Origin of the sequence: Sphingobium indicum B90A (assembly GCF_000264945.2) — a bacterium.
GTDB lineage: Bacteria > Pseudomonadota > Alphaproteobacteria > Sphingomonadales > Sphingomonadaceae > Sphingobium > Sphingobium indicum.
In genome coordinates this window covers 1,129,687-1,187,357 of sequence record NZ_CP013070.1, presented here as the reverse complement: position 1 = coordinate 1,187,357, position 57,671 = coordinate 1,129,687, and the positions used below count along the sequence as shown (strand labels likewise).

The following is a 57,671-nucleotide window of genomic DNA, read 5'->3' as shown; positions in this document are numbered from 1 at the left end:
ACTTCCACACCCACCGGGCGATGGGGCATGTGGCCGGGAATTTCGACCGCGACGAGGTGATTCGGGGCCTTCCCGGCACCGCCGCCTGCGGCCATGTCCGCTATTCCACAACGGGCGAGACATCGCTGCGCAATGTCCAGCCGCTTTATGCGGAACTGAGTTCGGGCGGTTTCGCCGTCGCGCATAACGGCAACATCTCCAACGCGATGAAGCTGCGCCGGGAACTGATCCGCCGCGGTTCCATCTTCCAGTCGACGTCGGACACCGAAGTCATCATCCACCTGGTCGCCACGTCCACCTACCGCACCCTGCTCGACAAGTTCATCGACGCGCTGAAGCAGGTCGAAGGCGCCTATTCGCTGATCGTTATGACCCCCGAAGGCATGGTCGCCTGCCGCGATCCGCTGGGCATCCGGCCGCTGGTGATGGGCAAGCTGGGCGATTCGATCATCTTCGCGTCGGAAACCGTCGCCTTCGACGTGGTCGGCGCGGAACATGTTCGTTCGATCGAACCGGGCGAACTGGTCATCGTCACCCATGACGGCGAAGTGCGCAGCCACCGCCCCTTCGGCGAGACGCACGCCCGCCCCTGCATCTTCGAACATGTCTATTTCAGCCGCCCCGATTCGGTGGTGGACGGCTCCAGCGTCTATTCGGTGCGCAAGGCCATCGGCGCGCAACTCGCCATCGAAAACCCGGTCGAGGCGGACTTCGTCATTCCCGTGCCCGACAGCGGCGTTCCGGCAGCCATCGGCTATGCCCAGCAATCGGGCATTCCCTTCGAACTCGGCATCATCCGCTCGCACTATATCGGCCGCACCTTCATCCAGCCGGGCGACAAGGTCCGCCATCTGGGGGTGAAGCTGAAGCATAACGCCAATCGCGCCCTGATAGAGGGCAAGCGCATCGTCCTGATCGATGATTCCATCGTCCGCGGCACGACTTCGCTCAAGATCGTGCAGATGATGCGCGAAGCGGGCGCCAAGGAAGTGCATATGCGCATCGCCAGCCCGCCGACCCGGCATAGCTGCTTCTACGGCGTCGACACGCCGGAACGGACCAAGCTGCTGGCGCATCGCCTGGACATTGGCGGGATGCAGGACTTCATCCATGCCGACAGCCTGTCCTTCATCTCCATCGACGGCCTGTACAAGGCGCTCGGAGAGGCGAAGCGGGCCGACATCCGGCCGCAATATTGCGACGCCTGCTTCACCGGCGACTACCCCACCACGCTGACCGACCAGGACGAAGCGGTGGTGCAGAACCAGCTCGAACTGCTGGCCGAGCGGGTGGTCTGAACGCCTTTCCTGTTGCCGGACGGACGGCCCGACGCCTTGCGGCCTCGGGCTCGTTGCTTCCTGACCCCATGAGGGATATTCATGTCGACTGAACCTCTTTCCGGTAAGCTCGCCCTCGTCACCGGAGCGAGCCGCGGCATCGGCGCCGCCACGGCGGAAGCGCTGGCGGCCGCCGGCGCCCATGTCATCCTGACCGCCCGCACCACCGGCGGGCTGGAAGAAGTGGAGGATCGCATTCATGAGGCTGGCGGCCATGCGACCATCGCGCCGCTGGACCTGATCGACGGCGAAAGCATCGGGCGGCTGGCCCATGCCATTTCGGACCGCTGGCAGGCGCTGGACATATTGGTGCTGAACGCGGCGACGCTGGGCAGCCTGGCCTCGGTTCCGGCCATCGACGCCAAGGAATTCGCCCGGTTGCTGACGCTCAACGTGGCCGCGCCGCAGGCTCTGATCGGCGCGTTCGACGGCATGCTGCGGGCGAGCGGCGATGCGCGGGTGGTGGCGATCACCTCCTCGGTCGGCGCGCAGCCGCGGGCTTATTGGGGCGCTTATGGCGCTTCCAAGGCGGCGTTGGAAACGCTGGTCGGCGCCTATGGCGAGGAAGTGAAGAACATCTCCGCCATCCGCACCCATATCGTCGATCCCGGCGCGACGCGCACCGCCATGCGCGCGCGGGCCTTTCCGGGGGAAGACCCGGCGACGCTCAAGGAGCCGGCTGTCGTGGGCCGGGCGATCCTCGATCTGGTGATTGCCGACACGCCTGACGGATACCGGGCGCGAATCGATTAGAGGCCAAGCCTTGGACAGGACTGGAGTTGGCCAATTCCCGTCATCAGTTTCCCGTCACCCCGGACTTGATCCGGGGTCCCGCTGCCTTGGCCAGGCGCTGGTTTACAAGAAAAGCGGGACCCCGGGTCAAGCCCGGGGTGACGAAATGGGGAGCAGCCAAACCGAATTCCTCCTGCGCTAAGCCGGCTTCACCAGCGTAACCTGCGCCACATCAATCGTGCCGCCGCGAAACCCGCCTTCGCAATACATCAGATAATAGCGCCAGAGATCGACGAAATGCTGATCGAAACCGGCTGGCAGCAATCCTTTGTCGACTACCCGGTCGAAGCGCTCCCGCCAGCGCCGCAGCGTTTCGGCATAGTGCAGGCCAAAGCGGCGCACATCGCGCCACTCCAGGCCCCGCGCTTCGGCTAGCGCCCGAAAGCGGCTTTCCGAAATCAGCATGCCGCCGGGGAAGATATAGGTCTGGATGAAATCCGTCCCCTGGGCATAGCCTTCGAAGATGGCGTCATCGATCAATATATATTGGATCGCCGCCCGCCCGCCCGGTTTGAGCAGGCGCTCGACCGCCTCGACATAGGCCGGCCAGTAGCGTTCTCCCACCGCCTCCACCATCTCCACGCTGGCGATGGCGTCATATTGCCCCTGGGCGTCGCGATAATCCTGCAGGATTATGTTCGCGCCCGATCCCAGCCGGTCACGGGCGTAATGCGCCTGCTCGACCGAGAGGGTCAGCCCGTCATAGCGTATCGGGCAGCGGGCCATCGCCTGTTCGGCCAATCCGCCCCAGCCGCAGCCGATCTCCAGCAGCGAATCGCCCTCGCCAAGGTCGAGCCGGTCGAGAATGGCGTCGACCTTCCGCTGCTGCGCCCGCTCCAGGCTCTCGATCCGGTCGTCGGGGTCGCGGAACAGGCCGCTGGAATAATGCATGCCCTTGTCGAGCCATAGCTGATAGAAATCATTTCCCAGGTCGTAATGATAGGCGATGTTGCGCCGCGAACCGCTGCGGCTGTTGCGGCGCGCCCAATGGATCGCCCGGCCGATCCAGCGCGTCGGGCCGTGCGGCCGGGCGACATTGCCCAGGCTGACGGCATTGGCCATGAAGAGGGCGAACAGCGGCACCGGATCGGGACTGGTCCACTCCCCCCGCGCCCAGGCCCGATACCAGCCCGCCGATCCTCCCGCGATCAACCGAAGCAGCGCCCGCCAGCGCAGCAGATGGACCTCGCATTCCGGCCCCGCCGCCCGACCGCCCAGCAAGCGGCGCCCGCCATCCGGCAGGATGGCGAGCAAAGACCCTCGCTCCAGCCCCAGGTCGATGCGATCGAGCAATATATGGAACTGCCGGGCGGCGACGCGATCCGGCCAGCCGCGATTGGGGCGATCCAGCGGCCGCCTGACCGGCACTGCCGCCCGGCCGCGATGGGGTTCAATGACGTTCATGCCGTCATCCTGCCCGATGGTTTATCGCGCCGCAATCATGGCTTGATCCGGCGCCACGCGGCGAGAGCCCGTTCCCGACCTTCCCGATGGCCGATGCACTTGGCCGGATAATCGGCCGGGCGCGCGTCATGCGCTTCGGGGTCGTGGATGACGTCATCGTTCAGATGCGCCAGTTCCGGCACCCATTTCCGGATATAGTGGGCAGCCTCGAACTTTTCCGATTGGGTCAGGGGCGCCATGATCCGCGAGAAGATATTGGCATCCACGCCGCTGCCCGCGACCCATTGCCAGTTGACGCTGTTATTGGCGTAGCTCGCATCGACCAGCGTATCCCAGAACCAGCGCGCCCCATGCCGCCAATCGATCAGCAGATGCTTGATCAGGAAGCTGGCCGCGATCATGCGCACACGATTGTGCATCCAGCCCGTCGTCCAAAGCTGCCGCATGCCGGCATCGACGATGGGATAGCCCGTGCGCCCGGTCTTCCACGCCGTGAAATCGCCCCCTGCCTCGCGAAGGTCGCGCCAGGGCATGGCGTCGAAGGCCGGCCGCGCATTTTCCGATCCATAGGCGGGCATGGCCCATATCTGCGTATGGGCATAGTCGCGCCAGATCAGTTCCTTGAGGAAGGTCGTCGCGTTGCCGGGCGCTCCGGCGACCTGGCGCCAGACCTGGGCCGGGGAGACCTCCCCGAAATGAAGGTGCGGCGACAGGCGAGAGCTTCCCTCCCGCGACGGCAGGTTCCTGGCCCTGTCATAATCCGCAGCCTCGTCCAGAAAGGCGTCGACGTTGGCCCGCGCCCCCGCTTCCCCCGGAGTCCAGTCGCGGGAAAAGGCCGCGGCCCAATCCGGCGCGGTGGGCAAAAGCCCCCATCGATCCAGCGAATCGCCCTTCGGCCATTGCCCCGGCGCGTCGATGCGCGAAGGGGCGCGGACCGGCTCGGCCGGCGGCATATGATGCATAACGGCGCGGGCGAAGGGCGTGTAGATCCTATAGCTGTTTCCTCCGCCCGTCCGCACCGCGCCGGGCGGCAGCAGCAACGCGCCGTCATGCAGGCAAAGGTCCAGCCTCTTGCCAAGCGCCTTTTCTGCATTGCGCCACCAGGGTTCGTAATGATGCAGCGCGTGAACGCGCCTCGCGCCCGTTTCCTCGGCGATCTGGACGATCTGGTCGACGCAGTTTCCCTGCCTCAGCACCAGGCGCGATCCCTTCTTCCGAAGATCGTCGTCCAGGCTCCTGAGGCTGTGGTGCAGCCACCAGCGCGAAGCCCCGCCCATCTTCCATTGGCGAGGCGCCTGATCGTCCAGCACATAGAGGGGGATCACCGGCCCTTCCTGCACGGCGGCGGCCAGCGCGGCCTGATCGCCAAGGCGCAGATCCTGGCGAAACCAGAGGAGTACGGGGTCCGACATGCGACCGGGCATGCCATGAGCCGGCCGATGTTCCAAGTCCCCGCCCATTTGAAGCGATGCGGAGCACAAATCGCCGCGTCCGGATTTTTCCGCCATGGACGCGCGGCTCCGCGCCGCTTATTCTTGCACTGCACAAAGCGACGAGCCGGATGGACCCTCCGGCCGGCTTGTCGGGATTAACGACCAGGGACTATGATGGCGTCGATGCCGAATGATTCAGAACTCGCCTACCGGCCATGCGTGGGCATCATGCTCGTCAACATGGAGGGCAAGGTTTTCGTCGGCCAGCGGATCGACAATGCGGTGGAGGCCTGGCAGATGCCGCAGGGGGGCATAGACGACGGCGAAGACATGAAGGCCGCCGCCCTGCGCGAACTGAACGAGGAAACCGGCATCCTTCGCGAGCATGTGGAGATCATCGCCAAGGCGCGGGAAGAGCATTTCTACGACCTGCCGCCGGAACTGATCGGCAAGCTGTGGGGCGGCAAATATCGCGGCCAGCGGCAATATTGGTTCCTCGCGCGCTTTCTGGGGGCGGACGAGGACATCGACATCCAGACCACGCACCCGGAATTCCGCGAATGGAAATGGACCGATCCGGAGAGCCTGCCTGACCTGATCGTGCCGTTCAAGCGCAAGCTGTATCGGGATATTCTCCAGGAATTCAGGGATTTGATCTGAAAACAAGGGTTAAAATCGACCGCCATGCCGGTATGAGAAGGCGCATGCGTTACTGGCTGGCCCTTGTTTCCTTCTTCCTCTCCACCCCGGCGCTTGCCGATTATCCCGTGCTCCTGCCGCCATCGGTGCGCGAAATGCTGGAAGCGGCCATCGCCAACGGCAATGAGACCGAGATCGCGACCGTCGCCAAGATCGCCAAGCAGACCAATCCCGGGTCCGCCGACGAGATCCAGCGCATGGTCAACAGTTGGAAGGAACGGACCAGGACCACGCGGGAAACCGTGATCCGCGAAGCGCGCTTCACGGAATTGTGGACCGGCAAGATCGAAGCCGGCGGGTTCCGCTCCACCGGCTCGACCAGCGAAATCGGCATCAGCGCCAGCGCAGCGGTCAAGCGCAGCGGCATCCAATGGTCGCACAAGCTGGCCGCCAGCGTCGATTACCGGCGCGCCAACGGCGTGACCTCGCGCGAGCGCTACACCGCCAGCTATGAGCCGCGCTACGAATTCGATCCCAGGGGCTTCGCCTATGGGCTGACGCAGTTCGAGCGGGATACGTCGATCGGCTATGACGCGCGCTACACCGCCTCGGCCGGCATCGGTTACAAGCTGATCGTCAGCGATCCGGTCGACCTCTCGCTGGATGCCGGTCCTTCGATCCGCCATGCCGAATATGTGACCGGCGAGCAGGAGACCAAATTGGGCGCCCGCGCGTCCATGGACCTTGCCTGGCGGCTGACCCCCGCGCTGACCTTCAGGCAAACCGCCTCCGGCTATGCGGAAAGCGACGTCTATACGCTGAATTCGTTGACCTCGCTGGTGACGAAGGTGGGGACGCGCTGGTCGGCGGCCTTTTCCTACAATGTGCAGTATGAATCGGAAACGCTGCTGTCGGCACGCGACTCCGACACGATGAGCCGCCTGACCCTCACCTATGATTTCTAGGCCGTAAACTCATAAATGGCGACTTTAGGAGCCGGGGGTGGAGGCGCGCCTTCCGCTCTGATAGGGTCGCCAGGATGAGAGGCATTTCGTCGTTCGAACGGAGCGTCATGGAAAGCGCCGCAGACGCGCCCATGCTCGCCCAGACTGAAAAATGGGCGGCGCTTAACAGCGGGTCGCGCAATCTTCCCGGTCTTGCCGCCATGGCCGCCATGCTTGCGGACGCCTTTGCCGGCCTGCCGGGCGCGATGTCCCTTGTCGATCCCGCGCCGGTCGAGACGGTCCGGCCGGACGGGCATCTGGCAATGGTCGCGCATGGCAGCCACCTGCGCCTATCGGTCAGGCCGGAGGCTCCGGTGCAGATCCTGCTCACCGGCCATATGGATACGGTCTTCCCGGCCGACCACGGCTTTCAGGCGCTGGGATGGATCGATCCGGCAACGCTGAACGGACCGGGCGTCGCGGACATGAAGGGCGGGCTGGCCGTCATGCTGGCGGCCCTGCGCGCCCTGGAAACCGCACCGAACGCAAGGCGGCTGGGCTATGACGTCATCATCAACAGCGATGAGGAGATCGGCAGCCCCTCCTCCGCGGCGCTGTTCAGGCAAGTCGCGATGGGCAAGATCGCGGCCTTCACCTATGAACCGGCGCTGCCCGACGGTACGCTGGCGGGCGCCCGCGCCGGCAGCGGCAATTTCGCCGTCATCGTCACCGGACGGAGCGCGCATGCCGGGCGCAATCCGCAGGACGGCCGCAACGCGCTGCTGGCGGCGGCGGACCTCGCGCTGCGGCTGAAGGCGGCGAGCGGCGGCGGCTTTTCCTGCAATCCTTCGCGGATCGAGGGCGGCGGCCCCAATAATGTCGTGCCGGATCACGCCGTCCTGCACGTCAATTTCCGGCCGAAGACCCCCGCCGACGAGCAGGCGGCGGACGAGCTGCTGAAGGACGCCATGGCGCGGGTCGCGCAGGAGCATGAGGTGACGCTCCACCGGCATGGCGGCTTCGGCCGCCCGCCCAAGCCGATGGATGCGCGGGCGGAAGCGTTGTTCGGGTTCGTGCGGCAATGCGGCGCGGATCTGGGCCTTTCCATCGCCTGGCGGGATACCGGCGGGGTGTGCGACGGCAACAACATCGCGGCCTGCGGCGTGCCCGTGGTCGACACAATGGGCGTGCGGGGCGGCAATATCCACAGCGATCTGGAATATCTGGTCGTCGACAGCCTGGCCGAACGGGCGCAATTGTCGGCCCTGGCGCTGCTCCGCATGGCCGAAGGGCGTTTCACGAAGGGGATGAAGGCGTGAGTTTCTTCATGCGCACCGCGCGCGCCGGCGATTTGCAGACCCTTTATGAAATGGCGAAGCTGACCGGGGGCGGGTTCACCAACCTGCCGCCGGACCGGAAGTCGCTGGCCGCCAAGCTGGAGCGGACGGAGCAGGCGCTGGCCCGGCAAGGCGAAGGGGTCGAGGACGAACTGATCGTCATGGTGCTGGAAAACGCCCAGACGGGTCAGGTTCGCGGCACCTGCCAGATTTTCAGCAAGGTCGGGCAAAACTGGCCCTTCTATTCCTATCGGCTGGGCGTTCTCACCCAGCATAGCCGGGAGCTTTCGCGCACCTTCCGGGCGGAGATGCTCTCTCTGGTCACCGATCTGGAGGGGTCGACGGAAGTCGGCGGCCTGTTCCTGCATCCCCGCGAACGCGCGGAGGGGCTGGGCCTGCTGCTGGCGCGCAGCCGCTATCTCTACATCCGCAACCATCGCGCCCGCTTCGGGGAGCGGATTATCGCGGAACTGCGCGGCGTGATCGACGAGGCGGGCGGTTCCCCCTTCTGGGACGGCCTTGCCGGACGCTTCTTCGGCATGAGCTTTCAGGAAGCGGACGAGTTCAATGCGGTGAACGGCAATCAGTTTATCGCCGACCTGATGCCCAAGACGCCGATCTACACCGCCATGCTGACCGACAGCGCCCGCAGCGTCATCGGCATGCCCCATCCCAATGGCCGCGCCGCGATGCGCATGCTGGAGACGGAGGGCTTCACCAATCCCGGCTATGTCGACATATTCGACGGCGGCCCGACGATGGTGGGGCAGATCGATGCGCTGCGCACCATCGCCCATTCGTCCGACGCGGTGCTGGGCGCCGTGCACGAGAAGGGCGGAGACAAGATGCTGGTGACCACCGGGCGGCTCGCCGATTTCCGCTGCACCTATGCCTTTGCGATCGAGCGGGAGGATGGCGGCGTCTCGCTCGACCGGGCCTCGGCGCAATTGCTGGGGCTGGAGCCGGGACAGACATTCACCATGGCGGAACGGGCATGACCGCGAGGGAGATCAATTTCGACGGCCTGATCGGCCCCAGCCACAATTATGCGGGCCTCAGCCTGGGCAATCTGGCCTCGGCGCGCAATGCGGGCGCCATATCCCACCCCAGGGCGGCGGCGTTGCAGGGGATCGAGAAGATGCGGTCCAACCTGCGCCTGGGACTGGCGCAGGGGCTGTTCCTGCCCCAATGGCGGCCCGACGGAGCGTGGCTGGCGGCGCTCGGCACCGATGTCGGCAATGCGGAGGCGCATATCCGCGCGGCGGCCATGTCGGCCTCCTCCATGTGGGCGGCCAATGCAGCGACCGTCTCGCCCGCGCCCGACACGGCGGACAGGCGCACGCATCTGACCGTCGCCAATCTCGTCACCATGGCGCATCGCAGCCATGAATGGCCGCAGACGCTCGCCCAATTGCGCCTCGCCTTTTCCGACCGCACCGCCTTTGCCGTGCATGGCCCCATTCCCGCCCCCTTTGGCGATGAGGGCGCGGCCAATCATATGCGCCTGTGCGATCATCATGGCGAGGCGGGCGTCGAGGTGTTCGTCTACGGCCAGTCGGGCGGCCCCTTCCCCGCCCGCCAGCATGTCGAGGCGAGCAAGGCCGTCGCCCGACTGCACCGGCTTGACCCGGATCGCACGCTGTTCGTCATGCAGTCGGAGGAAGCGATCGCAGCAGGCGCCTTCCACAATGACGTGGTCGCCGTCGCCAATGAGCGCGTGCTTTTCACCCATGAACAGGCCTTTGCCGACAAGGAGCGCTTCTACGCCGATCTGCGCACCAGGCTGCCGTCGGTGGAGATCGTCGAGGTTCCCGCCAGCGCCATCAGCCTGTCCGACGCGATCCGCAGCTATATCTTCAACGCCCAGCTCGTGACCTTGCCGGATGGCATTATGGCGCTGGTCCTGCCGACAGAGGCGCGGGACATGCCCGGCATATGGTCCTGGCTGGAAAAGATGGTCGCGGGCAACGGCCCGATCCGGAAGCTGGTGCCCGTCGACGTGCGCCAGTCCATGGCCAATGGCGGCGGTCCCGCCTGCCTGCGGCTGCGCGTGGTGGCCGACCCTGCCCATATCGATCCGCGCTTCCTGGTGGACGAGGCGAAGCTGGACGGCATTGCCGACATCGTCCGAAATTATTGGCCCGAAGCCATAGCGCCGGACGATCTGGCCGATACCCGGCTGATCGCGCGCATCGAACAATCATGGTTAACGCTTGTTGACCATTTGCAACTTTCGGGCGATTTAATTCCCTGACGGCAGTCAAGCCGGATGGGACTCGATGGAACGGATCAGGCGCCTCTTCACCATCAAGACGAAGTTCGAGGCGTTTTTGGTGATCTACGCCCTGGCGCTTGGCGCGACCGAGCGCGGCATCGTCTACATGCACCAATATCCCGGCACCGGCGGCCATTTGCTGGCGCTGGTCTGCACGGGCAGCGTCTTCATCGCGGGCGGCATGATCCTGGACGCCGTGGAAATGCGGCGCAGCGCCTTTTCCTTCTAAACACTTGTATCGGCCCTCCGCGCCATGCAGGAGCGCGTCATGGCTGCCATCATGCTTCAGGGAACGGGATCGGACGTCGGCAAATCCCTGCTGGTGGCCGGGATTTGCCGCGCCCTGGTCCGCAGGGGATATAGCGTCCGCCCGTTCAAGCCGCAGAATATGTCCAACAATGCCGCCGTCACCGCCGACGGCGGAGAGATCGGGCGGGCGCAGGCGCTGCAGGCGATTGCGGCGGGCGTCGAGCCGCATACGGACATGAACCCTGTCCTGCTGAAGCCGCAGGCCGACCGCACGTCGCAGCTTGTCGTCCATGGCCAGGTGCGGGGCAAGCTCGGCAGCGGCAATTTCCGCTCGGCGCGGGGCGAATTGCTGGAGGCGGTGCTGGCCAGCTACCGCCGGTTGCAGGCGCAATGCGACATCGTGGTGGTGGAGGGCGCGGGATCGCCGGCCGAGGTCAATCTGCGGGCAGGCGACATCGCCAATATGGGCTTTGCGCGGGCCGCCGGCGTGCCGGTGATATTGGTGGGCGACATCGACCGGGGCGGCGTGATCGCGGCCGTCGCCGGGACGAAGGCGGTGATCGACCCGGCCGACGCGGCGATGATCCAGGGCTTCCTGATCAACAAGTTCCGGGGCGATCCCGCCCTGTTCGAGGACGGCTATCGCCATATCGAGCGATTGACGGGCTGGAGGGGCTTTGGCGTGATCCCCTGGCTCGGTCAGGCCAGTCGCCTGCCCAGCGAGGATGCCGTGGTGCTGGAACGCAGGCGGGGCGGCCCGGGCGAAAAGCTGCTGATCGCCTGCCCCATCCTGCCCCGGATCGCCAATTTCGACGATCTGGACCCGCTGAAGCTGGAGCCGGGAGTGAAGGTCATGCTGGTGCCGCCGGGCCAGCCCATTCCCGCGGAGGCCGCGCTCATCATCCTGCCGGGTTCCAAGGCGACCATCGCGGACCTGCAGGCGGTGCGCGATCAGGGATGGGACATCGACATTCGCGCCCACCGCCGGCGCGGGCGGCCGATATTGGGCATATGCGGCGGATATCAGATGCTGGGCCGCAGGATAGACGATCCAGACGGTATGGAGGGCCCGCCGGGCGGGGTCGAGGGGCTTGGCCTGCTGGATGTCGAAACACGGCTGACATCAGCCAAGACGTTGGAAAGGACCGGCGGAACGGCGCTGGGGCAGCCCTTTTCGGGCTATGAGATGCATGTCGGCCGGACGGACGGTCCGGATTGCTCGCGCCCCTTCGCAATGCTGGAGGGCGGCCGTCCGGATGGCGCATCGAGCAGGGACGGCATGGTGATGGGAACCTATGTCCACGGCCTGTTCGCCAGCACCGCGCTGCGCGCCGCCCTTCTGGCGCGGCTGGGGCATGAAGCCACGTCGGGCGACTATCAGGCTTCGGTGGATGACGCTCTGGACCAGATCGCGATGCAATTGGAGGATCATGTCGACATGGATGGGCTGATCCGGATCGCCACTGCCTGACGCGGCTGGGCCGGGCCGACAGGCGGTGCCGTCGGAGGGGCGTATGCGCACCTCTATGCTGTTGGTTATATTTACCGAAAATCAGCGGGATAGTATAAGAAAACGCAGGACATAGCGCTGATGGCATAGCGCGACATGGGGCGGGGCGGAACTTATGTTGCGTGACCTTCATAAACCATCCGCTCCGATGAAGGCCGCCCTGTCATCATGCAGGCGCCACTTTCTTTCTTCCTTGATATTCAGCGCATTGATGAACGTCCTTTATATCGGACCCGTTCTCTACATGCTGCAAATCTATGATCGCGTCGTGACGGGACAGGGCAGGCTTACCCTGTTCTTCCTGACCGTCATCATCATTTTCGCGATCGGCACGCTCGCGTTGCTGGAGCAGGTGCGATCCCGCCTGCTGGTGCGGGCCAGCATCCGCTTCGACCGGCAGCTTTCGGGACTGCTGCTCGACACGGCGCTGAGCGGACGGGGTTCGACGGGCGAAGCGATGAACAAGCAGATCCTGCGGGAATTCGACGCCCTGCGCCAGGCGTTGACCGGGCCGACCATCCTCTCGATCTTCGATTTTCCCTGGAGCCCCATCTATGTCCTGGTCTGCTTCCTGATCCACCCGGCTATCGCGGCCATGGCGGTGGTCGGCGGGGGCGCGCTCCTCTTCATCGCGCTCTGCAACGAACGGCGGACGAACGCGCCGCTCAAGCAGGCCAATGACGCCGCGAACAAGGCCTATGTCAGCCAGGAACAGACCATCGCAGGCGCGGAGGTGATCCGCGCCCTGGGCATGCGCAATGCGCTGGTGCGGCGTCACCTGCTCGAACGCAGGATGATGCTGAACCTTCAGGCCGGCGCCAGCTTCGCGGGCGGCCATTATGTCGCCATCAGCAAGTTCATCCGTCTCGCCCTGCAATCGCTGGCGCTGGGGCTGGGCGCGTGGCTGGCGGTCAACAACCAGATTTCGGCGGGCGCGATCTTCGCCTCCTCCTTCCTCGTCGGCCGGGCGCTGGCGCCGATCGACCAGTTGCTGGGCGCGTGGCGCAGCGTCGTCCACGCGCGGGCGAGCTATGCGACGCTCAACGACCTGCTGGCCGCGAGGGACGCGGACATCGCCCTCACCCGCCTGCCTGCGCCTAAAGGCCATATCGCGGTCGAGCATGTGACCTGTTTCAATCAGGGCCAGGAAAGGCCGGTCCTTGCCGACGTCAACTTCACGGTGGAGCCGGGCGAAGTCATCGCCATCGTCGGACCCAGCGGCGCGGGCAAATCCACGCTGCTGCGCATGCTGTCCGGCGCGGCGCGGCCGTTGCGCGGATCGATCCGCTATGACGGCGCGGACATGCAGGACTGGGATTCGGAACGGCTGGCGGGCTTCGTCGGCTATCTGCCGCAAGACACCTCGTTGTTCGCGGGGACCATCAAGGAGAATATCGCCCGTTTCGGCAATTACCTGTCGGACGATGAGGAAGCGATCGACGATGCCGTCATCGAAGCCGCCCGGCTGAGCGGCGCGCATGACATGATCCAGCAGCTCCCGGGCGGATATAATCTGATGCTAGATTGGGGCGGGCGCGGCCTTTCCGCCGGGCAGGCGCAGCGCGTTGGCCTGGCGCGGGCGCTCTATGGCGCGCCGCCGCTGGTCTTCCTGGACGAGCCCAACGCGCATCTCGACGCGGAGGGAGAGGTGCGGCTGGTCGCAACCCTGGCCGACCTCAAGAAGAGGAACGCATCCGTCATCATCGTCGCCCATCGCATGGGGATATTGGGCGTGGTCGACAAGATCATGGTGATGCGCGAAGGAAGGATGGAAGCCTTTGGCGGGCGCGACGACGTGCTGGGCCGGCTGAAGGCGATCCGCTCGGAAGAACGGCCCACTCCCCAGACGGCGGAGGGGCAGGCGCCATGAAGGACATTCAGATCAGGGACGCGACCGGAGCGGTCGACCTTCACTATCCCGCCGGCCGCGGCGCGGAGATCATCGACGACCGTCCTGAGCGCGACATGCGTGCCGGCACGATCGTCGCTGTGCTGTTCTTCGTCCTGTTCCTCGGCTGGGCGGCCTTTGCACGGCTCGACGCGGCCGCCTATGCGCCGGGGCGGCTCACCGTGGCGGGCCAGCGGCAGTCGGTGCAGCATCGCGACGGCGGCGTGGTGGGCGCGATCTTCGTCAAGGAAGGCCAGCATGTCGGCCAGGGCCAGCCGCTGATGGAATTGGCCGACGCCGAGGTGCGGGCGCAGGCGCGAATGTATGGCGCGCAATATATCGAGCTGAAGGCGCAGCGGGCAAGGCTGATAGCCGAGCAATCGGGCGCGAGCCATGTCGAATGGCCTGCCGAATTCGCTGCCCTTGATGGGCAGGAACAGGATGATGCGCGGGAAGCGATCCGCCTGCAACAGACCCAGTTCGATGCGCGGTCCTCCGTGCTGGCGGCGCAGACCGGGGTGCTGCGCGAGCAGGCCAATCAGGTGCAGCAGACGACGCGCGGTTATCGTTCGCAGCTGGCGGCCTCTTCGGAACAGGCCCGGCTGATCGGGGAGGAGCTGGAGAGCCTGCGCGGCGTGGCGGAAAAAGGGTTCGTCTCCAAATCCCGGATCAGGGCCCTGGAACGCGCCAGGGCCGACCTTCATGGGCAGGCAGGGCAATTTTCCGCCAGCATCGCCCGGTCCGGCGCCGAAGCGGGCGAAAATCGGCTGAAGGCGCTGGAAGCGGAAAAGGCCTATAGGGAACGGGCCGCGTCGGAACTGCGCGACGTCGAATTCTCGCTCAACGAAGTGCTGCCCAAATATCGGGCCGCCAAGGATCAGCTTGCCCGGCTGCAAATCCGGGCGCCCGCCGCCGGCACCATCGTCGGCCTCAACGTCTTCACCGTGGGCGGCGTCATCGCCGCCGGGCAGAAGCTGATGGACATCGTCCCCGACCGGGCGGGCCTGGTCATAGAGGCGCGGATTTCGCCCGAGGACATTGACGACCTGAAGGTGGGGCAGCGGGCGCAGATCAAGTTCAGCAGCCTGCATGAGCGCGACCTGCCGATCATGGACGGGCGGATCAGCCGGCTGTCGGCGGACAGCTTCCAGGACGAGAAGACAGGCATGTCCTTCTACACCGCGGAGATGATCGTGCCGCCAAGGGAACTGGCCAGGATCAGGGATGTGAGGGGCGAGGATTTCAGCCTGAAGGCGGGCATGCCGGTGCAGCTTCTGGTGCCGCTGCGGCGGCGGACGGCGCTGCAATATGCGCTGGAGCCGCTGACCCAGTCGCTCTGGCTGTCCTTCAGGGAGCATTGATCCCAAGCGGTCATTGCAGTTCGGAAAAGCGGACCCGCGCTCCGAGCGCCTCATATATCCGGCGATATTCGGCGATGATGGCGCCGCGATCATAATCCCGCACAACGCGCTCGCGCAGCGCTTCGCCCATGGCGCGGCGCAGGGAAGGCGATCTCAGCAGGTGCTGGATCGCCGCCGCCGTCCCTTCCGGATTGACCAGTTCGGTGACGATGCCGCCCGGCCGGTCGACGGTGGGCGTCCGTCCCTCTATCATTTCCCGGCAACTGCCGACATCGGGGGCGACCACCGGCACGCCGCACGCGCCCCCTTCCAATATGACGAGCGGCTGCGCTTCCGACAGGCTGGTGAGGACGATCAGGTCGATCCGGGGCAGCCATTGCGCGACATCGACCCGCCCGGCGAACTGCACCGCATTGCCGATGCCCAGTTCGGCGACCAGCGCTTCGCAATCGGCGGCATAGTCGGGGTCCTCGTCCAGCGGACCCAATATGGCGAAGCGGACTTCCGGCATGTCCGCCAGGACCAGCGCGGCCGCCCTGATGAAGGTCTTGATGTCCTTGATCGGCACGACCCGGCCGATCAGCGCCACCAGCGGCCGGGCGGGATCGCAGGCTCGCTCCATCGATGCGAAGCGCTCCGCATCGATGCCGTTGGGAATGACGCGCAACCGTTCCTGACGGGCGCCCAGGCGGCGCTGCGTCTGGTTGTTGGCGCCGTAAAGCGCGATGATCGGGTCGCACGCGTCGTAACAGGCGCGAGTATAGGTCTGGAAGACCGCCAGCCACAGGTCGCGCAGGTCATGCCCTTCCCGGTCCAGCGTCAGCCCGGTTTCGATCTGGTCCCCGATCCAGTCGGCCATCATGATCTCTATCTGCCGTTCCAGCATGTAGATGCCATGTTCGGTGATGAAGGCGGGATGGCCGGTCTCATGCGCGGCCCGCGCAGCCAGCAGGCCCGCAAAGCCGGTGGAGATGGTGTGATAGACCCGCGCCTTCGGCAAGGGCGCGAGCAGCATCTTGAGCAGCCCGCCCAGAAGCACCCGCATCGCCCAGAAGAAATGATGGAAGGAGGCCGAGCGGAAAGCCGTGTCGTAATAATGGGTGAAGAGGTCGAATATCTCCGGATTGGAGAGGAGATCGCCCGCGCCGGGCGCCGGCCTCAATCCCTCCAGCGCCTTCCTCAGACGGATCAGGTCGTCCCTGCCGCCTGTCGACAGGAAGGCGAGCAGCAGCCGGCCGATCCGCTTCATCTGCGACGCCGGATAGCGACGCGGCAGGCAGGGTTCGATCAGCAGCGGGATTTCCACCACCTCGACGACATTGGACGGCGGCGCCATGCGCCAGGGTTGCGCGCCATTGCCCGCCTTTATGGCGACGAGCGAAAATCGCAGATCGGGCATGGCGAGGATCAGATCCTGAAGCCAACTGGAAACGCCGCCGACGACGAACGGATAGGCGCCTTCGACGATCAGGCATATGTCGCTTTCCTGCCCGTCGGACATCATGTCGCCGGCTCCACGCCGGCCAGGGGCGCGGACCGCGCCTGGCCCGGCTGATGGCGTTCCATGGCGCGCCTCAACTGGGCGCGCGCCGCCTGCAAGGCGCGGCGCCTTATGTCCCCGGCTTTCAGCAGGCCGGCAATCTCCTCCAGCTTCCGGTTGGCCTCCTGACAGAGCCGAAGCCGCTGCCCCTGGGGGAGCAACTGGTTGAAGCAGCCATGATCGGCCAGCAGCATGGCAAGGGCATAGCGATCGTCGAGATGCTGGGAGGGCGCGATCCTCGCCTGCAATTCGCCGCGCTGCTGCGCCAGATTGTAGCTGACCTGCGCGGCGGCGGCGGCGGCGAGCGCCCGGATGGTCTGATCCTCGTCGGACAAGGCCATGACGATCAGGGGGGACAGTCGCGGCTCGAAGGAGATCACCGCGGTTTCCAGCGCCCGATAGCGCGCCTGGAGATTGCCGTAGCGGAGCATGGTGGCGAGCGAGCCGATCTCGTCGCTTTCCGGATAGCGCACGCGATCGTCGAGTATCCGGCCCAACCGCTCGACCGGGGACATTTCGCCGACCTTCCGCCGCTTGCCGGTGCGGACATTCCGATAGGCGATCTGCCTCTTCCGGCCTGATCTCCGGGCGAGCGGCGCCAGCATCAGGCAGCCCAGCATGCCCGCCGGCCCGATGGCTGCCCCGACCGGCAGGGCAAAGCGCTGAAGCACGCCCAGAGCGGGTTTCGATCTGATTGAATCCGATTGCCGCTCTGGATTCCTTGTCTTCCGCGATTTCTTGATCAGCGATCGGCTCCGATCGCTTGGAAATCGCTCTGGCCCCGCGAGCCGCTTCATCGCAACCAGCAGGGCGGCGCAGGAGAGCGCGAGATGGACGGGCGCGAACCAGTAGCCGCTCCCCTGCCCCATCCACAGCGCGCCAAGGAGCAGAAGCAGGTCGACGGCCGAGAACAGGATGAGCAGGACGATCAAGCCACCTTTCCTTCAGGCACCAGCCATTTCGTCGCAGATGCCTGTTCGCGGCCGAACAGCGCCGGGGATTGGCCCAGCAGATCCGCGACCTGCAGCAGTTGCGCAACATAGGCCTCCGTGATCCTGATTCCGACGGCGCTGTGGACAAGGATGATGGCCGCCAGTCCTTCATCCGTACCCGCGACCGGCACGGCCAGAATGCCGCTCTCCGACAACAGCGGACAGTCGGCGGCGCGATCCGCCCGCAACGGCCGTGGCGTGGCCAGCATCGCCTGCGCCATCGGAGAGCGCGACAGGTCCGGGGGCTGGCCCATGGCCGCCCGGCCGCCGAAGCGCGCCGTCACCTGCGCGCCGCGCACGTCGTAGAAGGTGAAATCCTCCGTCTGCGCGGCGAGCGCGATCAGGTGGGCGAGCGCGTCGGCCTGACTTTCCGGATCGGCTTTCGAAACGGCCAGCCCGGCCGCCATGGCCTGGACGATCGTGCGCTGCTCGGTCGCGATCCGGACCTGGAGCTTGCGGTTGGTGTCGGTGAGCCGGGCGATGATTTCCGCCAGCTTCTTCCAGTTGCGGTCCATCGCCTGATGCTGCCGCTCCTGGTCCGCCAGGCGGTTCCTGCGGCTGGCCGTCACCTCCCCGGTCACCAGGGCCGTCACCATCCACAGCATCGGCTGGATGGAAAGGCGCAATTGCTGCTCGATATGGTCGGTCGCGCCCGACCACAGGTTCGACCAGTGGAACCAGATCGCGGAGGCGATGGCGGCCGCGGCCAGTCCCGATCCGGTGCCATAGGTCGTCGCCATGACCAGCACCGGCAGCCAATAGGGATTGGGGTTCAGATCGGAAAAGGCGTCGCCCTTCATCAATCCCTGGTCGACCGCCACCAGCGCGGCGAAGAGGAGCAGCATTTCCGCGCATTGCAGCAGCATGGGCCGCTTCTTCAGCATCAGTGCCTCCCGAGATAGCGAGTGAGCGCCACGCGCAGATAAAGTTGGCGGCCCGAAATGCCCGGCCGGCTGATCGAGCTGATCCCGCCGCTCGCCTGGAGGCGCCAGCCGTCGCTCAGCCGCCCCGTGGCGCTGACGTTCGCCGTGGGTCCGTCGGTCTTGCCCTTCCGGTCGAAGGTCCAGCCCGCCGCGCCGCTGATCTGCCAACGGGTCCAGGACATGCCGGACGACAGTTGGAAGCTGTGATTTTCCCTGTCGCTGAGGGGGATATAGGAAAGGCCATTGGGCCGCAGCGTCCTGCGGCCGACATATTCCGCATCCAGCCGGTAACTGACCGCCAGCGACGGCGATCCGCGGCGGAGCAGGTAATCGAGACCGCCCGCCACGGTGACGCTGCGCGTCCGGACGCCGGTGCCGGTCAATCCATAGCCGTTCCAGCCTCCATCCGCCTGCACCGCCAGTTCGGGCGTCAGGCGGATCGTCCCGCCAATCCCTGCGCGGCTGATATGCCCGCCGAAGGTCGACTGTTCCGGCGTGGCAAGGTCCGGCAGGCGATAGGCGAGGACCAGCCTCCCCTGCCTTTCGGGCGGCCCGGCGAACAGCCGGAGTCCCGCGCCCGCGACCTTTTCGTCCAATTGGGCACTGCCCTGAAGCTCGATCCGGGACACCGCGCCCAGATTGACGGTCGCGAACAGATCCCCCACGGTCGAGCGGGACGTGCGATTGGCCAGAATGCCCTCGGCGCCATAGACGGTATCCGCTTCCGAGCGGAACCAGCGGATGCCCGCGCCCAAAGAGAGGCGGCTGTCCAACGGCGCCATGGCGTTGAGGCCCGCCTCTGCCTGCCAGAAGACCTTGCCGCCGCGCGCCGTCACCGCCGCCGCGACATTGCCGCCCGATTCCGCCAGCGCCTGCCGGGCAAAGGGGTCGTCCGCGGCGAGGTTGCGATAGCGCGCCGCGCCAAGGGCCAGCGCACCCTCCGCAACCTCCATGTCGCCCAGCAGGCGCTGTATGCGCCTGTCGCCCGGATATGCCGCCGCCAGCGGGGCAAGCCGCCGCCGCGCCAGGCCGGGATAGCCGGCGGCGGCATCCGCCTGCGCCCGGGCGATGGCAAGTTCGACGTCCAAATCCGCCCTTTGCGGTTCGCCTGCGATGGCCGGGGCAGGCGTCGCCTCTCCATCGGGCAGGAAACGGACATGCAGCACGCGCTTGTCCGCCACCGCCTCCAGCTTCCGCCCCGCAGCGGCGCGCAGAACCAGGCTGTCGTCATTCCAGCGCAGATCCGCCAGGTCGGGACCGGCGGCGGCGGCGAAATCCTTGAGCGCTGCATCGGCAATCGGGCGGTCGAACCGGACGACCAGTTCATGGCCGCTGTCTTCCAGTTCGATATGCACGTCCCCGCTCCATTGCAGGTCGACCGTCCTTGCGTCCGACGCCGTCACGTCCGTGTCGGGCGGCAATGCCGCGACCATGAGCGGCGGCGGACCCATCAGCAGCAAGGCGGCCAGCGGCGTCATGGCCGCAGCACCTTGCGCGCGCGCCCTGGATCGCCCGCCGCTATGAGCAGGCGGGCCAGCATGATGTCGAGCTTGCGGTCGGCGGGCGCGGCGCGGCGCAGCGCTTCGACAATGGCCGTTGCCTCCGCCGCCCGACCAAGCCGACCCAGCAGTTCCGCCCGTTCCACCGAAAGCGGCGGCGCGAGGGCCAGCGATCTTTCGATCCAGGGGCGAGCCCCGGCTTCCCCCTTCAGCTTCGCCTGCGCATCGGCCATCAGGCTCAACGCCACCCTGTCGTCGGGGCGTTCGCGAAGATAGACCTGCAACTGGCCGGCGGCCTCTCGCGCATCGCCCCTGTTCCAGCCGTCCCAGGCGAGGCGAAGGCGATCCGACGGCTCAGCCGCGCCATTGGCGATACGGGCGTTCGCAAGCGCCAGATCATAATAAGCCGCCCGCTCCGGCGGAACGCGGGCAGCGGCGGCCGCCTTCAACTGCGCGGCGGAAAGGGGACGGCCGTCGAGCAGCCGGTCGAGCGCCCGCGCAGCCGCCGCCCTGTCGCGTGCCGCATTGGCCAGTGCGATGCGCTGAACCAGAATGTCGTTGCTGTCCGCATTCCCGGCCGCCTCCAGAAAGGCCAGCGCCTCCGCAGGCCGCGCGCGTTCGACATAGGGCTGCACCCATGTCGGATCGGCCGATGCCCGCGCCTTCAGCCAGGCCAAGTCCTGCGCGACAGGGCGCGGCCCCATCAGGTACAGCATGCGCGCATCGGAAACGGCGTCGTTCCCGGCGGCCGATTGCTGCCGAAGCAGGGCGATGGAATCCGATCGGAATCCCCCTTCCAGCAGGCGTTGCGCGATGGCGGGACGGTCTGCGCCTGGCTCGGCCGCCCGATCAAGCAACCATCGCCGCACCGCATCCCTGTTTCCGGATGCGATGACGATGCTTTCGCGGGCCGCGTCGCGCCCCGTCGGCAGCATGGCGGCATAGCGGAGCGCCGAACGGATGTCGCCGGACCGCTGCGCCAGGGTCATGGCGAGCCAGGGGTTCCGCTCCCGCCAGCGCGGCGTCCCGGACCGATCGATCCGGGCAATGAGGTCATAGCGTCCCGCCGCATTCGCCCAGGATGCCAGATCGAGCGACCGGGCGGGGTCAAGCGGCGCCATGGCGCCATGTTCCGCCGCCAGGATCAGCAGGTCCGGCTGGCCGAGCGCATAGCTGGCCTCGACCAGATCTTTCGCCGGGGCGGTTCCGGGGTTCATCGCCGCCGCCCGCGCCAGGTCGGCCGCGCCCTGCGCATCCCCGACCTTGCGATGCAGGTCGAAGCGCAGGCGCCAATGGGCCGGGGCAGCGCGGTCCGGCCGGCCTTCCAGGAAGGCGAGCGCGACCTCCGGACGTCCGCCCGCCATGATGTCATAGGTCAGCCGCGCGCTCGAAACCGGCGCACCGCCCCGCGCCAGGGCGTCCGCAAGCCGTCCCAGAACCTTTGCGTCGGCCGTCGCCACGGAAGCGTTCAACAGCCGTTGGAGGTCGGGAGGAGAAAGGCTTTTCCCTTGCGCGAAGCGCTGCATCAGAATGGCCGTGCCCGGTGGAGGCAAGGGCATGGCGACCGGCGGCGGCGCGAATGTCGCCCGTCGGATCGCATCGGCGATCTGCCAGTGGCTGGGCATCAGCAGCACCGCGGCGGCGATCAGCAGCCCGCCCCCCGCGATCGGTCCGACGAACGCCATGTTCGGATTGCGCAGCGCTTCGATCTTCATGACAGGGGTTCCGCTATGAGCCGGTCGAGGGCCAGGGTGGACACATAGGGCTGGAATCCGGCGGCGCGTTCCCGCGCATAGAGGCTGGCGACAGTGGCCGTGTCCCGCATATCCCAATAATCGAGCGTGGCGAGCCCCAGGCGGGGATTGATCCGCCTGGCCGCGAACAGATGGTTCGCCTGCCATTGCCAGTCTTCGGCTGAGGTCATCTCATAGCGCCCCTCCGCGAAGTTCCAGCGCGACGCCATGGCCTCCGCCAGCACGATGTCGATCCGACCGGCAACCTGCGGCAGCAGGGCATAGCCCCGGTTCATCATGATCGCCATGTCGGGGAAGCGCGCGCGAATGGCCTGCACCAGCCGCGCGGCGCCGGCCACCATGCCCTTGTTCCGCTCGGCATCCTGCCGCTCCAACGCCTCCGCATTGTCCAGCGTGTCCATGAAGATGCCGTCATAGCCCTTGCGCAATATGGCGGGGATCAGGCGTTCGATCACCAGGCCGGTCCAGGCGGGATCGCGCAGGTCGACGAGCCGCGCCTTCGGCCAGTTCGGATTGGCCTGCCGCAGCGCGCCCGCCTTTTCCAGTTCGGCGATGAAGGGGCGACCGGCATGGACCTCCCCCAGGCTGATATAGCCCAGCAACCGGCTGCCGGGACCGCGCAGCGGGGCGAGCGGGCGGGCGAAGTCCGGCTCCAGCACCAGAAGGCCGAAACGGCGGGCCACGGCGGGGTCGGTCGCCTCGCCATAATCCACGCCCCAGCCATCGGCCGCGCCGATTTCGGGCAGAGCGCGGGCCGAAAGGCCGAACACCATCAGCGACAGCGCCAGCAGATCGCGGCGGCGGAAGGGAAGGACGCTCATGGCCAGAACCTCGCCCACAGGCCGCTATTGCCGACCACCGCCGGATTATTGCCGACGAAAAGCAGATAGGTGAGCCTGCCCGTCGCCTCCGCCACCAGCGCGACGGCCAGCGAGGCCGCCGTGACCGCGCCCGCCAGATAGCCGAAGCCGAAGCCGGCGAAGCCGCTGTCGCGAAACAGCAGCGTGCCCGCCGCGCTCGCCAGCAGGAAGCTGCCCCAGACCGCCACGATCCGGCCGGCAAGGTCGTAATAGGACAGGATGATGCTCATCTGGATCGCGACGAGGTGGAAGACCACGCCAACCGCCGTCAGCCGGAAACCGAATATGCCGCGCGCGTTCATGTCCAGCAGGCGGATGATCTCCGGCGCCAGAACCCAGCAGAAGCCGGCGAGGATCGCCTGCTCCACCATCAGCAGCCGCAGGTCCAGCCGGATCGTCCGGCCGACCTTCCGCCGCGCCTTTTCGATCCGGCGGCGATTGGCGGTGCCCATGCAATGGCCCATCAGCGCCGCGAAGGCGCGGTCGAACCGCGTCTCCGTCGTGACCAGGATCAGCGTCAGGCCGGGGATCATCGTGAGCAGGCCGAGGAAGCTGGCCTGGTCGTTGACCGGATTGACGCGCAGCGCCCCCACGGCCTGGACGCTGCCCGGCGCCCACCAGAGCAGCCATTTGTCGATCCAGATCGCCAGCGCATTGGCCAGCCCCGCCGCGCCCAGCGCCAGCACGCCGGGCGTCCGGCCGATCCAGTCCGTCCGCCAGTCGGGGCTGTTGGGAAAATCATCCCGTATCGCGGCGATCAGCAGCGCCAGCGTCACGGTCAGGCCCGCCGCGATGGATGCAAGGACAGCGGCCGGCGCGGTCGGGCGGAACAGCACCAGGCACAGGGTCACCATCGCGATGCCGCAAAAATAGGCCAGGAAGATCGGCCGATGCCGCCATGTCGCGTGTAGGAAGGGACTGGCGATCCAGATTTGCGAGAACAGCGTCAGAATGGCGGTCGCGAGCAGGAACAGGTCCGGCCGCAATCTTCCGGCCAGGCCAAACAGCAGGCCGCCGGCGATCTGCGAGGCCAGCGTCGCCCACACCAGCGCCGCGAGCAGGATGGCGGGGATGGCGTCGCGTTCCCCCAGATAGAAGCGATCCGACGCCATGCGGGTCGCGATCATCGCCAATGGTGCCGTGATCACCGTCGATACGCCGAAGGCATAGACCAGGCTGGTCTGGATGATCGCATGATCGGCGGGAGCCATGGCGGACCGCGTCCAACCCTGTAGCAGGAAGACCGCGAGGGCGGTCATCAACCACGGCCCGGAACTGACCACGGCCCCGTGAAAGGCGGCGTTGGCGATCCCGCCCAATCCCTCTTCCCGGGCTATCCGGTCCAATCTGAAGCCGATGCCAGCCATTCCCCCGGCCCCGTCGCTAAAGCAGGAAATCGCTCGCGGTCAGGTTGTGCACCCCGATCAGCCTGATCGCGAAATCCACCGTCGCCGGATTATTGTCGACATTCGCCTCGACAAAGCTGTCCGTACCGTTGGTATAGACATGGAGCTGGCCCGCCCCTGAAAAGGCTGCATTGCCGATGAAGCTGAAGGCCTGGTTTCCCGACAGCGCGGAGAGGGCGTCGATCCCGGACAGGTCGATCCGGTCGATCCCCTGCTGGAAATCCATGATGCGGTCCATGACCGCGAGCGTGCTGTTGCCCGTTGCATTGTAGATGAACAGGTCGGCATCGGCGCCGCCCGTCAATATGTCCGCGCCCGCTCCTCCCGTGATGCGGTCGGCGCCCGCGCCGCCATCGATATTGTCATTGCCGCCCGCGCCGTTCAGCGTATCGGACCCGCCATTGCCGATCAGCGTGTCGTTGCCGCCCGCGCCCCTCAGCGTGTCTTCCTCCCCCTGGCCGATCAGCGTCGAACCGCCGCTGGCCGCCGTCAGCGACAGGCCGGAGACATTGTTGACCACGACGGTCAGGTTCTGGAAATCCTGAGCCCCCAGGCTGTCCGTCGCCAGCACCTGGACCTGATAGCGATTGTCCAGGTTGGAATCGGCCGGCGCCTCGAAATCCGGGGCGCTCTTGAAGGAGAGGACGCCGCTCTGGGGATCGATGGAAAAGAGCGCGCCGTCCACGGCCGATCCCAGCGAATAGGTGATTGACTGACCCAGGTTGACGTCCGTCGCCGTGACCTTCGTCACGGCCGTGCCGTTTTCGGTCATGCGGATGGTGGCGGATGCGCCGCCGCCGTTGGAGATGATGATCGGCGGGGCGTTGAGGATGGTCACGGTGACGGCGATGGCCTGCTCGTCATGAAACGTTCCGTCCGACGCGCGGACGATGACGTCATAGACATTGTCCCTGCCCGCGTCCGTCGGCAGCAGATAATTGGGCGTGCTCACGAAGTTGAGTTGCCCTGTGGAAGCGTTGATCGTGAACTTGCCAGCATCCACGCCGCCCGCGATGGAATAGGCCAGCGTCGTGTTGGCATCAGGATCGACAGCCGTAACCTTCATCACAGTCCGCGTGCCGCTGGAAACCGAGATGGCAGCCGTGTCGCCGCCGCCGCCGGAGGTGATCACCGGCGCCTGCTCGTTCACATTGGTGACAGTGACGTTGATGGCCTGATCGTCGAACAGCGCGCCGTCGGACACTCGCACGGTCAGGCTGTAGACATTGTTTCCGTTCGCATCGCCCGGCAGGTCGTAATTGGGCGGGCTGAGGAAAGCGAGCGCGCCGGTCGAAGGATCGATCGAGAACAGCGCGCGATCCGGGCCGCCGACGATCGAATAGGCCAGCACCGCGCCCGCATCGGGATCCATCGCGGTCACGGTCGTCACGGCCGTCAGGTTTTCGGCGACGGAGACCGCCGCCGAAGCCCCGCCGCCGTTCGAGGTGATGACCGGCGCTTCGTTCACATTGGTGATCGTGACCGCGATCGCCTGATCGTCGTACAGCGTGCCGTCGGATGCGCGGACGATGACGTCATAGACATTGTCCGTCCCGACATCGCCGGCCGCTTCGAAATTCGGCGCGCTGAGGAAGGCCAGCGCTCCCGTCGCGCCGTCGATCCTGAATTTCGCGGCGTCCGCTCCGCCGGAGATGGAATAGCCGATCACCGTCCCTACGTCCGCATCGGTCGCGACCACGGTTGTCACGGCCGTGCCGTTCTCCCCCATGGAAAGCGTCGCCGTGGGGCCGCCGCCATTGGAGACGATCACCGGCGGATTCTTATATTCCAGCATGACGTTGTGCAGGCCATAGCCGCCCAGGTCGACCGTCACGATCTCCCCGACCTGGCTATATCCCGCCGCCCCGGTGACGACGATCCCGTCCGTGCCCGGATTGGCGATGTCGATGACGACCTTCCCCTCTCCCTGGATCGAAAAGGCGAGGTTATGGCCATCACCGGCGACGCTCAGCAGCACGGCCCGCATCGGCAGGTCGGTGATGTGCGTCACGTCGTCCGCCGCTGCTCCCAGAGTGATCTTGAAGGTGCCCCCGCTCTGGGGCAGGAAGACGCTGTCGCTGTCATAGGCGTACCAGCCGGTTACATTCTGGATGACCAGCGCGCCCTGGCGCTCGACATCCAGCGACAGGTTGCCGACATTGGCGCCGCCGACGCTGGCGGTGATGCTGTTGCCCGCCACGGTCGTGGTGATCGTGGCGTTCTTCACCGCCGTCATGCGCGCCGCCAGATCGTCCAGCGTGACGAATTCCATGTTCGCCGCCACCGCATGCTGAATCCAGCTTGTGAACAGCGAAATATCATAGGGGCTGTCCACCGTCGGGCTGCCCGACAGGAAATCCGCCGCGCCATAGTCGTGCCAGGGCCAGACGATGACGGGCGTTCCCGCATTGGCGACCAGCTTGTCGAATTCGCCGATCCAGAGCGCGGTCGCTTCGGCCACGGTCTTCTTCTGAAATTCGATGAAGGTGTAGTCGAAGGATGTGTTGGGCGCGAAATAGATCTTGCTCTGGTCGGCGGGCGTCAGATAGCCGAAGGCGTTGGGATAGCCCGCGCCCTGCGCCGCATAGCCGCCGGTCAGATAATCCGACACATATTTCATGATCTCCTGCGAGACCGGCAGGGATTCCGGCGCGCCCGGCACGGCGCCGCCGGTGATCTGGAACGGCTGATTGAGATAAGCGCTGATCTGCTGGTTCAGGATCGCGATGCTGTTCTGGAATTCGGTCTGGATCTGCGAAGCGCTGAGCAGGTTGGTGTTTTCCGGATGCGTCAGGCTGTGCGTGCCCAGTTCGTTGCCCAGGTCGAGAAGCGCCTTGTAATAGGGCAGCGACACCGCCCAGTCGGTCCCGGTGCCGTTGGTCCCGTTGCCGACATTCAGGTAGAAGCTGCCGACGAAATTATAGTCCGCCTTCCATTGGGTCAGGATGGGCAGCAGCTTGTCGTAGATGCCCGGCGTGCTGCCGGGAGGGTTGACGTCCTCCAGTTCCTGGCTCTGATCCATGTCAACGCGAGCGGCGACGATGCCGGATTCGCGCGACAAATGCAGGCCGACCGACAGGCCGGTGCCGTTGGCCGCATAGCTGATCGCTTGTTGCAGCATGTTGGCGTCGGCCATGACGCCTTCGCTGGAGAAGAGGACGTTGCGCGCCGCGCCGGTCTGCGTCGCGAGGGCGGCGGCATAGGCCGATCCGCCGTCGATGGTTTCGGTGGCAATCTGGTGCCCGGTGCCGCTGACGCTGGCAAAGGCGTTCCAGCCGACGCCGCTATAGCTGTTCACCTGCTGCCCATTGGCATAATGGTCGAGGACGAGGCCGGTCGGGTCCGTCGCGGTCACCACCACGTTGCCGGTGCCGCCGGTGACGCGGGTGGCGTCGAACAGCAGCTTCATCTGGGCATAGGGATCGCCCGGCAGCGGATCGCCGCCGATCGCGCCGCCCGGCACATGCGGCTGGTTGGTCATGAATTCGCCCGCCGTGATCAGGCCGATGCCCAGTTGCTTGCTGGCCATTTCCAGCGTGTGGGAAATCGCCTCCACCTTGTCGACGGGGACGTTGCGGAAGGAGGGGAAGACCAGCGCGTCGTAATGGGACAGCTTGTTGAGATCGGTAAGATCGGCCTCCGTCAATATGTCGAAGGGGATGCCGGCCTGGATCGCCTGCGCCTGGACCGACATGAAAAGCTGCGAATAGGCGGTCGGGCTGAAATAGGCATCGGCGGTCGTCTGGGAGAAGACGATGCCGATCCGCATGTCCGGGGCCTGGGTCGCGCTCGTCTGGTTGAAGACCGTGAACGGGGCGGACTGATAATTGGACGGCATGAAGCTGTTGGACAGGTTGTTGATGTCGTAATAGCTGTACATCGCCGCCGGATTGCCCACCGCGGCGGTCGGCAGGCGGAATTCGACCGTGGTGCGGTCCGCCGACCAGGCCGCCTGCAGGCCAGCGAGCACCAGCGTTTCGCCTGCCCCGCCGGTGTAGAGGTTCACCGTTCCGTCGGCCGCGAAATTGACATTATATTCCGCGCCGCCCGCGAAGCCGAATATCTGGTAGCCGGTGGACGTCTTGCCGTCCGTGTTCAGCCAGACGGTGGTGTCCGCGCCTATGGCAACGGGCGCGGTCAGGGCGAAGACGAAGGCGTCATTGTCCAGGGTCGCATAGACCTGGTAGCCGGGGGCGCTGTTGTCGTCGATCCGGTCGGTCGCGAACCAGTCATCCAAAGAGCCGTCGATGGTGACGCTGTGGCCATAGGTCATGGCAAACCCCTAAACTTATGAATGTCGAAATCATTTCACAGGTTTGCGACCCAATATCTTTTGGTTTTCGTCAATAAAAACCGGACGCGTATGCGAAACGGACAATAGAGCGCAGCGCTCATGCCCGGCATTGAAGACAAAATATGCCGTTCTGGGTTTCCCAGCCATTATCCGCGTCGATGAGGCTGCGTCAGGGTATAAAAATCATCTTCTGATATGCCCGCTGCGGCTCCCAAGGCCGGCGATCCGCTCAGGGCTACAGTCACACCACGCATCTATCTGGGGCGACTCGGTTTTTTGAAGTTTTACCCATGGTTAATTTGCGGTCAGGCATGTTCCAATGTCAACTTCAATGAACAAATATCGGCATAAAAAATTTCCGTTATGGTCAAATAGTCTATCAATTAAGGATGTATACTAGTTAAGTATAGCGGATGGATTATACCCACCGCTATATCCCGGCATTTCTCATTTTACTTTATAAGACCTCCCGCCTCGACCGCCCGTCCCGCCGGGTGGCGGTTTACTGATTCAGGATCGACGTTCCGCAAGAAGGGACCGTGATTGTGTTTCGGGCACGCGAAAAGCTATCCTCGATCGGCCTTATCGCCGCCGCCACGCTCATGCTGGCCGGGTGCGGAGGCGGTGGAGATGACGGCACGCCGACCCCCGCCCCGACGCCGGCTCCGACGCCCTCGCCCAGCCCCTCCCCCACGCCCGCCCCGGCCCCTGCAACGCTTTTCAGTTGGGACTGGATATTGCAGAACCAGGGCCTGCCCGCGACGCCGCCCGCCGTCGCCTATCTCGATGTCGACGGGTTCGACACGGCTGCCGCTTATGTGGCGCTGGCCAAATCCCGCGGAACCAGGACGATCTGCTATCTCGATGTCGGATCGGCGGAAAGCAACCGGCCCGACTATGCCAGCCTCTCGGCCATATCGGGACTATTGGGCAACAGCTATCCCGGCTTCGCGGGCGAGCGTTACATCGACATTCGCCGCTATCCCGAATTCATCCAGGTTATGGACGACCGGCTACGCATGTGCCGGGACAAGGGTTTCGACCATGTCGAATTCGACGTGATGGACGCGTTCGAGGATGGCGCCGCGACGACAGGGTTCGACCTGACGGAACAGGACATGATCGCCTATGTGACCGCCCTCTCCACCCGGGCGCGCGGCTATGGGCTGAAGCCGGTGCAGAAGAACGCCGGCGGTTCGTCCGCGAAGCTCGTGCCGCTGTTCGACGCCATATTGTTCGAAGGATGCGTGCTGGGCGATTTCTGCGCCGACAGCGCGCCCTATGTCGCGGCGGGCAAGCCCGCGTTCAACGCCGAATATCCGGAGGAATGGCCAGCCGGAACCTTCGACCGGGCAAGGACGTGCAGCATATCCGCCAACGCTGCCGTCTCCACGATCATCACCGTCGTGGATCTGGACAGGCCCGCCCCGGACCGATGCGTTCCTTAAGGCTGGTTTTGCAGCGATTTAAGGGAAATGGCGCACCCGGAACGATTCGAACGTCCGACCCTCAGATTCGTAGTCTGATGCTCTATCCAGCTGAGCTACGGGTGCGTGGTGGAGGGGCAGATAGAAGGGGGCGGGCAGTCTGGCAACCCCTAAACTGGACTATCCTGATTTAAAAACCGCCGCCGGTCGCATCCCTCGGACAAGCGACTTCGCGCCTATGCGAGGACATGAAAACGGGACTGTGGGAAATGGCGCACCCGGAACGATTCGAACGTCCGACCCTCAGATTCGTAGTCTGATGCTCTATCCAGCTGAGCTACGGGTGCGTTGGAGTGGCGCAGATAGAAGCGCCCAGGCTTTTGAGCAAGCCCTTTTTGTACTTTTTTGCCGGCCAGCCCCTTGGAAGGCGCCGAACCGCAACCTTGTTTCGTCCCGGTCGTTCGATGGGCAGGAAAGGATGCTGAGATGACCTTCACCCCAAATGAAATCGCGCTGTTGGTGATCGCGCTGCTGATCGGGCTACTTCTGGGCCTCATTTTGAGCGGGCGCGGCAAATATAAGCGCTATTGGCGTGACGAGCAGCTTGCCCACGCCCATGCGGTCAAGGATCGGGACGCGCGCCTGGCCGACGCGCGGGAGCGGATCGCCGAACTGGAGCGTCACTCGGTTCCGCCACGGCCCGCCGCCATGCACGGCCCTGCCGGAAGCACGCATGAGCGGGACGATTTCAGCCGCATCCGGGGCATCACTCCGCAGGATGAGATCGCGCTCAACCAGGCGGGCTATCATCGCTACGACCAGATCACGGCGATCGGCGCCGAGCAGGAGGCAGCGCTGGAAACGCAACTTGGCCTGCGTCGCGGCGTGATTTCGCGGGAGGAATGGCGGGAGCAGGCTCGCCTGCTGGATGCCCGCCAGGACCAGGAGCATGCACGGCTCTACGAGCATCGCACCACGCAAGCCTGAAAAGAAAGGGGCGGGATGATCTCCCGCCCCTGCCCTGTCATTTCCGGTTCGCCAGCGCCGCCTGAGCCGCGGCAAGGCGAGCGATCGGCACCCGATAGGGCGATGCCGATACATAATCGAGGCCCGTCTTCTCGCAAAAGGCGATGGACGCCGGGTCGCCGCCATGCTCGCCGCAAATGCCGAGCTTGATGCCGCGGCGGGTGGCGCGGCCGCGTTCGGCGGCGAGTTCGATCAGTTCGCCGACGCCCTCCACATCGATGCTGACGAAGGGATCGCGGGCGAAGATGCCCTTGTCCACATATTGCGTCAGGAAACGGCCCGCGTCGTCCCGGCTGATGCCGATGGTCGTCTGCGTCAGGTCGTTGGTGCCGAAGGAGAAGAATTCGCCGACTTCGGCGATTTCGCCTGCCTTCAATGCGGCGCGGGGCAGTTCGATCATGGTGCCGACCAGATAGTCGACCGACGCGCCCTGCTCCTCGAACACCTGCTTGGCCACGCTGTCGACGATGGCCTTCATCAGTTCCAGCTCCTTCTTCGTGGCGACGAGCGGGATCATGATTTCGGGGATCGGCGCTTCGCCCGAACGCTGCTTGATGATCAGCGCGGCTTCGAAGATGGCGCGGGCCTGCATTTCGTAGATTTCGGGGTAGGTGACGCCTAGGCGGCAACCGCGATGGCCCAGCATCGGGTTGAATTCATGCAGTTCGGCGGCGCGGCGCTTCAACGCCTCCACGCCGACGCCCGCGGCCCTGGCCACTTCCTCGAACTCCGCTTCGCCATGGGGCAGGAATTCGTGCAGCGGCGGATCGAGCAGGCGGATGGTGACGGGCAGGCCCGCCATCACCATGAAGATCTGCGCGAAATCGTCCCGCTGTTCCGGCAGCAGCTTTTCGAGCGCGACGCGGCGGCCCTTCTCGCTGTCGGCCAGGATCATCTCCCGCACGGCGGTGATGCGGGCCGCGTCGAAGAACATATGTTCGGTGCGGCAGAGACCCACGCCTTCCGCGCCAAAATCGCGGGCGGTCTGGCAGTCGAGCGGGGTTTCGGCGTTGGCGCGGACCTTGAGGCGGCGGACCTTGTCGGCCCAGGCCATCAGCGTGCCGAAATCGCCCGCCAGTTCGGGCTGCACGGTCGGGACTTCACCCGCCATCACTTCGCCGGTGGAACCGTCGATGGTGAGGATGTCGCCTTCCTTCAACGTGCGGCCTTCGATGCGCAGCGTCCTGGCATTATTGTCGATGGACAGGCTGCCCGCGCCGGAGACGCAGGGACGGCCCATGCCGCGGGCCACCACGGCGGCGTGGCTGGTCATGCCGCCGCGCGCGGTCAGGATGCCCTTGGCCGCGTGCATGCCGTGGATGTCTTCGGGGCTGGTCTCGACGCGGACGAGGATGACGGAATCGCCCAGTTCGTTGCGGCGTTCGGCGGTGTCGGCGTCGAACACGATGGCGCCCGAAGCCGCGCCCGGCGAGGCGGGCAGGCCCTTGGTCAGCACGTCGCGGGGCGCCTTGGGATCGAGCGTGGGGTGCAGAAGCTGGTCGAGCGCAGCGGGATCGACGCGGGCGACGGCTTCTTCCTCCGTGATCAGGCCTTCATGGGCCATGTCGACCGCGATCTTGAGAGCGGCCTTGGCGGTGCGCTTGCCGGAACGGGTCTGGAGCATCCAGAGCTTGCCCTGCTGCACCGTGAATTCGATGTCCTGCATGTCGCGATAATGGGTTTCGAGGATCTGGAACACCCGCGCCAGTTCGGCATAGGTTTCCGGCATCGCCTCTTCCATCGACAGCGGCTTGGCCCCTGCCCGCTCGCGCGCGGCCTTGGTCAGATATTGCGGCGTGCGGATGCCCGCCACCACATCCTCGCCCTGGGCATTGATCAGATATTCGCCATAATAGGCATTCTCGCCGGTCGCGGGGTCGCGGGTGAAGGCGACGCCGGTGGCCGAAGTGTCGCCCATATTGCCGAACACCATCGCCTGCACGTTGACGGCAGTGCCCCAATCGTGCGGGATCGAGTTCAGGCGGCGATAGACCTTGGCGCGGTCGGCCTGCCAGCTACCGAAGACGGCGCTGATCGCGCCCCAAAGCTGGTCGTTCACATCCTGCGGGAAGGGCTTGTTCCAAAGCTTTGAAACTAGCCCTTTATATTCGGTGACGAGCGCCTTCCAGTCGTCGGCGGTCATTTCCGTGTCGAGCGTGTAGCCCTGGTCTTCCTTGGCGATTTCCAGCGCTTCCTCGAACGCGCCATGGTCGAGTTCCAGCACCACGTCCGAATACATCTGGATGAAGCGGCGATAGCTGTCCCAGGCGAAACGCTCGTCGCCCGAAGCGGCGGCGAGGCCGATCACGGTTTCGTCGTTCAGACCGAGGTTCAGGACCGTGTCCATCATGCCGGGCATGGAAATGCGCGCGCCGGAACGGACGGAGACCAGCAGCGGATCGGCCTTGTCGCCGAACTTCTTGCCGGTGACGCCCTCGATATGGGCGATGCCGTTCGCGACTTCCGCCTTCAGGCTTTCGGGATAGACGCCGCCATCGGTATAATAGCGGGTGCACATCTCCGTCGTGATGGTGAAACCGGGGGGCACGGGCAGGCCGATGGCGGCCATGCCGTCCAGATTGGCGCCCTTGCCGCCCAGGAGATTCTTGTCGCCCTTGCCGCCATCATCGACGCCGCCGCCGAAACGATAGACATAACGGGTCGCGGTCGTGCTCATGCTGGCCTCTTCCATTGTCAACATAATCGCGGCTCTCCTGCTGATTGCCGTGTATTGTGCGATGCAACAAAACTTTAACAACAGGCGGGCGACAAACGCACCCGCTTTTACGATGATTGATGTCCTATTTCACTGATTTTCCCTTTTCCGGGCCTATCTTTCGGTATTAGCCCGTAATTTTCGAGAAATCGGCAACCGTGTGAACCGCGTCCCGAACCCGCGACAACAGCGCGAGCCGGGCGGAGCGCTTGTCCTGATCGGCGTCGTTGACGGTGACGGTCTCGAAAAAGGCGTCGATGGGCGCCCGCAATGTTGCAAGTGCGGCCATGGCCCCTTCAAAATCCTCCGCCGCGACGGCGGCGGCGGCGCGGGGTTCGGCCGCGTCCAGGGCGGCGATGAGGGCGGCTTCGGCGGGTTCGGGGGTGTAGGTGAGCGGTTCGTGCTCCTGCGACGGCAGGAGTTCCGCGCTCGGTTGCGCTGCTTCACCCTGGGCTCCTGCCTTCGCAGGAGCGCTGGGAGATTCTACGCCTTCCTTTTTCAGGATGTTGGCGGCGCGCTTATAGCCTGCGAGCAGGTTCGTGCCGTCCTCGGTGGCGACGAAGGATTGCAGCGCCTTCACGCGGGCGAGCAGGCGGACGAGATCATCCTCGCCGCCGAGCGCGAACACCGCGTCGATCAGGTCGTGGCGGACGCCTGCTTCCTTTTGCTGGACCTTGAGGCGGTCGGCGAAGAAGTCGAGCACGACCGGCTGAAGCATGTTTGAAAAAGCAAACGGCGCACCCTTAAATTGCTCAGTGGTAGCAGATAGCGCCTCTACAAACTCAATAGTCTCAACCGCCTCGATAGCCTTACTTAGCGGCATCGCCAGCTTGGTCCGAAGGCGATTATCGAGAAGCAAAGAAATTACGCCCAGCGCTGCACGCCGAAGAGCAAAAGGATCTTTTGATCCGGTAGGCTTTTCATCGATAGCAAAGAAGCTAACGATGGTGTCCAGCTTATCAGCCAATGACACTGCCACCGTCACCGGGGCAGTCGGCACGTCATCACCCTGCCCAACCGGCTTATAGTGATCGCGGATTGCATCTGCCACAGCATCAGGCAATTCTTCGGCGCGGGCGTAATAGCCGCCCATGATGCCTTGAAGTTCCGGGAATTCTCCGACCATTTCGGTGACGAGGTCCGCCTTGGCCAGACGGGCGGCCTGTTCGGCGAGTTTCGCAAGCTCTGCTTTGTGCTCCTGCGAAGGCAGGAGCCCAGGGTCAGGTTGCGTGCCGCCATCCTGGGCTCCTGCCTTCGCAGGAGCACTGGTGCCCACAATCCCTTCCTCCACCAGCCAGCGGGCCAGTTTGGCGACGCGTTCCACCTTGTCGGCGACGGTGCCGAGCTTTTCGTGGAAGGTGATGCGTTCCAGCTTCTTCGCGTGGTCTTCCAGCTTCGTCTTGCGGTCCTGTTCCCAGAAGAAGCGGGCGTCGGACAGGCGGGCGGCGAGCACCTTGCGATTGCCCGCGACGATGGCCGCGCCGCCGTCCTTCGCCTCTATATTGGCGGTGCAGATGAAGGCGGGGGCGAGCTTGCCAGACGCATCGCGCAGGACGAAATATTTCTGGTTGATACGGAGGGTTAGCTGGATGACTTCAGGCGGAACCTCAAGGAAGGCCGGGTCGAAATCGCCGAGCAGCGGGACCGGCCATTCAGTGAGGCCCGCATTTTCAGCGACGAGGCCCTTGTCCTCTATCACCGTGTAGCCATGGGCGGCGGCGGCTTCGGCGGCCTTTGCCTCGATAATCGACTGGCGTTCCCGGTGGCTGGCGATCACATGGCAGGCGCGCAGCTTTTCGGCATAGTCGTGCGCGCCGCCGATGGTGATTTCGCCCGGATGGTGGAAACGGTGGCCGAGCGTGGCGTAGCCCGACTTGATGCCTTCGATCTCGATGTCGACCAGTTCTTCGCCCAGGATCGCGACGATCCCTTGCAGCGGGCGGACCCAGCGGAGGCTTTCCGTGGTCTGGGATGCCTTGCCCCAGCGCATCGACTTAGGCCAGGGGAAGGCGCGGATGACGGTGGGGACGGCTTCGGCCAGAACCTGCGCAGTGGCGCGGCCCGGCTTGTTGATCACGGCGAACCAGACGCCGTCGCGGTCTTCCAGTTGGTCTTGCGTCAGGCCGGTCTTGCGGAGGAAGCCTTCCAGCGCCTGCGCGGGCGCCGAGGTGCGCGGGCCTTTATGCTCCTCGCTGACGGCGGCGGTTTCCAGCGGCAGGTTGCGGGCGATCAGCGCCAGGCGGCGGGGCGTGACGAAGCTGTCGATGCTTTCGGGTTTCAGGCCGGACTTCGCCAGTTCCTCGGTGAAGAGGCGGGCGAGGTCTTCGGAGGCCTTCAATTGCATCCGTGCCGGGATTTCTTCGCAGCGGAGTTCGAGGAGGAAATCGGTCATCACATCACATCCCCGTCCGTTCGGGCTGAGCCTGTCGAAGCCCAGACCTGAACGAAGTGAAGGCGCTTCGCCTGCGGCTCAGCGGAGCCCTTCGACAAGCTCAGGGCGAACGGCATTGAAACTATCGCCATCACGCGGCCCACCCGTTCACTTCCATCCACTTTTCGCAGGCGCCCTTGGCGAGGTCGCGGACGCGGCCGATATAGCTGGCGCGTTCCTGCACCGAGATGACGCCGCGCGCCTGGAGCAGGTTGAAGACATGGCTGGCCTTGATCGCCTGGTCATAGGCGGCGAGCGGGACGCCCGCCTCCAGCGAAGCCTTGCACTCGGCTTCGGCATCCTTGAACCAGCGGAACAGCTTTTCGGTGTCGGCAATCTCGAAATTCCATTTCGACATCTGCCGCTCATTTTCCAGGAAGACGTCGCCATAGGTGACGCCCCCCCTCCCATCTACGCCATCGTTGAATTTCAGGTCATAGACGCTGTCGACGCCCTGGATATACATGGCGAGGCGTTCCAGGCCATAGGTCAGTTCGCCCGCGACCGGCTTGCAGTCGAAGCCGCCCATCTGCTGGAAATAGGTGAACTGGGTGACTTCCATGCCGTCGCACCAGACTTCCCAGCCGAGGCCCCAGGCGCCGAGCGTCGGGCTTTCCCAGTCATCCTCGACGAAGCGGATGTCATGGACCAGCGGGTCGATGCCGATCTCCGCCAGCGAACCCAGATAGAGTTCCTGGAGGTTCGCCGGGGACGGCTTCATGATGACCTGATATTGGTAATAATGCTGGAGGCGATTGGGGTTTTCGCCATAGCGGCCGTCGGTCGGGCGGCGGCTGGGCTGGACATAGGCGGCGTTCCAGGCGTCGGGGCCAAGACTGCGCAGCGTGGTCGCCGGGTGGAAGGTGCCAGCGCCCACTTCCATGTCATAGGGTTGCAGGATCACGCAGCCCTGCCGTCCCCAATAGGCATGCAGGGTCAGGATCAGATCCTGGAAGGAAAGCGCTTTGCTTGTCGCCACCGATGGTCCCCAGAAATCACGGCTTTAAAAATGACGGTCGATTGCGGCGCGCCTTGGCGCAGCGAGGGCGCATGGTCAAGGAAAAGAGGGCGCATTTGACCGTAAATCCGCTTGCCCTGGCGGTCGGTGGCCCGCATGGAAGAGAAAACCTTAAGGAAACGGACCGCAATTCAGATGAGATGGCCCTCTTTCCGCTGGCTGGCCCCCGCCATGATGCTGCTTGGCGGCTGCGCGCTGGAGCAGCCCGCCTCCGCCCGCGATGCGGCGGCGCGTTCCGCCTATGTGACCCCCGCCTTGTGGGAAGTGAAGGATGCGGACACCACCATCTATCTGTTCGGCACCGTCCATGTGATGAAGCCGGGGGTCGACTGGTTCAAGGGCGGGGTCAGGGCGGCCTTCGAGCAGTCGGACGAACTGGTGCTGGAGATCGTCGAGCCGGAAGATCCCAATGGGCTGGCGTCCACCATGACGGGCGCGGCGCTAGCGCGGGACGGCGTGAAGCTGTCGGACCGGCTGGGCGCGGACGATCGCGCCAAATATCAGGATGCGATGAGCGCGAACGGGCTTCCGTGGCAGGCGTTCGAGATGTTCAATCCCTGGATGGCCGGCATGGCGCTGTCGGTGAAGCCCCTGGAGGCGCTGGGATACAAATCGGATCTGGGCGCGGAGAAGGTGCTGACCGCGGCGGCCAGGGCTTCGGGCAAGAAGGTCGGCGCGCTGGAGACGGTGGAGCAGCAGCTAGGCTATTTCGCGGGCCTGCCGATGGAGCAGCAGGTGAAGTTCCTGACCGCCACCATCGAGGGCCTGCCGGACATGGACCGGGAGTTCGCCAGCCTGGTCGCGCACTGGCAGGGCGGGGAACCGGACAAGCTGGCGGCGGAGATGAACGAGTCGCTGGAGGCGACGCCCGAACTGGCCCAGGTGCTGCTGATCCAGCGCAACGCCAATTGGGCAAAGTGGATCAGGCAGCGGCTCGAAAGGCCGGGCACGCTGTTCATCGCCGTGGGCGCCGGGCATCTGGCGGGCAAGGGCAGCGTGCAGGACCAGTTGAAGGCGATGGGCGTCGCTTCGACACGGGTGAAGCAATAGGATGATCCGCATCCTGGCGCGCTGGCTGGGGCTGGCCGCCCTATGCCTGATTGTCGCTTGCGGAGAGAAGCCCCCTGCCCCGCCGCCCGGTGGAGGACCCGCGCTCTGGCGGGTGGAGGGAAAAGGCATGGACGGATGGCTGTTCGGCACCATCCATGTGCTGCCGGACGGCGTGGCGTGGCGGACCGGGCCGATCGGGGACGCCATCGGGCGGGCGGACCGGCTGGTGCTGGAATCGGCCGAGATACAGGACCAGGCCGGGACTTTGGCGCAGTTCGAGAGGATGGGGCGCAGTGCGGGGCTGGCTTCGCTGGAAACGCGCGTTCCGGCAGGGGACAAGGCCGCGCTGGAGGAGATCGTCGAGAATGGCGGCGCCAATACGCAAACCCTCTCCGCCTATGAGGATTGGGCGGCGGCGATGCTTCTGTCGGCGGCGGCGCAGCAGGCCCTGCACGTCAGCCAGGATCATGGCGTCGAACCGGCGCTGATCGCCGCATTCGAAAAGGCGGGAAAGCCCATAAGCGGGCTGGAAACGGTGGAGCGGCAGTTCCGCGCCTTCGACACGCTGCCCGCGGATGCGCAGCGGCGGCTGCTGGTCGATACGGTGCGGGAGGCGAAGGAGATGCGGTGGCTTTACGACCGCATCCTCGCCGCCTGGATCAGGGGCGATGTCGCCACCCTGGCGCAGGAAGACAGGCTGGGCGAGGCGCCCGATCCGGTGGTGGAGCAGGCGGTGCTGGTGGAGCGGAACCGCGACTGGGTGAAGTCGGTGGGGGCGCTCAAGGGACGCCCCCTCATCGCCGTGGGCGCGGGGCATCTGGCGGGCAAGGACAATCTGATCGACCTGCTGCGGGCCGGCGGGTACAGGGTGACGCGGGTGCAATAGCGCCCATCCCGCTTCCCGCCCCTTGCTTTCCCAACCCTTTCTGCTATTGGGCCGCGGTCCCGGCATGGTCATCCCTGGAGGCGTGACGGGCGCTTACATCAATTTGCTTTTGGAGACACGCAATGAGCGAGCAGCTTACGCTGTCGGCAGAGGCACGCGATCGGGCAGGCAAGGGAGCCTCCCGCGCTCTCCGCCGCGAGGGCCGCGTACCCGCCGTCATCTATGGTAACAATGAAGAACCGCAGTCGATCCATGTCGAGGAAAAGCTCCTCAACAAGCTGCTCGGCACCGGCCATTTCTTCAATTCGGTCGTCTTCGTCGAAGTGGGCGGAAAGAAGGTCCGCACCCTCGCCAAGGATGTGGCTTTCCACCCCGTGACCGACCGTCCGCTGCACGCCGACTTCCTGCGCGTTTCGGAACATGCCACCGTCCATGTCAACGTGCCTGTGATCTTCAAGAATGAAGACGCCTCGCCGGGCCTGAAGAAGGGCGGCGTGCTCAACATCGTCGCGCATGAGATCGAACTGATCGTCGATGCGGCCGAGATTCCGGACGATGTCGTCATCGACCTGGCCGGGCTGGACGTCGGCGATTCGATCCACATCGGCGCCGTGAAGCTGCCCAAGGGCGCCAAGGCCGCCCATGACGAGACCGACTTCACCGTCGCGACCATCGTCGCCCCTTCGGCCCTGAAGAGTGCCGAAGGCGACAACGAGACCCCGGCTCAGGGCGAATAAGCCCGTAGTCTGGCTGGCCCTTTTATCGGTTCGCTCAACCCCCGTTCGGGCTGAGCTTGTCGAAGCCCCGCTCTTTTCGAAGAAGCGGGGTCGTTCGACAGGCTCAGGGCGAACGGGGGTTTGCTTATCGGGAGTTTGACGCGATGCAGATCTGGGTGGGCCTGGGCAATCCCGGAACCCAATATGCGATGAACCGGCATAATGTCGGCTTCATGGCGGTCGACCTGATCGCGGACATGCATCGCTTCTCTCCGCCGAAGAAGCAGTTTCAGGGCTGGGTGCAGGAAGGGCGGATCGGGACGGAGAAGATCGTCCTGCTGAAGCCCGCGACCTTCATGAACGAAAGCGGCCGCTCGGTGGGGGAAGCGATGCGCTTCTACAAGCTGGCGCCGCAGGACGTGACGGTCTTCCACGACGAGCTCGACCTTGCGCCGATGAAGGTCAAGGTGAAGCGCGGCGGCGGCAATGCGGGGCATAACGGCCTTCGTTCGACCGATGCGCATATCGGGGCGGAGTTTCGCCGGGTGAGGATCGGCATCGGCCATCCGGGGCACAAGGACCGGGTGCACGGCTATGTGCTGGGCAATTATCACAAGAGCGAGATGGACGCGCTGGCCGACATGCTGGGCGCGATCGGGGCGGAGGCGGAATGGCTCGCCAGGGGAGACGACGCGCGGTTCATGAACGAGGTGGCCCTGCGGCTGGCGGATTAGGGCCGACGCAGCGGTTCAGGGCATGTTGGAATTGACCAGGGGGACATTAAGCGCACCATGCTGCTGCGCAGGCAGGAGCCCAGTCCCCCATCTGCATGTCATCGTGTCGCCTGAACCAGGTTCTCATGCGCCTTCGCGGGAGCACGGCATATTCCTCCCGTTTCCATTCCACGCGTTCCAGGGTCGTCAGCGTTTCCAGGCGCGCGCCTGCCGGCAAGGCGGGAATGCGCGTCCGTCCGCCCTGCGCTCGCGGTGAAATGGCCAGGGTGGATTGCGGACCGTCGCAGTCGCACGCCATAAAGCAGGCCTGACTTTCCACTTTCCAAGGGGATCCGGGTGATACAGACCGTCGCGACAAAGCCTTTCAACGACCAGAAGCCGGGCACGTCCGGCCTCCGCAAGAAGGTGCGGGTCTTCCAGCAGCCCCATTATGCGGAAAATTTCGTCCAGTCGGTGTTCGACAGCCTGGAAGGGTTCGAGGGCGAGACGCTGGTGGTCGGCGGCGATGGTCGCTATCTCAACCGGGATGTCATCCAGATCGTCTTGAAGATGGCGGCGGCCAACGGCTTCGGCCGGGTGCTGGTGGGGCGCGGGGGCATCCTCTCCACCCCCGCCGCATCGCACCTGATCCGTTCGTCGGGCGCCTTTGGCGGACTGGTGCTGTCGGCCAGCCACAATCCGGGCGGGCCGGACGAGGATTTCGGGATCAAATATAATGTCTCGAACGGCGGCCCGGCGCCGGAAAAGGTGACGGACGCCATTCATGCGCGGACCCTCTCCATCGACAGCTATCGCATATTGGAAGCAGGCGATGTCGACATCGACGCGCTGGGCAGCACAACCCTGGGCGGCATGACCGTAGAGGTGGTCGATCCCGTCGCGGGCTATGCCGAACTGATGGAGACGCTGTTCGACTTCGCCGCGATCCGGGCGATGATCGCGGACGGCTTCACCCTCTCCTTCGATTCGATGAGCGCGGTGACAGGCCCCTATGCGGTCGAGATTTTCGAGAAGCGGCTCGGCGCGCCTGCGGGCACCGTGCGCAACGCCACCCCCCTGCCCGACTTCGGCCATCATCACCCCGATCCCAATCTGGTTCACGCCAGGGAACTGTACGACCGGATGATGGCGCCGGACGCGCCGGATTTCGGCGCGGCTTCGGATGGCGATGGCGACCGCAACCTGATCATCGGTCGGCATTGTTACGTCACGCCTTCGGATTCGCTGGCGGTGCTGGCGGCCAATGCGCATCTGGCGCCGGGCTATGCGACGGGCCTCAGGGGCATTGCGCGGTCGATGCCGACCAGCGGCGCGGCCGATCGCGTGGCGGAGAAGCTGGGCATTCCGCTGCATGAGACGCCGACGGGATGGAAATTCTTTGGCAATCTGCTGGACGCCGGCATGGCCACCATCTGCGGCGAGGAAAGCGCGGGCACGGGTTCCGACCATGTGCGGGAGAAGGACGGCATCTGGGCGGTGCTGCTGTGGCTCAACATCCTGGCCGTCCGGCGGCAGAGCGTCGCGCAGGTCATGGCCGAACATTGGGCCACCTATGGCCGCAACTATTATGCGCGGCATGATTATGAGGGGATTGCCAAGGACAGGGCCGATGCGCTGATGGCGGCGCTGCGAGGCGGGCTGGAGGCGCTGCCGGGCACCACGAACAGCGGCGGCGCGGTGAAGGCCGCCGACGATTTCGCCTATAGCGATCCAACAGACCAGTCCGTCAGCCGCAACCAGGGCGTGCGCGTGCTGTTCGAGGACGGGTCGCGGGTGGTGTTCCGCCTTTCAGGGACGGGCACGGAGGGGGCGACCCTGCGCGTCTATATCGAGCGCTATGTGGCCAAGGACGGCGATCTGGGGCTGGAGACGGGCGAAGCGCTCGCGCCGCTGGTCAAGGCTGCGCAGGAAATGGCGGATATTACCGGCTTTACCGGGATGGATCGGCCGAGCGTGATTACTTGAGGCTGGTTGCCAAAGCTTACCATGCGGAAATGGACCGGAAATGAGGGCGCGCTAAAGGGCGGGCGATTGACCGACGCCCTTCGCGCTCCTGCGAAGGCAGGAGCCCAGTCCGGCCATTTGGAAGACGAATAACCGTCTGAACTGGGCCCCTGCCTTGCAGGAGCACCATCATCAAGAGCGGCGCGCTTTTTTTAAGAGGACGTGATGCGTCGCCTGTTCGCTATTCTCTTCTGTGCGCTGATCGCCATCGCCGCCCCCGCCCACGCCCGGACCACGGAGGATGAGCAGTTCTGGCTGAACCTCACCGCCATGGGGCCGGTGTCCGGCGATCTCGTCTATTTCGCGGAGATCCAGCCGCGCATCGGGGACGGGGTGTCGCGGGCCGATCAGACCATCCTGCGCGGCGGCCTGGGCTGGAAGCTGTCCTCCAGCGTCACCGTCTACCAAGGCTATGCCCATGTCGCGCTGCCGGTCAAGGATGGGCGCGACGTGAATGAGGAGCGCAGCTTCCAGCAAGCCAATTGGGCCATCGGCAAGCCGTGGGGCGGCGAGCTTTCCTCGCGCACGCGGCTGGAGCAGCGCTGGCGTTCCGACGGCGACGACATGGGCTGGCGCCTGCGGGAGATGCTGCGCTACGAAAAGCCGTTGGGCGGCAAGGCGATGAGCGCTCTCGTCTATGGCGAGGGCTTCGTGGCGCTCAACAGCACCGATTGGGGCGCGAAGAGCGGGTTCGACCAGTTGCGCAGCTTCATCGGGGCGGAGATCGGGCTGGGCGGCGCGTCGGCGGCGGAAATCGGCTATCTCAACCAGTGGATCGACCAGCGCGGCGGCAATGCGCGCGTCAACCATGTCGCCTCCATCACGCTCTTCTTCCGTCATTGAGACCGCACGGACTCTGGCCAAGCCGCCGGGAAAGCGCTATCGGCGCGGCCAATCGGATTTGACGTGAAGGCAGTATCATGGGTTTTCGTTGCGGTATCGTCGGGCTTCCCAATGTGGGCAAGTCCACCCTCTTCAATGCGCTGACGGAAACGCAGGCGGCGCAGGCGGCGAACTATCCCTTCTGCACCATCGAACCCAATGTCGGGCAGGTCGCCGTGCCCGACCAGCGCCTTCAGACCATCGCCAGGATCGGCGGTTCGGCCAAGATCATCGAAACGCAGCTTGCCTTCGTCGACATTGCCGGTCTGGTGCGCGGCGCGTCGAAGGGCGAGGGCCTGGGCAACCAGTTCCTGGCGAACATCCGCGAAGTGGACGCCATCGTCCATGTGCTGCGCTGCTTCGAGGATGACGACATCACCCATGTCGAGGGCAAGGTCGATCCCATTGCCGACGCCGAGACAGTCGAGACTGAGCTGATGCTGGCGGACCTCGAATCCCTGGAAAAGCGCGTGCCGAACTTCGCCAAGAAGGCGGCGCAGGGCGACAAGGAGGCGAAGGCCGCCGCGTCCGTGCTGGGCAAGGCGCTGGACCTGCTGCGCGAGGGCAAGCCGGCGCGGCTGACGCGACCGGGTGACGACGAGGAAGAGCGCATCTTCCGCCAGGCGCAATTGCTGACGGCAAAGCCCGTCCTCTATGTCTGCAATGTCGAGGAGGAAAGCGCGGCGGAGGGCAACGCCCATTCGGCCCGCGTGTTCGAAAAGGCGGCGGCGGAGGGCGCGAAGGCGGTGATCGTTTCGGCCGCCATCGAAGCCGAACTCATCACCATGCCGGTCGAGGAGCGGGCGGAATATCTGGAGGCTCTGGGGCTGGAGGAAGCGGGCCTCGCCCGCATCATCCGCGCCGGATACGAGTTGCTGGGCCTCATCACCTTCTTCACCGTGGGACCGAAGGAGGCGCGCGCCTGGACCGTGGCCAAGGGTTCGAAGGCGCCCCAGGCGGCGGGCGCGATCCATACCGATTTCGAAAAGGGTTTCATCCGGGCGGAAACCATGGCCTATGCCGATTATGTCCAATATAATGGAGAGGCCGGGGCCAAGGAAGCAGGCAAGTGGCGTTCCGAAGGCAAGGAATATGTGACGCAGGATGGCGACATCATGCTGTTCCGGTTCAACGTCTGAGGGCTGATGCTGCGGCCGGGACAGATGCCCGCGCGGCGCAAGGCCGCCTTTCCTCCCAGCGTTGATGAAGGGACGCGGCTGCTGATTCTGGGCAGCCTGCCGGGCGACGCGTCGATCAGGCAGGGCGAATATTATGCGCATCGCGGCAACGCCTTCTGGGCGCTGATGGGCGATGTCCTGGGCGAGGATCTGCGCGGCCGGCCCTATGCGATGCGGTTGAAGCGGCTGAAGGCGAGGGCCGTGGGCCTGTGGGACGTGATCGAGAGCGCGGATCGGGAAGGCAGCCTGGACAGCGCGATCCGCGGCGCGGAGTTGCGCGACCTGTCGGCCTTTGTGGATCGGCTTCCCGCGCTGGAGGCGGTGGCATTCAACGGCAAGACGGCGGCTTTGCACGGGCGAAGGCAGATCGGAATGCGACCGGGCCTGACGCTGATCGACCTTCCCTCCTCCAGCGGCGCTTTCGCCACCATGTCGCGAGAGGCGAAACGGAGCGCCTGGATGGCGATGGCGCCCTATGTCGGCGGGGCATAGGCCGCTCGTCACTTTACCGTCATGGTCGGTCTGCTAAGGCAGGCGCATGTTTTTCCGTCGCTTTTCCTTCGTGGCCCTTCTCCTTCTGGTGCTTGGCGGCTGCGCACGATCGGACGAGCGGCCGGCGTTCACTTCCGCACTGGCCGAGCATCGGGAGCCGGTCACGATATTGGTATCCATCGACGGTTTTCGCCCGGACTATCTGAAACGGGGCGTGACGCCCCATCTGTCCGGGCTGGCCGCCGCCGGGGTCGAAGCGTCGATGCGCCCTTCCTTCCCGACCAAGACCTTCCCCAATCATTGGGCCATCGTGACCGGAGCCCGTCCCGACCGCAGCGGCATCGTCGCGAACAGGATGGAGGATGGAGCCAGACCCGGCGAAACCTTCACCATGGCGACCGACGACCCCTTCTGGTGGAACGAGGCCGAGCCGATCTGGGTGACGGCGGAAAAAGCGGGCGTGCGGACCGGCACATTGTTCTGGCCGGGATCGAATGTCGCCTGGGGCGGGAGGGAAGCGGCGGAGTGGCCGCACAGGATCAGCGGCGGCACGCGGCCCAGCGACTGGGCGCAGTTCAACCAGGCCATTTCCGGAACGCAGCGGGTGAATGGCGTGCTGGACCTGCTGCGGCGGCCGGCGGCGATCCGCCCGCGCTTCCTGACGCTCTATTTCGACGCGGTGGACATGGCGGGCCATGCCGCCGGGCCGGACGCGGCGGAAACGACGCAGGCGGTGGCGCAGGTCGATGGCGAGATCGGCCTGCTGGTCGAGGGGCTGAGGGCGATGAAGCAGCCGGCGAACCTCATCATCCTGTCCGACCACGGCATGGCGGAGAAATCGAGCGAGCGGGTGATAGCGCTGGACCAGGTGGCAAGCCCGGCCGATTACCGCATTGCAGAGAGCGGCCCCTATGCCAGCCTGGCCGCGCAGCCGGGGCGTGAGGCGGCGCTGGAATCCGCGCTGCTCAAACCCCACCCCCATATGCAATGCTGGCGGAAGGGCGCCATTCCGACCCGCTTCCATTATGGCGCGCACAGGCGCATCCCGCCCTATTTCTGCCTTGCCGAAACCGGCTGGCTCATCCAGCCTAGCGCCCCCGCCAGGCCGTTCTTCGGCGGCGATCATGGCTGGGACGACCGGGCTGCGGAGATGCAGGCGCTGTTCATAGCGAACGGCCCAGCCTTCGACACGGGATTTCTGCCTCCAGCGGACTTGGCCAATGTCGACGTATATCCGCTGCTGGCGCGGCTGCTGGGTGTCTCTCCTTTGCCCGGTGACGGCGATCCGGCCATGCTGGCGGGGTTGGTCAAGCGTTGACGTTTTCGTAAACGGAAACTAGGTTCCTGCTCATTGGAAGAAGGAACGGCTATGAGCGAGGTCATCTATTTCGAAGACATGGCGGTGGGAAACGGGATCGAGTTCGGCCCGCTCACCATCGGCCGGGAGGAAATCATCGCCTTCGCCCGCGAATTCGACCCCCAGCCCTTCCACCTTTCGGACGAGGGAGCGGCGGCCACTCATTTCGGCACGCTTTCCTCCAGCGGCTGGCATACCACGGCCCTGTCGATGAAGATGATGCTCGCGGCTTGGGAGACAAGGCCTGGCCCTCGTCCGGCGGCCCTGGGGGCCATTGGCGTGGATGAACTGCGCTGGCTCAATCCGGTGCATGCCGGGGATACGCTGCGTGGGACGTCGAAGGTGATCGAGAAGAAGGCATCCCGCAGCAGGCCCGAAATGGGCATCGTCAAGTCGCAGGTCATCATGTGGAACCAGCACGACGAAAAGGTGCTGTCGATGGTCCCCATCGTGATGTTCCGGACGCGACCGGCCTGAATTCAGCGCGGCAGCGGCTGGTTGGCGCGGGCGTCGGCCGCCATGATCCGGATCGAGGGATTGATCGCTCCGGCAACTTGTATGGCATGAAGGCCGGGCGGCAGGTCGAACCAGACGATCTTCCGGATGCCGGAGCAGCGCGGGCCATGTTCATGGGCTGCGGAGGCCAGGGCGGTGGCGCCCGTGGCGGCGTCCACCCAGGCGGCGGCGGACAGCGCTATGCCGATGCGCGCCGCATCCTTGACAGCCAGGGTGAAGAGGCCGGCATGGCTTTTGGGGACGGATCTGCCGGGCGGAACGACGAACTGGACCTGCGGAGCCGGGCGCAGCGTTGCGGTGACGGGCTTGCCAAGGATGATGCGGGGCGCGGAGGAAAGGGTGGCGCCCGCCATGACGGAGCCGCTTTGGGTCCAGCTTGTCCAGGGTTCGGCCAGGGGTGGCGCGCTGGCGCACGGGTCGGGAGCGGCCAGAGCGCCTGAGGGAAGGAAGGCGAGCAGGAAAAGGAGCCGCTTCATCGATGCCCTCCTTGAGCAAGGGTGAGCGGAAAGCCGGCCCCCGCTTTTCGGCGCGATGCTCCGAACGGCCAAGCGCGTCATCCTATTTCCTTCCGAACAGCTTTTCTATGTCGCCATGGCCCAGCTTCACCCAGGTGGGGCGGCCGTGATTGCATTGGCCGCTGCGGGGGGTGATCTCCATTTCGCGGAGCAGGGCGTTCATTTCCGCGACGCTCAGTATGCGGCCGGCGCGGACGGAACCGTGGCAGGCCATGGTCGCGGCCACCAGGTCCAGGCGCTCCTTCAGGGAAAGCGCGCTGTCATAGGCGGCGAGGTCGTCGGCCAGATCGGACACCAATCCCTGCACGTCGCCCTGCCCCAGCATCGCCGGGGTTGCGCGGACCAGCATGGCGGCGGGGCCGAAGCGTTCCAGTTCCAGCCCGAAATCCTTGAGTTCCGCGATCCGCGCTTCGAGGCGGTCGCAGGCGGGTTCGTCCAGTTCGACCACTTCGGGAAGGAGCAGCGCCTGCGCCGCGACCCCCTGCCCTTCCATGGCGCGGCGCATCCTCTCCAGCGTCAGCCGTTCATGGGCGGCGTGCTGGTCGACGATGACGAGGCCGTCCTCCGCCTCCGCGACGATATAGGTGCGGGCGACCTGGCCCCTGGCGACGCCCAGCGGGAAGCTGGTTCCTTCCGGGGCTGGCGCGGCGGCGGGTTCGGCGCGGGCCTGGGGCGGAGGGGTGAGGAAGGTCGAGCGGCGGTCCGCCATCGAATAGGTGGGAACGGGCGCGCCCGCGGCTTCGAAGATCGGCATGGCGCCGATGGGCGTGGGGGAGACGGGTTCGGACCGCCAAGCCGAGAGACCGGCGGGGTCGGCATGCTGGACGGCGCGAAAACCCTCCGCATCCAGGGCGCGGCGCAGGCCGGACACGATCATGCCCCGGATCAGCGCGGGATCGCGGAAGCGCACTTCGGTCTTGGCGGGGTGGACATTGACGTCGACCTCCAGCGGCGGGACGTCCAGGAAGAGGGCGACGACCGGATGCCGGTCCCGCGCCAGCATGTCGGCATAGGCGCCGCGCACCGCGCCGACCAGCAGCCGGTCGCGCACCGGGCGGCCGTTCACGAACAGAAACTGGTGGTCGCCCACGCCGCGATGATAGGTGGGGAGCGAGGCCACGCCGGACAGGCGCACCCCTTCCCGCTCCAGCGCGACGATGACGTGATTGTCCGCCAGCGCCCGGTCGGTCAGCGCGGCGACGCGGTCCTCCCGCGCTTCGCCCGCCTGCACGCCCAGCACCCGGCGGCCGTCATGTTCCATGCTGAAGGCGATGGCGGGATGCGCCATGGCAAGGCGGCGGACGACGTCGAGGCAGGCGGCATATTCCGCCTTGGCCGAGCGCAGGAATTTGCGGCGGGCGGGGACTTTCCCGAACAGTTGCTCCACTATCACCCGCGTGCCGGGCGGCAGGGCGGCGGGGCCTTCGCTGACCGTCACGCCATTGTCGACGGTGCGGTTCCAGCCGTCGCTGCCCGCCGGGCGGCTGTCGATGGAGAGGCGCGCCACGCTGGCGATGGAGGGCAAGGCTTCGCCCCGGAAGCCCAGGGTGGCGACATTTTCGATGGCGTCGTCGGGCAGTTTGGACGTGGCGTGGCGTTCCAGCGCCAGCGCGATTTCCGATGAATCCATGCCGCAGCCGTCGTCGCTGACTTCGATCCGGTCGAGGCCCCCGTTGGAAATGCGGATGGCGATCCGGCGCGATCCGGCATCCACCGCATTTTCAACGATTTCCTTGAGCGCGCTGGCGGGCCTTTCGACCACTTCGCCCGCGGCGATGCGATTGACCAGATGTTCGGGCAGACGGCGTATTGACATTGATTAGTGACTAGCCCAAGCGAGCGCTTTCCGCGAGACACAAGCCTCAAGAAAATTTTCGGTTGACCCAGGGGGCGGGTGGAACGTGGGGCGAACTTTCCGACTGTCCCGGTTCGCTTCGCCGGGGGGTGGGCTGAACAGGAACAGGCATGTCGATCTTCTCGCGACTTTTCAAACTCTCCTCCCAGGACATGGCCATCGACCTCGGCACGGCGAACACCGTGGTCTATGTGCGGGGGCGCGGCATCGTGCTCAACGAACCTTCGGTGGTGGCGGTCGAGACGCTGAACGGCGTGAAGCGGGTGAAGGCGGTCGGCGACGACGCCAAGCTGATGATGGGCAAGACGCCCGATTCGATTGAAGCCATCCGGCCGCTGCGCGACGGCGTGATCGCGGACATCGACGTCGCGGAGCAGATGATCAAGCATTTCATCACCAAGGTGCATGGCGGCAAGTCGCGGCCCTGGCGCTTCCCGGAAATCGTGATCTGCGTGCCTTCGGGGTCGACCAGCGTGGAGCGCCGCGCGATTCGCGATGCGGCCAGCAATGCGGGCGCTTCGCAGGTCTTTCTGATCGAGGAACCCATGGCCGCCGCGATTGGCGCCGACATGCCGGTGACGGAACCGATCGGGTCGATGGTGGTCGATATCGGCGGCGGCACGACCGAGGTCGCGGTGCTTTCGCTGCGCGGGCTGGCCTATACCACTTCGGTGCGCGTCGGCGGCGACAAGATGGACGAGGCCATCGTCTCCTTCGTGCGCCGTCATCATAATCTGCTCATCGGCGAAGCGACCGCCGAGCGGATCAAGAAGCAGTTCGGCGTCGCCCAGCCGCCCGAAGACGGCGTGGGCGAGACGATCCATATCAAGGGCCGCGACCTGGTGAACGGCGTGCCCAAGGAAATCTCCATCAACCAGGGCCAGATCGCCGACGCGCTGGCGGAGCCGATCAGCACCATCGTGGAGGGCGTTCGCATCGCGCTGGAAAATACCGCGCCGGAACTGGCGGCGGACATTGTCGACCAGGGCATCGTCCTGACCGGCGGCGGCGCGCTGCTGAAGGGGTTGGACGACGAGCTGCGCGACGAGACCGGCCTGCCCGTCACCATCGCCGAAGATCCGCTGACCTGCGTCGCCATCGGCACCGGCCGGGCGATGGAAGACCCGATATTCCGGGGCGTTCTCCAGACCGCTTAAGGGGGCAAGTGGATGGCGCGGCCACCCAGCCGACGTCCCGGACACAACCGGAAGGCGCAATATAGCCTCTTCGCCAGCTATGTGGTGGCGATGACGGGCGCCGCCGTCGGCCTGCTTCTGGTGGTTGTCGCCATTTTCGATCCGACCGGATTCGCCGCGATCCGCATCGCGACGGCGGAAATCACGCGCCCGGCCTCCGTCACGATGAAGAATATGGTGAGCGGGGTCGCCTCCATCGACGAGGTGCTGGCCAGCTATTGGCGCGCCGGGTCGCAGAATGTGGCGCTGCGGCGGCAGGTCGAGGCGGACCGCAACCGCATCATAGAGGCGAAGGCAGTGGCGCAGGAAAATCTGCGCCTGAAGAAGCTGCTCAAGCTGGTCGAGGATGACGGCAGCGAATTGCTGACGGCGCGGCTGATCGCCTCCTCCTCCACCAGCACGCGACGGCTGGCGCGGCTGAACGCGGGACGCTGGCAGGGGGTGCGGCCGGGCATGCCGGTGCGCGCTCCGGAAGGGCTGATCGGGCGCATCCATACGACCACGCCCAATACCGCGGAGGTGCTGCTGCTGACCGACACCAGCAATATCGTGCCGGTGCGGCGGGCCAATGACAGCGTGCCCGCCATTTCGACGGGCCTTGGCGACGGCACGCTGGAGATCCGCGCTCTGGCGGCGGGGCGCAATCCGTTCAAGCCTGGCGACCTGCTCGTCACCTCCGGCGTCGGCGGGGTCTATCAGCCCAATATTCCCGTGGCGGTGATCGTGCGCATCGCGGGCGAAATCGCCTATGGCGTGCCGCTGGCCAACCCGTCGAGGGTCGATGCGGTGGTGGTGGAACGCTCCTTCGAGGAGGCCGTGACCCGGCCGGAGGGCAATGGCCAACCCGCTCCGGTCGAGCCGGATGCCGCGCAGAATTCGGCCACGCCATGATCGATCCCCATTTGCAGCATGTGCCGCGCCTTGGCCGTCATCCTTCGCGATTTCGGCTGGCGGGAACGCCGGTCATCACGGTGATGCTGGGATCGCTGGCGACGACGCTGCCGGTGATCGCGCAATCGCCGGTGATGCCGCCCTTCGGCCTGCTGCTGCTGCTGTCCTGGCGGCTGCTGCGCCCGGAATTGTGGCGCACCTGGATCGGTGTGCCGCTCGGCCTGTTCGACGACATCGCCAGCGGCCAGCCCATCGGTTCGGCCATGTGCCTGTGGACCGTCACGCTGATCGGCATCGACGCCGTCGAACATCGCATGGTCTGGCGCAGCTATCGGCAGGACTGGTTAATCGCGACCTTCGCGATTATCTTCTGCATTGCCGGCGGCGTCTTCTTCGCGCGGATCACCGGCGGAGGAGACATCAAGCTGCTGTTGGTCGCGCCGCAAATGGTCTGGACGGTCCTGCTCTTTCCCTTCGTCGTCCGGCAATGCGCCCGGATCGACCGCTGGCGCGTGATGGCATGAAGCTGCCCCTGCTCAAGAAGAAGACCGTCACCGAAGCATCCCTGTCCTTCACCTTCACGCGCCGGGCAATGGTGGTGGGCGGGTTGCAGGGGGCGATCGGGGCGCTGCTGGTCGGGCGGATGGGCTGGATCAGCGTGGCGGAGAATGAGAAATACAACCTCCTGTCGGAAAGCAATCGGGTCAATCTGACGCTGATTCCGCCGCGGCGGGGGTGGATCATCGACCGCAACGGGCGGCCGCTGGCGAACAACCGCACCGATTTCCGCGTCGACCTGATCCCGGAGCGGGTGACGGATGCGGAAAATACCATCCGCAGCCTGGCCCATCTGCTGGCGCTGGGCGATGACGAGGTGGAGCGGATCAGGGAGGAGCTGGACAAGTCGGCGGGATTTCGCCCGGTGCAGGTGGCGGAGAAGCTGACCTACGACCAATTTGCGGCGGTGAGCGTGCGGCTGCCCGACCTGCCGGGCGTGGCGCCCAGCCAGGGCTTTTCGCGCAACTATCCCGCCGGGGCGACAGTCGGGCATCTGCTGGGCTATGTCGGCGCGGCGTCGGCCAAGGATTATGAGGAGCGGAAGGACCCGCTGCTGATCACGCCGGGCTTCAAGGTCGGCAAGGACGGGCTGGAGCGGTCCTTCGACAAGGAACTGACCGGCAAGCCGGGCGCGAAGCGCGTGGAGGTGACGGCGCGGGGCAAGATCGTGCGGGAACTCACCACCCGGCCCGACACGCCGGGCAATGCGATCAAGCTGACCATCGACGCGGGCCTTCAGGAATATGCCGGGCGGCGGCTGGCGACGCAGAGCGGGTCGGTGGTGGTGATCGACTGTCATAATGGCGATGTGCTGACCATGGCGTCGATGCCCAGTTTCGATCCCAACAGCTTTTCCGACGGCATCAGCCATCTGGAATGGGACATGCTGTCGAAGGACGACCATGTGCCGCTGCGCAACAAGACGTTGCAGGGGCTTTATCCGCCCGGATCGACGGTGAAGCCGATGGTGGCGCTGGCGCTGCTGGAGGCGGGCGTCTCGCCGATGGAGACGGTGAGCTGCGCGGGCGCGATCCGGGTCGGGAACACGCTGTTCCACTGCCACAAGCGGCGCGGCCATGGCTCGCTCAACATGCGCGGCGCCATCGCGCAGAGTTGCGACATCTATTTCTACCAGATGGCGCAGCGGATCGGCATGGATCGCATCGCCAGCATGGCCAGGCGCGTGGGCATGGGACAGAAATTCGCCCTGCCCTTCCCCAGCCAGAGTTTCGGCACGGTGCCGGACCCGGCGTGGAAGCTGAAGAAATACAACCAGAAATGGCAGGTGTACGACACGGTCAACGCGACCATTGGTCAGGGCTATATGCTCATCAACCCGTTGCAGATGGCGGTGATGGCGGCGCGGCTGGCGACTGGCCGGCAGTTGATGCCCAACTTCATCTTCGGCGCGCAGCGACCCGCGCCTGCATCCGTGGGCGTGAATGAGGAGCATCTGGTGACCATCCGCGACGCCATGAGCGCGGTGGTGAACGGCGGCGGCACGGGCGGCGCGGCGCGCATCCCGCTGCCCGGCGTGATGATGGCGGGCAAGACCGGCACGGCGCAGGTTCGCCGCATCACCATGGCGGAACGCGGCGGCGGCGTGCGCAGCAACGCATCCCTGCCCTTCAAGCTGCGCGACCACGCGCTGTTCCAGGGTTTCGCGCCGTTCGACAATCCGCGCTATGCCATTGCCTGCATCATCGAGCATGGCGGCCACGTCAACCGGATCGAGGACGCGCCGATGATCGCGGCGGACACCATGACCTATCTGTTCGACCAGGCCAAGGCGATGGAGAAGCTGGAGACCATCGAAAAGGACTGGGGCGGCCCGCCCGCCGAACGGATGGCGCGGCAGATGGCGGCCTACAGGCTGGCAAAGGCCATAGAGAAGGGCGAAGTCCCGCCGCCCGAAGCCGCCAATGCGATGAACGCGGCCGAGGGCAATAGCGCGACCGCGGCGACCGCCGCCGCCACGACGCCGGCTCCGGAAGCGGATGACGCCCCTCCTCCGGCGGACAGCGCGCCATGAGCATCGTCCCAGAGCCCCTGACCCAATTCCCCTGGCGCGTGTTGGGCATATTGCTCGCCATCGCCGGCTTCGGGACATTGGTGCTCTACAGCGCGGCGGGTGGCAGCATCACGCCCTGGGCGATCAACCAGGCCGTTCGCTTCGCCATATTTTCGGGCATGGCCCTGGTGCTGAGCAGGATACCGCTGGAAACCTTCGCCCGCTTCGCCTTCCCGGCCTATGGCGTCGTGCTGACAGCCCTGTTCCTGGTCGAACTGATCGGCGGGGTGGCGGGAGGCAGCCAGCGATGGATCAACCTGGGCTTCATGCAATTGCAGCCCTCCGAATTCATGAAGCCGGTAATCGTGCTCGCCGTGGCGCGCTTCTACGCGCTGCTGCCCGTGGGCGAGATCAGGCGCTGGAACGCCATCTGGCCCGCGCTGGTGCTGATCGGCGTGCCCTGGGCGCTGGTGCTGGTGCAACCCGACCTCGGCACCGCGACCATGATCGCGGCGGGCGGGGTGACGGTGATGTTCCTCGCCGGCCTGCCGCTGCGGCTGTTCGTGGGGTCGGGTCTGACGCTGGCCGCCATCGTCCCCATCGCCTTCAGCTTCCTGCACGATTACCAGAAGAACCGCGTCCTCATCTTCCTCGACCCTGAAAGCGATCCGCTGGGCGCTGGCTATCACATCAGCCAGTCGAAGATCGCCATCGGATCCGGAGGAATTTTCGGCAAGGGCTTCCTCAAGGGCACGCAGAGCCATCTGGATTATCTGCCGGAGGGGCATACCGACTTCGTCTTCGCCACCATGGCGGAGGAATGGGGTCTGATGGGCGGCGTGCTGCTGATCGGCGCCTTCATGCTGCTGTTCCGCTGGGGGATCGGCGTATCGCTCCGCGCGCAGGACAAATATGCGCGGCTGGTGGCGGCGGGGCTGACCACGACGATCTTCTTCTATGTCGCGATCAACCTGATGATGGTGATGGGCCTGGCGCCCGTGGTGGGCATTCCCCTGCCCTTCATGTCCTATGGCGGATCGTCGATGCTGACGGTGATGCTGTGCGTCGGCATCATCATGGCCATCGAACGATCGGGCCGGCGGCGCAGCCGTCCGGGAAGCTGGGGATGAAAGGGCGCCTGCCCGCAAAAATTTGCCGGCGGGCGCGATTTCCTGTTTGCAAAGTCCGATGCGACTGCTAACAGCCCGCCCACGCCAAGGCGACGGCCCATTGGGAACAAGCCGAAAGCGGATGTGGACGCATAGCTCAGTTGGTAGAGCAGCTGACTCTTAATCAGCGGGTCCTAGGTTCGAGCCCTAGTGCGTCCACCAAATTCCCGGCATGAAGGCACAAGCCGAAAGCGGGCATGGACGCATAGCTCAGTTGGTAGAGCAGCTGACTCTTAATCAGCGGGTCCTAGGTTCGAGCCCTAGTGCGTCCACCAAAAAAGCGCGTCCACCGAATAATCTTCAACATAACGGATTGCGCTGTTTTGGTCGCGGGCGTTGCTGCGCCTTTGGGCGCTCCCCATCGATGATGGGGAGGAACAGGTTAGACCGGGAGGGCGGTGGTGAACTTCGTCATGGACAGGGCGAAGTGGGAGGCGGCCCCCGCCACCGAGGGATGGCCCAGCAAGGTCATCATCAGGAAGCGGTTATAATCCGCGACATCCGCCACCACGACGCGTATCAGATAGTCCCATTCCCCCGACATCGAAAAGCATTCGACGATTTCCGGCCGGCTTTCCACGAACTGCTCGAATGCGCGGCGGGCTTCCTGCGCGTGGCTGCGCATGCGGATGTTGCAGAGGACGTTGACGCCGCGCCCGACCTTTTCCGGATCGACCAGCCTGACCGTGGCCGCGAGTATGCCCGCAGCCTCCAGCGCCTTGATCCGGCGCCAGCAGGAAGCGCTGGAGGCCCCCACCCTTTCAGCCAGTTCGGCATGGCTGAGCGTCGCATCCTCCTGCAACGCCGCGATGATCTTTCGGTCGACGGCATCGATCTGTCGGTCCTGTTTCATGAAGACAGGATAGTCGAGACCTGCATTTCATCCAAGCGTTCAGTGGAATGATCCAGGGCGGACGCATTCGCTCAGCCCTGGCCCGGAATTCGCTTTCCTTTTCGACGAAGCGAGCTATCCTGTCGGCAGGTCGCATCGGGATGACCAGGACCGGAAAATGATCGACCTTTCTCCCCAACCGCAGGACAAGGGCAGCGGCGCCAACACGGCTCCCTCCGCGCCTCGGCACGATCCTGTGCATCGGGAGAGCATGGATGGCGAAGGCCCGCATTCCCGGTGGCATTTTCCGCAAGAGCAAATAGAGGCCGCCATACAGCGCCTGTCGCGCTGGGCAGGCCCCTTTGCCTTGCTGACGACACTGCTTCTGCTGGGGTGGTGGATCATCGGCTGATCCCGATAATGATTCGGATCGGACCGGCCTTTACCGGGCCGGACGTCCAACATGGCAAAGCGGCGCTGTTTCAGGTCGTCGCAAATCTGGGGCGGAGCATCTTCCAGGACGAACAGGTCATCGGAAAAGCGGGTCCGCGCACCCCAAGCCCGATTGTCAGCCCAAAACATTTATGCCCTGCTGCTGCGCAACATAAATCAAAACGCTGCGGATGTCTGATGGTTAACACACTGCCGCGCGGCGGTGGCCGGCTTGACGTCAAGACATAAAAAGGGTTGCAGATGTCGAAAATTGATCTGGCGATCAAAGGTGTTCCCAGTCGCCAGCCCTCTACAGCCGCAGGGCAGCGGAATGCGCGGCTTTGGCTGTGCATGCTCCTGCTCGTGGCCGACATGGCGGCGCTTGCGACGGGCTTTGCCTTCGGGCTGCGCGCCGCCGGCCTGCAATGGCTGGCGGACGGGCAGTGGCAGCCGCTGGCGGGCGGCATGATCGTGTACGCGGTCCTGGCTTTCCATAATCAGGCCTATAATCCCCATTGCCTGATGCACATGACCCAGTCCTGCCGCAGCGCGACCATGGCTTTCGCGGGCACATTGCTGATCTTCCTGCTGGTCGTCTTCTCGCTCAAGGCAACCGGACAATTGTCGCGGCTAGGCATTTCGGCCGGAATATTGTGCAGCGGCACCTTGCTCGTTCTGCAACGGCTGATGATCGTGCGCATGGTTCGCCGCAACTTTGCAGACGGGCTGTTTGCGCAGCTCCTGATCATCGACGACGGCGCCATTCCCGACGATGTCGGCGGCATGGTGATCGTCGATGCGGCGGCGATTGGATTGAAGGCCGACCTGGACGATCCCTATATGCTGCATCGTCTGGGCACCTTGCTCCGCGACTATGATCGCGCGGTCATCTCCTGCCCGGCCGAACGCAAGGCCGATTGGGCCCAGATGCTGAAGGGCGGCAACATATTGGGCGAGATCATCGTGCCGGAACTGGACCCGATGGCGCCGCTGGCGGTGCAGTCCTACCGCGGCACGCCCACTCTGGTGGTGTCGCGCGGGCCGTTGAACCTCGCCAACCGGGCGAAGAAGCGGCTGCTGGACATCGCTCTGACGGTGCCGGTGCTGATCCTTCTCGCCCCACTGATGGCGGTGGTGGCGATCCTGATCAAGCTGGACTCGCCCGGCCCCGTCTTCTTCAAGCAGGAACGGATAGGGCGCGGCAACATGCTGTTTCACATCCTGAAATTCCGCAGCATGAAGGTGGAGCAGTGCGACAGCGCGGGCGCGACTTCGACGCAGCGGGACGACAATCGCATCACGCGGGTCGGGGCCTTCATCCGCAAGACCAGCATCGATGAAC

46 protein-coding genes and 4 tRNA genes (2 of these 50 only partly in view) are annotated in these 57,671 nt (G+C 65.3%); 32 read left to right on the top strand and 18 right to left on the bottom strand.

All coding sequences use genetic code 11. The annotated features are described in order from the left end of the window. On the top strand, positions 1-1,298 hold the 3' portion of the coding sequence (purF, locus tag SIDU_RS05720; protein ID WP_007685751.1) for an amidophosphoribosyltransferase. Its footprint begins 163 nt before the window's first position; only the last 1,298 of its 1,461 coding nucleotides appear in the window; the start codon falls outside the window, past its left edge; the stop codon is at positions 1,296-1,298. An 81-nt stretch (positions 1,299-1,379) separates the two neighbouring features. Continuing rightward, positions 1,380-2,090 (top strand): SDR family NAD(P)-dependent oxidoreductase, encoded by a 711-nt coding sequence (locus tag SIDU_RS05715; protein ID WP_007685750.1) that lies wholly within the window; start codon positions 1,380-1,382, stop codon positions 2,088-2,090. 177 nt (positions 2,091-2,267) lie between these two features. Here SIDU_RS05715 and SIDU_RS05710 read toward each other — a convergent pair whose 3' ends face one another. Beyond that, positions 2,268-3,533 carry an SAM-dependent methyltransferase gene (locus tag SIDU_RS05710; protein WP_007685749.1) on the bottom strand — a complete coding sequence of 422 codons (1,266 nt, stop codon included), beginning with the start codon at positions 3,531-3,533 and terminating at the stop codon, positions 2,268-2,270. A 35-nt stretch (positions 3,534-3,568) separates the two neighbouring features. Further along, entirely contained in the window at positions 3,569-4,945 is a 1,377-nt protein-coding gene (locus SIDU_RS05705; protein ID WP_007685748.1) for a cryptochrome/photolyase family protein, read from the bottom strand. A gap of 195 nt (positions 4,946-5,140) precedes the next feature. Here SIDU_RS05705 and SIDU_RS05700 point away from each other — a divergent pair, with 195 nt between their 5' ends. The 9 genes from SIDU_RS05700 (at position 5,141) to SIDU_RS05660 (ending at position 15,169) form a co-directional block, all read left to right on the top strand. Then, positions 5,141-5,626, top strand: coding sequence for an RNA pyrophosphohydrolase (locus tag SIDU_RS05700; protein ID WP_025771997.1), 486 nt, complete (start codon positions 5,141-5,143; stop codon positions 5,624-5,626). A gap of 44 nt (positions 5,627-5,670) precedes the next feature. Continuing rightward, positions 5,671-6,570: a DUF481 domain-containing protein gene (locus tag SIDU_RS05695; protein ID WP_007685746.1), complete on the top strand. Its 900-nt coding sequence runs from the start codon at positions 5,671-5,673 to the stop codon at positions 6,568-6,570. 74 nt (positions 6,571-6,644) lie between these two features. Further along, the gene (locus SIDU_RS05690; RefSeq protein WP_039980011.1) at positions 6,645-7,868 is read left to right on the top strand and encodes a hydrolase; all 1,224 of its coding nucleotides are present in this window, start codon (positions 6,645-6,647) and stop codon (positions 7,866-7,868) included. Next, the gene (locus SIDU_RS05685; protein WP_007685744.1) at positions 7,865-8,884 is read left to right on the top strand and encodes an arginine N-succinyltransferase; all 1,020 of its coding nucleotides are present in this window, start codon (positions 7,865-7,867) and stop codon (positions 8,882-8,884) included. Before SIDU_RS05690 ends, SIDU_RS05685 begins: the two co-directional genes overlap by 4 nt. Further along, positions 8,881-10,140, top strand: a complete 1,260-nt coding sequence (locus SIDU_RS05680) for an N-succinylarginine dihydrolase (protein ID WP_007685743.1) — start codon at positions 8,881-8,883, stop codon at positions 10,138-10,140. Before SIDU_RS05685 ends, SIDU_RS05680 begins: the two co-directional genes overlap by 4 nt. Before the next feature lie 25 nt (positions 10,141-10,165). Then, complete coding sequence (locus SIDU_RS05675) at positions 10,166-10,390, top strand: hypothetical protein (RefSeq protein ID WP_007685742.1); 225 nt, start codon at positions 10,166-10,168, stop codon at positions 10,388-10,390. A gap of 39 nt (positions 10,391-10,429) precedes the next feature. Next, the gene (locus tag SIDU_RS05670; RefSeq protein WP_007685741.1) at positions 10,430-11,881 is read left to right on the top strand and encodes a cobyric acid synthase; all 1,452 of its coding nucleotides are present in this window, start codon (positions 10,430-10,432) and stop codon (positions 11,879-11,881) included. Between the two features lie 187 nt (positions 11,882-12,068). After that, positions 12,069-13,790: a type I secretion system permease/ATPase gene (locus SIDU_RS05665; protein ID WP_073507124.1), complete on the top strand. Its 1,722-nt coding sequence runs from the start codon at positions 12,069-12,071 to the stop codon at positions 13,788-13,790. After that, positions 13,787-15,169, top strand: coding sequence for an HlyD family type I secretion periplasmic adaptor subunit (locus SIDU_RS05660; RefSeq protein WP_007685739.1), 1,383 nt, complete (start codon positions 13,787-13,789; stop codon positions 15,167-15,169). Before SIDU_RS05665 ends, SIDU_RS05660 begins: the two co-directional genes overlap by 4 nt. Positions 15,170-15,179: 10 nt before the next feature. Here the strand turns inward: SIDU_RS05660 and pelF are convergent, their stop codons facing one another. Genes pelF through SIDU_RS05620 form a run of 8 tightly spaced genes read right to left on the bottom strand, consistent with a single transcriptional unit; the run spans position 15,180 to position 28,416 of the window. After that, positions 15,180-16,673 (bottom strand): GT4 family glycosyltransferase PelF, encoded by a 1,494-nt coding sequence (gene pelF / locus SIDU_RS05655; protein WP_007685738.1) that lies wholly within the window; start codon positions 16,671-16,673, stop codon positions 15,180-15,182. Next, on the bottom strand, positions 16,670-17,641 hold the full coding sequence (locus tag SIDU_RS05650; protein ID WP_007685737.1) for a hypothetical protein: 972 nt from the start codon (positions 17,639-17,641) through the stop codon (positions 16,670-16,672). Before SIDU_RS05650 ends, pelF begins: the two co-directional genes overlap by 4 nt. Continuing rightward, on the bottom strand, positions 17,638-18,585 hold the full coding sequence (locus SIDU_RS05645; protein WP_007685736.1) for a hypothetical protein: 948 nt from the start codon (positions 18,583-18,585) through the stop codon (positions 17,638-17,640). The genes SIDU_RS05650 and SIDU_RS05645 overlap by 4 nt, the downstream gene beginning before the upstream one ends. Continuing rightward, positions 18,585-20,102, bottom strand: a complete 1,518-nt coding sequence (locus SIDU_RS05640; RefSeq protein ID WP_007685734.1) for a hypothetical protein — start codon at positions 20,100-20,102, stop codon at positions 18,585-18,587. Before SIDU_RS05640 ends, SIDU_RS05645 begins: the two co-directional genes overlap by 1 nt. Then, positions 20,099-21,838 (bottom strand): tetratricopeptide repeat protein, encoded by a 1,740-nt coding sequence (locus SIDU_RS05635; RefSeq protein WP_007685731.1) that lies wholly within the window; start codon positions 21,836-21,838, stop codon positions 20,099-20,101. Before SIDU_RS05635 ends, SIDU_RS05640 begins: the two co-directional genes overlap by 4 nt. Further along, positions 21,835-22,698, bottom strand: coding sequence for an endo alpha-1,4 polygalactosaminidase (locus SIDU_RS05630; RefSeq protein ID WP_025160735.1), 864 nt, complete (start codon positions 22,696-22,698; stop codon positions 21,835-21,837). Before SIDU_RS05630 ends, SIDU_RS05635 begins: the two co-directional genes overlap by 4 nt. After that, on the bottom strand, positions 22,695-24,104 hold the full coding sequence (pelG, locus tag SIDU_RS05625; protein ID WP_007685727.1) for an exopolysaccharide Pel transporter PelG: 1,410 nt from the start codon (positions 24,102-24,104) through the stop codon (positions 22,695-22,697). Before pelG ends, SIDU_RS05630 begins: the two co-directional genes overlap by 4 nt. A 16-nt stretch (positions 24,105-24,120) precedes the next feature. After that, entirely contained in the window at positions 24,121-28,416 is a 4,296-nt protein-coding gene (locus SIDU_RS05620) for a cadherin domain-containing protein (RefSeq protein ID WP_007685725.1), read from the bottom strand. A 566-nt stretch (positions 28,417-28,982) separates the two neighbouring features. Between SIDU_RS05620 and SIDU_RS05615 the strand changes: the two genes are divergently transcribed. After that, on the top strand, positions 28,983-29,885 hold the full coding sequence (locus SIDU_RS05615; RefSeq protein ID WP_261340740.1) for an endo alpha-1,4 polygalactosaminidase: 903 nt from the start codon (positions 28,983-28,985) through the stop codon (positions 29,883-29,885). A gap of 28 nt (positions 29,886-29,913) precedes the next feature. Here SIDU_RS05615 and SIDU_RS05610 read toward each other — a convergent pair. Next, positions 29,914-29,990, bottom strand: a tRNA-Arg gene (locus tag SIDU_RS05610). A gap of 144 nt (positions 29,991-30,134) precedes the next feature. Next, positions 30,135-30,211 (bottom strand) — tRNA-Arg (locus SIDU_RS05605). A gap of 139 nt (positions 30,212-30,350) precedes the next feature. Here SIDU_RS05605 and SIDU_RS05600 point away from each other — a divergent pair. Continuing rightward, a complete protein-coding gene (locus tag SIDU_RS05600) occupies positions 30,351-30,851 on the top strand; it encodes a hypothetical protein (protein WP_007685720.1) in 501 nt (166 codons plus the stop codon). 37 nt (positions 30,852-30,888) lie between these two features. Here SIDU_RS05600 and ppdK read toward each other — a convergent pair whose 3' ends face one another. From ppdK to SIDU_RS05585, 3 genes are all read right to left on the bottom strand, one after another. After that, positions 30,889-33,591 carry a pyruvate, phosphate dikinase gene (gene ppdK / locus SIDU_RS05595; RefSeq protein ID WP_025771985.1) on the bottom strand — a complete coding sequence of 901 codons (2,703 nt, stop codon included), beginning with the start codon at positions 33,589-33,591 and terminating at the stop codon, positions 30,889-30,891. Positions 33,592-33,733: 142 nt separating this feature from the next. Continuing rightward, a complete protein-coding gene (gene glyS, locus SIDU_RS05590) occupies positions 33,734-35,998 on the bottom strand; it encodes a glycine--tRNA ligase subunit beta (protein ID WP_007685715.1) in 2,265 nt (754 codons plus the stop codon). 130 nt (positions 35,999-36,128) lie between these two features. Beyond that, on the bottom strand, positions 36,129-37,016 hold the full coding sequence (locus SIDU_RS05585) for a glycine--tRNA ligase subunit alpha (RefSeq protein WP_007685714.1): 888 nt from the start codon (positions 37,014-37,016) through the stop codon (positions 36,129-36,131). A gap of 174 nt (positions 37,017-37,190) precedes the next feature. Between SIDU_RS05585 and SIDU_RS05580 the strand changes: the two genes are divergently transcribed. The 10 genes from SIDU_RS05580 to SIDU_RS05535 all read left to right on the top strand — a co-directional run bounded on the left by SIDU_RS05580 (position 37,191) and on the right by SIDU_RS05535 (position 46,831). After that, the gene (locus SIDU_RS05580) at positions 37,191-38,105 is read left to right on the top strand and encodes a TraB/GumN family protein (protein WP_007685712.1); all 915 of its coding nucleotides are present in this window, start codon (positions 37,191-37,193) and stop codon (positions 38,103-38,105) included. A 1-nt stretch (position 38,106) separates the two neighbouring features. Then, complete coding sequence (locus SIDU_RS05575; protein WP_025771982.1) at positions 38,107-38,991, top strand: TraB/GumN family protein; 885 nt, start codon at positions 38,107-38,109, stop codon at positions 38,989-38,991. Positions 38,992-39,113: 122 nt separating this feature from the next. Continuing rightward, positions 39,114-39,728 (top strand): 50S ribosomal protein L25/general stress protein Ctc, encoded by a 615-nt coding sequence (locus tag SIDU_RS05570; protein ID WP_007685708.1) that lies wholly within the window; start codon positions 39,114-39,116, stop codon positions 39,726-39,728. A 143-nt stretch (positions 39,729-39,871) separates the two neighbouring features. Next, positions 39,872-40,441, top strand: coding sequence for an aminoacyl-tRNA hydrolase (gene pth / locus SIDU_RS05565; RefSeq protein ID WP_007685707.1), 570 nt, complete (start codon positions 39,872-39,874; stop codon positions 40,439-40,441). A gap of 336 nt (positions 40,442-40,777) precedes the next feature. Beyond that, entirely contained in the window at positions 40,778-42,406 is a 1,629-nt protein-coding gene (locus SIDU_RS05560) for an alpha-D-glucose phosphate-specific phosphoglucomutase (protein ID WP_007685706.1), read from the top strand. A gap of 204 nt (positions 42,407-42,610) precedes the next feature. Next, the gene (locus SIDU_RS05555; RefSeq protein ID WP_007685705.1) at positions 42,611-43,288 is read left to right on the top strand and encodes a DUF2490 domain-containing protein; all 678 of its coding nucleotides are present in this window, start codon (positions 42,611-42,613) and stop codon (positions 43,286-43,288) included. 77 nt (positions 43,289-43,365) lie between these two features. Then, positions 43,366-44,466 (top strand): redox-regulated ATPase YchF, encoded by a 1,101-nt coding sequence (gene ychF / locus SIDU_RS05550; RefSeq protein ID WP_007685704.1) that lies wholly within the window; start codon positions 43,366-43,368, stop codon positions 44,464-44,466. Between the two features lie 6 nt (positions 44,467-44,472). Next, positions 44,473-44,997, top strand: a complete 525-nt coding sequence (locus tag SIDU_RS05545) for a DNA-deoxyinosine glycosylase (RefSeq protein ID WP_007685703.1) — start codon at positions 44,473-44,475, stop codon at positions 44,995-44,997. A 46-nt stretch (positions 44,998-45,043) separates the two neighbouring features. After that, positions 45,044-46,315: an alkaline phosphatase family protein gene (locus SIDU_RS05540; protein WP_007685702.1), complete on the top strand. Its 1,272-nt coding sequence runs from the start codon at positions 45,044-45,046 to the stop codon at positions 46,313-46,315. A gap of 51 nt (positions 46,316-46,366) precedes the next feature. Further along, positions 46,367-46,831: a MaoC family dehydratase gene (locus SIDU_RS05535; RefSeq protein ID WP_007685701.1), complete on the top strand. Its 465-nt coding sequence runs from the start codon at positions 46,367-46,369 to the stop codon at positions 46,829-46,831. Between the two features lie 2 nt (positions 46,832-46,833). On the opposite strand, the gene SIDU_RS05530 is transcribed toward SIDU_RS05535, so the two are convergent. Both SIDU_RS05530 and mutL read right to left on the bottom strand, forming a co-directional pair. Beyond that, positions 46,834-47,346 (bottom strand): hypothetical protein, encoded by a 513-nt coding sequence (locus tag SIDU_RS05530; RefSeq protein WP_007685700.1) that lies wholly within the window; start codon positions 47,344-47,346, stop codon positions 46,834-46,836. A gap of 82 nt (positions 47,347-47,428) precedes the next feature. Continuing rightward, on the bottom strand, positions 47,429-49,201 hold the full coding sequence (gene mutL / locus SIDU_RS05525) for a DNA mismatch repair endonuclease MutL (protein WP_007685699.1): 1,773 nt from the start codon (positions 49,199-49,201) through the stop codon (positions 47,429-47,431). Between the two features lie 149 nt (positions 49,202-49,350). On the opposite strand from mutL, the gene SIDU_RS05520 reads away from it, so the two are divergent. The 7 genes from SIDU_RS05520 to SIDU_RS05490 all read left to right on the top strand — a co-directional run bounded on the left by SIDU_RS05520 (position 49,351) and on the right by SIDU_RS05490 (position 55,340). Beyond that, entirely contained in the window at positions 49,351-50,397 is a 1,047-nt protein-coding gene (locus SIDU_RS05520; protein ID WP_007685698.1) for a rod shape-determining protein, read from the top strand. A gap of 12 nt (positions 50,398-50,409) precedes the next feature. Next, on the top strand, positions 50,410-51,327 hold the full coding sequence (gene mreC, locus SIDU_RS05515; protein ID WP_007685697.1) for a rod shape-determining protein MreC: 918 nt from the start codon (positions 50,410-50,412) through the stop codon (positions 51,325-51,327). Further along, positions 51,324-51,851: a hypothetical protein gene (locus tag SIDU_RS05510; protein WP_007685696.1), complete on the top strand. Its 528-nt coding sequence runs from the start codon at positions 51,324-51,326 to the stop codon at positions 51,849-51,851. Before mreC ends, SIDU_RS05510 begins: the two co-directional genes overlap by 4 nt. After that, positions 51,848-53,917: a penicillin-binding protein 2 gene (gene mrdA / locus SIDU_RS05505; RefSeq protein ID WP_007685694.1), complete on the top strand. Its 2,070-nt coding sequence runs from the start codon at positions 51,848-51,850 to the stop codon at positions 53,915-53,917. Before SIDU_RS05510 ends, mrdA begins: the two co-directional genes overlap by 4 nt. Continuing rightward, the gene (rodA, locus tag SIDU_RS05500; RefSeq protein WP_007685691.1) at positions 53,914-55,026 is read left to right on the top strand and encodes a rod shape-determining protein RodA; all 1,113 of its coding nucleotides are present in this window, start codon (positions 53,914-53,916) and stop codon (positions 55,024-55,026) included. The genes mrdA and rodA overlap by 4 nt, the downstream gene beginning before the upstream one ends. Before the next feature lie 125 nt (positions 55,027-55,151). Further along, positions 55,152-55,227: transfer RNA gene (locus tag SIDU_RS05495), tRNA-Lys, on the top strand. A gap of 37 nt (positions 55,228-55,264) precedes the next feature. Then, a tRNA-Lys gene (locus SIDU_RS05490) sits at positions 55,265-55,340 on the top strand. Positions 55,341-55,447: 107 nt separating this feature from the next. On the opposite strand, the gene SIDU_RS05485 is transcribed toward SIDU_RS05490, so the two are convergent. Continuing rightward, positions 55,448-55,918, bottom strand: a complete 471-nt coding sequence (locus SIDU_RS05485) for an Lrp/AsnC family transcriptional regulator (protein ID WP_007685689.1) — start codon at positions 55,916-55,918, stop codon at positions 55,448-55,450. Between the two features lie 157 nt (positions 55,919-56,075). Between SIDU_RS05485 and SIDU_RS05480 the strand changes: the two genes are divergently transcribed. Both SIDU_RS05480 and SIDU_RS19965 read left to right on the top strand, forming a co-directional pair. After that, positions 56,076-56,309, top strand: coding sequence for a hypothetical protein (locus SIDU_RS05480; RefSeq protein WP_007685686.1), 234 nt, complete (start codon positions 56,076-56,078; stop codon positions 56,307-56,309). A 281-nt stretch (positions 56,310-56,590) separates the two neighbouring features. After that, positions 56,591-57,671, top strand: partial view of a sugar transferase gene (locus tag SIDU_RS19965; RefSeq protein WP_025160733.1) — the 5' portion only. 311 nt of this gene lie beyond the right edge of the window; 1,081 of the gene's 1,392 nt are visible here — the first part of the coding sequence; the start codon lies at positions 56,591-56,593; its stop codon lies beyond the right edge, outside the window.

Bases quoted from the DNA above. Each gene is read 5' to 3' on its own strand.
- pelF (WP_007685738.1), bottom strand. From the start codon at position 16,673: ATGATGTCCGACGGGCAGGAAAGCGACATATGCCTGATCGTCGAAGGC.
- pth (WP_007685707.1), top strand. From the start codon at position 39,872: ATGCAGATCTGGGTGGGCCTGGGCAATCCCGGAACCCAATATGCGATG.
- SIDU_RS05520 (WP_007685698.1), top strand. From the start codon at position 49,351: ATGTCGATCTTCTCGCGACTTTTCAAACTCTCCTCCCAGGACATGGCC.
- SIDU_RS05695 (WP_007685746.1), top strand. From the start codon at position 5,671: ATGCGTTACTGGCTGGCCCTTGTTTCCTTCTTCCTCTCCACCCCGGCG.
- SIDU_RS05665 (WP_073507124.1), top strand. From the start codon at position 12,069: ATGAAGGCCGCCCTGTCATCATGCAGGCGCCACTTTCTTTCTTCCTTG.
- SIDU_RS05480 (WP_007685686.1), top strand. From the start codon at position 56,076: ATGATCGACCTTTCTCCCCAACCGCAGGACAAGGGCAGCGGCGCCAAC.
- SIDU_RS05705 (WP_007685748.1), bottom strand. From the start codon at position 4,945: ATGTCGGACCCCGTACTCCTCTGGTTTCGCCAGGATCTGCGCCTTGGC.
- SIDU_RS05715 (WP_007685750.1), top strand. From the start codon at position 1,380: ATGTCGACTGAACCTCTTTCCGGTAAGCTCGCCCTCGTCACCGGAGCG.
- SIDU_RS05635 (WP_007685731.1), bottom strand. From the start codon at position 21,838: ATGAAGATCGAAGCGCTGCGCAATCCGAACATGGCGTTCGTCGGACCG.
- SIDU_RS05675 (WP_007685742.1), top strand. From the start codon at position 10,166: ATGGAACGGATCAGGCGCCTCTTCACCATCAAGACGAAGTTCGAGGCG.
- SIDU_RS05580 (WP_007685712.1), top strand. From the start codon at position 37,191: ATGAGATGGCCCTCTTTCCGCTGGCTGGCCCCCGCCATGATGCTGCTT.
- SIDU_RS05680 (WP_007685743.1), top strand. From the start codon at position 8,881: ATGACCGCGAGGGAGATCAATTTCGACGGCCTGATCGGCCCCAGCCAC.
- SIDU_RS05485 (WP_007685689.1), bottom strand. From the start codon at position 55,918: ATGAAACAGGACCGACAGATCGATGCCGTCGACCGAAAGATCATCGCG.
- SIDU_RS05700 (WP_025771997.1), top strand. From the start codon at position 5,141: ATGGCGTCGATGCCGAATGATTCAGAACTCGCCTACCGGCCATGCGTG.
- SIDU_RS05690 (WP_039980011.1), top strand. From the start codon at position 6,645: ATGAGAGGCATTTCGTCGTTCGAACGGAGCGTCATGGAAAGCGCCGCA.
- SIDU_RS05645 (WP_007685736.1), bottom strand. From the start codon at position 18,585: ATGCTGAAGAAGCGGCCCATGCTGCTGCAATGCGCGGAAATGCTGCTC.
- ppdK (WP_025771985.1), bottom strand. From the start codon at position 33,591: ATGTTGACAATGGAAGAGGCCAGCATGAGCACGACCGCGACCCGTTAT.
- SIDU_RS05630 (WP_025160735.1), bottom strand. From the start codon at position 22,698: ATGAGCGTCCTTCCCTTCCGCCGCCGCGATCTGCTGGCGCTGTCGCTG.
- mreC (WP_007685697.1), top strand. From the start codon at position 50,410: ATGGCGCGGCCACCCAGCCGACGTCCCGGACACAACCGGAAGGCGCAA.
- SIDU_RS05600 (WP_007685720.1), top strand. From the start codon at position 30,351: ATGACCTTCACCCCAAATGAAATCGCGCTGTTGGTGATCGCGCTGCTG.
- SIDU_RS05555 (WP_007685705.1), top strand. From the start codon at position 42,611: ATGCGTCGCCTGTTCGCTATTCTCTTCTGTGCGCTGATCGCCATCGCC.
- SIDU_RS05540 (WP_007685702.1), top strand. From the start codon at position 45,044: ATGTTTTTCCGTCGCTTTTCCTTCGTGGCCCTTCTCCTTCTGGTGCTT.
- rodA (WP_007685691.1), top strand. From the start codon at position 53,914: ATGAGCATCGTCCCAGAGCCCCTGACCCAATTCCCCTGGCGCGTGTTG.
- SIDU_RS05570 (WP_007685708.1), top strand. From the start codon at position 39,114: ATGAGCGAGCAGCTTACGCTGTCGGCAGAGGCACGCGATCGGGCAGGC.
- SIDU_RS05660 (WP_007685739.1), top strand. From the start codon at position 13,787: ATGAAGGACATTCAGATCAGGGACGCGACCGGAGCGGTCGACCTTCAC.
- mutL (WP_007685699.1), bottom strand. From the start codon at position 49,201: ATGTCAATACGCCGTCTGCCCGAACATCTGGTCAATCGCATCGCCGCG.
- SIDU_RS05545 (WP_007685703.1), top strand. From the start codon at position 44,473: ATGCTGCGGCCGGGACAGATGCCCGCGCGGCGCAAGGCCGCCTTTCCT.
- mrdA (WP_007685694.1), top strand. From the start codon at position 51,848: ATGAAGCTGCCCCTGCTCAAGAAGAAGACCGTCACCGAAGCATCCCTG.
- SIDU_RS05510 (WP_007685696.1), top strand. From the start codon at position 51,324: ATGATCGATCCCCATTTGCAGCATGTGCCGCGCCTTGGCCGTCATCCT.
- pelG (WP_007685727.1), bottom strand. From the start codon at position 24,104: ATGGCTGGCATCGGCTTCAGATTGGACCGGATAGCCCGGGAAGAGGGA.
- glyS (WP_007685715.1), bottom strand. From the start codon at position 35,998: ATGACCGATTTCCTCCTCGAACTCCGCTGCGAAGAAATCCCGGCACGG.
- SIDU_RS05575 (WP_025771982.1), top strand. From the start codon at position 38,107: ATGATCCGCATCCTGGCGCGCTGGCTGGGGCTGGCCGCCCTATGCCTG.
- ychF (WP_007685704.1), top strand. From the start codon at position 43,366: ATGGGTTTTCGTTGCGGTATCGTCGGGCTTCCCAATGTGGGCAAGTCC.
- SIDU_RS05670 (WP_007685741.1), top strand. From the start codon at position 10,430: ATGGCTGCCATCATGCTTCAGGGAACGGGATCGGACGTCGGCAAATCC.
- SIDU_RS05710 (WP_007685749.1), bottom strand. From the start codon at position 3,533: ATGAACGTCATTGAACCCCATCGCGGCCGGGCGGCAGTGCCGGTCAGG.
- SIDU_RS05640 (WP_007685734.1), bottom strand. From the start codon at position 20,102: ATGACGCCGCTGGCCGCCTTGCTGCTGATGGGTCCGCCGCCGCTCATG.
- SIDU_RS05620 (WP_007685725.1), bottom strand. From the start codon at position 28,416: ATGACCTATGGCCACAGCGTCACCATCGACGGCTCTTTGGATGACTGG.
- SIDU_RS05530 (WP_007685700.1), bottom strand. From the start codon at position 47,346: ATGAAGCGGCTCCTTTTCCTGCTCGCCTTCCTTCCCTCAGGCGCTCTG.
- SIDU_RS05535 (WP_007685701.1), top strand. From the start codon at position 46,367: ATGAGCGAGGTCATCTATTTCGAAGACATGGCGGTGGGAAACGGGATC.